Source organism: Nostoc sp. NMS8 (assembly GCF_017115045.1).
Taxonomy (GTDB): Bacteria; Cyanobacteriota; Cyanobacteriia; order Cyanobacteriales; family Nostocaceae; genus Nostoc.
Map to the genome: position 1 here is coordinate 1 of NZ_JABXKK010000096.1, position 57671 is coordinate 57671.

At 42.2% G+C, this 57671-nt stretch carries 48 protein-coding genes, 4 tRNA genes and 2 pseudogenes (1 of these 54 running past the window's edge); 30 read left to right on the forward strand and 24 right to left on the reverse strand.

The annotated features are described in order from the left end of the window. Positions 1–155 precede the first annotated feature (155 nt). On the forward strand, positions 156–1580 hold the full coding sequence (locus HWQ39_RS21995) for a hypothetical protein (RefSeq protein ID WP_292849571.1): 1425 nt from the start codon (positions 156–158) through the stop codon (positions 1578–1580). 20 nt (positions 1581–1600) lie between these two features. Here the strand turns inward: HWQ39_RS21995 and HWQ39_RS22000 are convergent. Beyond that, a tRNA-Ser gene (locus HWQ39_RS22000) sits at positions 1601–1685 on the reverse strand. A gap of 131 nt (positions 1686–1816) precedes the next feature. After that, positions 1817–2737 (reverse strand): TIGR04168 family protein, encoded by a 921-nt coding sequence (locus HWQ39_RS22005; RefSeq protein ID WP_292849573.1) that lies wholly within the window; start codon positions 2735–2737, stop codon positions 1817–1819. A gap of 149 nt (positions 2738–2886) precedes the next feature. On the opposite strand from HWQ39_RS22005, the gene nadA reads away from it, so the two are divergent. From nadA to HWQ39_RS22025, 4 genes are all read left to right on the forward strand, one after another. After that, complete coding sequence (gene nadA, locus HWQ39_RS22010) at positions 2887–3861, forward strand: quinolinate synthase NadA (RefSeq protein WP_292849575.1); 975 nt, start codon at positions 2887–2889, stop codon at positions 3859–3861. A 123-nt stretch (positions 3862–3984) separates the two neighbouring features. Continuing rightward, positions 3985–4070: transfer RNA gene (locus tag HWQ39_RS22015), tRNA-Tyr, on the forward strand. An 87-nt stretch (positions 4071–4157) separates the two neighbouring features. Beyond that, positions 4158–4229: transfer RNA gene (locus tag HWQ39_RS22020), tRNA-Thr, on the forward strand. Between the two features lie 191 nt (positions 4230–4420). Then, positions 4421–5587, forward strand: a complete 1167-nt coding sequence (locus tag HWQ39_RS22025; protein WP_292849577.1) for a DUF3596 domain-containing protein — start codon at positions 4421–4423, stop codon at positions 5585–5587. Positions 5588–5590: 3 nt separating this feature from the next. Here the strand turns inward: HWQ39_RS22025 and HWQ39_RS22030 are convergent, their stop codons facing one another. Together HWQ39_RS22030 and HWQ39_RS22035 are read right to left on the reverse strand one after the other, a co-directional pair. Then, the gene (locus HWQ39_RS22030; protein WP_292849579.1) at positions 5591–6310 is read right to left on the reverse strand and encodes a group I intron-associated PD-(D/E)XK endonuclease; all 720 of its coding nucleotides are present in this window, start codon (positions 6308–6310) and stop codon (positions 5591–5593) included. Positions 6311–6382: 72 nt separating this feature from the next. Next, positions 6383–6455 (reverse strand) — tRNA-Arg (locus HWQ39_RS22035). A gap of 358 nt (positions 6456–6813) precedes the next feature. Here HWQ39_RS22035 and HWQ39_RS22040 point away from each other — a divergent pair. From HWQ39_RS22040 to HWQ39_RS22050, 3 genes are all read left to right on the forward strand, one after another. After that, on the forward strand, positions 6814–7473 hold the full coding sequence (locus tag HWQ39_RS22040; RefSeq protein ID WP_292849581.1) for an Npun_F0813 family protein: 660 nt from the start codon (positions 6814–6816) through the stop codon (positions 7471–7473). Positions 7474–7614: 141 nt separating this feature from the next. Further along, positions 7615–8466 (forward strand): hypothetical protein, encoded by an 852-nt coding sequence (locus HWQ39_RS22045; RefSeq protein ID WP_292849583.1) that lies wholly within the window; start codon positions 7615–7617, stop codon positions 8464–8466. Positions 8467–8487: 21 nt separating this feature from the next. After that, on the forward strand, positions 8488–9489 hold the full coding sequence (locus tag HWQ39_RS22050; protein ID WP_292849585.1) for a transposase: 1002 nt from the start codon (positions 8488–8490) through the stop codon (positions 9487–9489). Positions 9490–9537: 48 nt separating this feature from the next. On the opposite strand, the gene HWQ39_RS22055 is transcribed toward HWQ39_RS22050, so the two are convergent. Further along, positions 9538–10479 (reverse strand): ADP-ribosylglycohydrolase family protein, encoded by a 942-nt coding sequence (locus HWQ39_RS22055; RefSeq protein ID WP_292849587.1) that lies wholly within the window; start codon positions 10477–10479, stop codon positions 9538–9540. Positions 10480–10873: 394 nt separating this feature from the next. On the opposite strand from HWQ39_RS22055, the gene HWQ39_RS22060 reads away from it, so the two are divergent. The 5 genes and pseudogenes from HWQ39_RS22060 to HWQ39_RS22080 form a co-directional block, all read left to right on the forward strand. After that, entirely contained in the window at positions 10874–11413 is a 540-nt protein-coding gene (locus HWQ39_RS22060) for a hypothetical protein (protein ID WP_292849589.1), read from the forward strand. Between the two features lie 240 nt (positions 11414–11653). Continuing rightward, positions 11654–13570 (forward strand): sulfite reductase, ferredoxin dependent, encoded by a 1917-nt coding sequence (gene sir, locus HWQ39_RS22065; RefSeq protein WP_292849591.1) that lies wholly within the window; start codon positions 11654–11656, stop codon positions 13568–13570. An 82-nt stretch (positions 13571–13652) separates the two neighbouring features. Next, positions 13653–14384 (forward strand): 16S rRNA (uracil(1498)-N(3))-methyltransferase, encoded by a 732-nt coding sequence (locus HWQ39_RS22070; protein ID WP_292849593.1) that lies wholly within the window; start codon positions 13653–13655, stop codon positions 14382–14384. A gap of 64 nt (positions 14385–14448) precedes the next feature. Beyond that, positions 14449–15513, forward strand: a complete 1065-nt coding sequence (locus tag HWQ39_RS22075; protein ID WP_292849775.1) for a tetratricopeptide repeat protein — start codon at positions 14449–14451, stop codon at positions 15511–15513. A 17-nt stretch (positions 15514–15530) separates the two neighbouring features. Next, positions 15531–16082 (forward strand): annotated as a pseudogene (locus tag HWQ39_RS22080) (hypothetical protein); the annotation flags it as partial. Between the two features lie 13 nt (positions 16083–16095). On the opposite strand, the gene HWQ39_RS22085 reads toward HWQ39_RS22080, so the two are convergent. Next, complete coding sequence (locus HWQ39_RS22085; RefSeq protein ID WP_292849595.1) at positions 16096–17217, reverse strand: IS630 family transposase; 1122 nt, start codon at positions 17215–17217, stop codon at positions 16096–16098. A gap of 143 nt (positions 17218–17360) precedes the next feature. Between HWQ39_RS22085 and HWQ39_RS22090 the strand changes: the two genes are divergently transcribed. Beyond that, a complete protein-coding gene (locus tag HWQ39_RS22090; protein WP_366932293.1) occupies positions 17361–19208 on the forward strand; it encodes an after-VIT domain-containing protein in 1848 nt (615 codons plus the stop codon). A 59-nt stretch (positions 19209–19267) separates the two neighbouring features. Here the strand turns inward: HWQ39_RS22090 and HWQ39_RS22095 are convergent, their stop codons facing one another. After that, positions 19268–19822, reverse strand: a complete 555-nt coding sequence (locus tag HWQ39_RS22095; RefSeq protein ID WP_292849597.1) for a hypothetical protein — start codon at positions 19820–19822, stop codon at positions 19268–19270. A 522-nt stretch (positions 19823–20344) separates the two neighbouring features. Here HWQ39_RS22095 and HWQ39_RS22100 point away from each other — a divergent pair. After that, on the forward strand, positions 20345–20980 hold the full coding sequence (locus HWQ39_RS22100; RefSeq protein ID WP_292849599.1) for a triacylglycerol lipase: 636 nt from the start codon (positions 20345–20347) through the stop codon (positions 20978–20980). A 49-nt stretch (positions 20981–21029) separates the two neighbouring features. On the opposite strand, the gene HWQ39_RS22105 is transcribed toward HWQ39_RS22100, so the two are convergent. Next, complete coding sequence (locus HWQ39_RS22105) at positions 21030–21461, reverse strand: VOC family protein (protein WP_292849601.1); 432 nt, start codon at positions 21459–21461, stop codon at positions 21030–21032. 223 nt (positions 21462–21684) lie between these two features. Between HWQ39_RS22105 and HWQ39_RS22110 the strand changes: the two genes are divergently transcribed. The 5 genes from HWQ39_RS22110 (at position 21685) to HWQ39_RS22130 (ending at position 28639) form a co-directional block, all read left to right on the forward strand. Continuing rightward, positions 21685–22482, forward strand: a complete 798-nt coding sequence (locus tag HWQ39_RS22110) for a TIGR00297 family protein (RefSeq protein ID WP_292849603.1) — start codon at positions 21685–21687, stop codon at positions 22480–22482. A 335-nt stretch (positions 22483–22817) separates the two neighbouring features. Beyond that, positions 22818–23600, forward strand: coding sequence for a peptidylprolyl isomerase (locus HWQ39_RS22115; RefSeq protein ID WP_292849605.1), 783 nt, complete (start codon positions 22818–22820; stop codon positions 23598–23600). Further along, positions 23549–26251, forward strand: coding sequence for a type I secretion system permease/ATPase (locus HWQ39_RS22120; protein ID WP_292849607.1), 2703 nt, complete (start codon positions 23549–23551; stop codon positions 26249–26251). Before HWQ39_RS22115 ends, HWQ39_RS22120 begins: the two co-directional genes overlap by 52 nt. A 394-nt stretch (positions 26252–26645) precedes the next feature. After that, positions 26646–27773 carry a 30S ribosomal protein S1 gene (locus tag HWQ39_RS22125; protein ID WP_292849609.1) on the forward strand — a complete coding sequence of 376 codons (1128 nt, stop codon included), beginning with the start codon at positions 26646–26648 and terminating at the stop codon, positions 27771–27773. Between the two features lie 131 nt (positions 27774–27904). Next, positions 27905–28639: an HAD family hydrolase gene (locus HWQ39_RS22130; protein ID WP_292849611.1), complete on the forward strand. Its 735-nt coding sequence runs from the start codon at positions 27905–27907 to the stop codon at positions 28637–28639. A 455-nt stretch (positions 28640–29094) separates the two neighbouring features. Here HWQ39_RS22130 and HWQ39_RS22135 read toward each other — a convergent pair whose 3' ends face one another. From HWQ39_RS22135 to HWQ39_RS22145, 3 genes are all read right to left on the reverse strand, one after another. Continuing rightward, a complete protein-coding gene (locus HWQ39_RS22135) occupies positions 29095–30198 on the reverse strand; it encodes an AI-2E family transporter (protein WP_292849613.1) in 1104 nt (367 codons plus the stop codon). Between the two features lie 237 nt (positions 30199–30435). Beyond that, positions 30436–30870, reverse strand: a complete 435-nt coding sequence (locus HWQ39_RS22140; protein ID WP_292849615.1) for an NUDIX hydrolase — start codon at positions 30868–30870, stop codon at positions 30436–30438. Positions 30871–30891: 21 nt separating this feature from the next. Then, complete coding sequence (locus HWQ39_RS22145) at positions 30892–31308, reverse strand: hypothetical protein (RefSeq protein WP_292849617.1); 417 nt, start codon at positions 31306–31308, stop codon at positions 30892–30894. Positions 31309–31602: 294 nt separating this feature from the next. On the opposite strand from HWQ39_RS22145, the gene folD reads away from it, so the two are divergent. From folD to HWQ39_RS22160, 3 genes are all read left to right on the forward strand, one after another. Then, positions 31603–32490, forward strand: coding sequence for a bifunctional methylenetetrahydrofolate dehydrogenase/methenyltetrahydrofolate cyclohydrolase FolD (gene folD / locus HWQ39_RS22150; protein WP_292849619.1), 888 nt, complete (start codon positions 31603–31605; stop codon positions 32488–32490). A 133-nt stretch (positions 32491–32623) separates the two neighbouring features. Then, positions 32624–33556, forward strand: a complete 933-nt coding sequence (gene crtE, locus HWQ39_RS22155; RefSeq protein ID WP_292849621.1) for a geranylgeranyl diphosphate synthase CrtE — start codon at positions 32624–32626, stop codon at positions 33554–33556. A gap of 277 nt (positions 33557–33833) precedes the next feature. Then, positions 33834–34289, forward strand: coding sequence for a divergent PAP2 family protein (locus HWQ39_RS22160; protein ID WP_292849622.1), 456 nt, complete (start codon positions 33834–33836; stop codon positions 34287–34289). A 50-nt stretch (positions 34290–34339) separates the two neighbouring features. Here HWQ39_RS22160 and HWQ39_RS22165 read toward each other — a convergent pair whose 3' ends face one another. After that, positions 34340–35005, reverse strand: a complete 666-nt coding sequence (locus HWQ39_RS22165) for a hypothetical protein (protein WP_292849624.1) — start codon at positions 35003–35005, stop codon at positions 34340–34342. 499 nt (positions 35006–35504) lie between these two features. Here HWQ39_RS22165 and HWQ39_RS22170 point away from each other — a divergent pair, with 499 nt between their 5' ends. Beyond that, positions 35505–36602 carry an LLM class flavin-dependent oxidoreductase gene (locus HWQ39_RS22170; RefSeq protein WP_292849626.1) on the forward strand — a complete coding sequence of 366 codons (1098 nt, stop codon included), beginning with the start codon at positions 35505–35507 and terminating at the stop codon, positions 36600–36602. Between the two features lie 18 nt (positions 36603–36620). Here HWQ39_RS22170 and HWQ39_RS22175 read toward each other — a convergent pair whose 3' ends face one another. Then, positions 36621–37499 (reverse strand): LysR family transcriptional regulator, encoded by an 879-nt coding sequence (locus tag HWQ39_RS22175; protein WP_292849628.1) that lies wholly within the window; start codon positions 37497–37499, stop codon positions 36621–36623. A 429-nt stretch (positions 37500–37928) separates the two neighbouring features. On the opposite strand from HWQ39_RS22175, the gene HWQ39_RS22180 reads away from it, so the two are divergent. Continuing rightward, on the forward strand, positions 37929–38882 hold the full coding sequence (locus tag HWQ39_RS22180) for an aliphatic sulfonate ABC transporter substrate-binding protein (protein ID WP_292849630.1): 954 nt from the start codon (positions 37929–37931) through the stop codon (positions 38880–38882). A gap of 138 nt (positions 38883–39020) precedes the next feature. Here HWQ39_RS22180 and HWQ39_RS22185 read toward each other — a convergent pair whose 3' ends face one another. From HWQ39_RS22185 to HWQ39_RS22195, 3 genes are all read right to left on the reverse strand, one after another. Next, complete coding sequence (locus HWQ39_RS22185; protein ID WP_292849632.1) at positions 39021–39350, reverse strand: MgPME-cyclase complex family protein; 330 nt, start codon at positions 39348–39350, stop codon at positions 39021–39023. Between the two features lie 65 nt (positions 39351–39415). After that, positions 39416–40132, reverse strand: coding sequence for a SnoaL-like polyketide cyclase (locus tag HWQ39_RS22190; RefSeq protein ID WP_292849634.1), 717 nt, complete (start codon positions 40130–40132; stop codon positions 39416–39418). A 206-nt stretch (positions 40133–40338) separates the two neighbouring features. Beyond that, positions 40339–41055, reverse strand: a complete 717-nt coding sequence (locus HWQ39_RS22195; protein ID WP_292849636.1) for a pyridoxine 5'-phosphate synthase — start codon at positions 41053–41055, stop codon at positions 40339–40341. Between the two features lie 330 nt (positions 41056–41385). Here HWQ39_RS22195 and HWQ39_RS22200 point away from each other — a divergent pair. The 3 genes and pseudogenes from HWQ39_RS22200 to HWQ39_RS22210 all read left to right on the forward strand — a co-directional run bounded on the left by HWQ39_RS22200 (position 41386) and on the right by HWQ39_RS22210 (position 43149). Continuing rightward, positions 41386–41745 (forward strand): annotated as a pseudogene (locus HWQ39_RS22200) (ATP-binding protein). Positions 41746–41889: 144 nt separating this feature from the next. Further along, entirely contained in the window at positions 41890–42528 is a 639-nt protein-coding gene (locus HWQ39_RS22205; RefSeq protein ID WP_292849640.1) for a Uma2 family endonuclease, read from the forward strand. 12 nt (positions 42529–42540) lie between these two features. Next, a complete protein-coding gene (locus HWQ39_RS22210) occupies positions 42541–43149 on the forward strand; it encodes a Uma2 family endonuclease (RefSeq protein ID WP_292849777.1) in 609 nt (202 codons plus the stop codon). 280 nt (positions 43150–43429) lie between these two features. Here HWQ39_RS22210 and HWQ39_RS22215 read toward each other — a convergent pair whose 3' ends face one another. Then, a complete protein-coding gene (locus HWQ39_RS22215; RefSeq protein WP_292849642.1) occupies positions 43430–44461 on the reverse strand; it encodes a hypothetical protein in 1032 nt (343 codons plus the stop codon). A 162-nt stretch (positions 44462–44623) separates the two neighbouring features. On the opposite strand from HWQ39_RS22215, the gene moaA reads away from it, so the two are divergent. Then, positions 44624–45610 carry a GTP 3',8-cyclase MoaA gene (moaA, locus tag HWQ39_RS22220; protein WP_292849644.1) on the forward strand — a complete coding sequence of 329 codons (987 nt, stop codon included), beginning with the start codon at positions 44624–44626 and terminating at the stop codon, positions 45608–45610. 178 nt (positions 45611–45788) lie between these two features. On the opposite strand, the gene rpsD is transcribed toward moaA, so the two are convergent. Next, positions 45789–46397, reverse strand: coding sequence for a 30S ribosomal protein S4 (gene rpsD / locus HWQ39_RS22225; protein WP_012408407.1), 609 nt, complete (start codon positions 46395–46397; stop codon positions 45789–45791). A 461-nt stretch (positions 46398–46858) separates the two neighbouring features. Here rpsD and HWQ39_RS22230 point away from each other — a divergent pair, with 461 nt between their 5' ends. After that, positions 46859–47515, forward strand: a complete 657-nt coding sequence (locus HWQ39_RS22230; RefSeq protein WP_292849646.1) for a hypothetical protein — start codon at positions 46859–46861, stop codon at positions 47513–47515. A 277-nt stretch (positions 47516–47792) separates the two neighbouring features. On the opposite strand, the gene hetR is transcribed toward HWQ39_RS22230, so the two are convergent. The 6 genes from hetR to HWQ39_RS22260 all read right to left on the reverse strand — a co-directional run. Then, a complete protein-coding gene (gene hetR / locus HWQ39_RS22235; RefSeq protein WP_179065514.1) occupies positions 47793–48692 on the reverse strand; it encodes a heterocyst differentiation master regulator HetR in 900 nt (299 codons plus the stop codon). Between the two features lie 2120 nt (positions 48693–50812). After that, positions 50813–53068, reverse strand: coding sequence for an EamA family transporter (locus HWQ39_RS22240; RefSeq protein ID WP_292849649.1), 2256 nt, complete (start codon positions 53066–53068; stop codon positions 50813–50815). Between the two features lie 661 nt (positions 53069–53729). Continuing rightward, a complete protein-coding gene (locus HWQ39_RS22245; protein ID WP_292849651.1) occupies positions 53730–55046 on the reverse strand; it encodes an inorganic phosphate transporter in 1317 nt (438 codons plus the stop codon). 100 nt (positions 55047–55146) lie between these two features. After that, positions 55147–55464 carry a hypothetical protein gene (locus HWQ39_RS22250; RefSeq protein ID WP_292849653.1) on the reverse strand — a complete coding sequence of 106 codons (318 nt, stop codon included), beginning with the start codon at positions 55462–55464 and terminating at the stop codon, positions 55147–55149. Positions 55465–55572: 108 nt separating this feature from the next. After that, entirely contained in the window at positions 55573–56619 is a 1047-nt protein-coding gene (locus HWQ39_RS22255; protein WP_292849779.1) for a zinc-dependent dehydrogenase, read from the reverse strand. Between the two features lie 244 nt (positions 56620–56863). Then, a protein-coding gene (locus HWQ39_RS22260; RefSeq protein WP_292849655.1) for an efflux RND transporter periplasmic adaptor subunit crosses the window boundary here: on the reverse strand, positions 56864–57671 show its 3' portion. The gene runs 617 nt beyond the window's last position; the window shows 808 of its 1425 coding nt (coding positions 618–1425); the start codon falls outside the window, past its right edge; it ends in the stop codon at positions 56864–56866.

Genomic DNA, 57671 nt, shown 5'->3' on the forward strand with positions numbered 1-57671 from the left:
ACGACCCTTATTTATGAATTCACTATTTTGTTATTCTGTCAATGCGTAAGTCCTAGTGTCTATTACTCCTAACTTACCTAAAGCTTTCTAGTTGGGAGTTTTCTTTTTTCGGCCTAGCGTTTTTTAGTAAAAACTGGAATTTATGGATGTCAAAAATGAATAAAAAAGTCCAACGTCAAGAAGTAGTTTATTCTGCAACATCTTTTGCATCTGGTGTTCACGGTGCTGTAGAAGCTCAACAAAACGCAGCAGCAACCGATGCCATACAGCAGGGGATGGATTTGTTCAGAATTGCTGCTGAAAAACTGGGAGCAGTTGATCCTAAGATTTCACAAGGTAATCTATTTGAATATATAGAAGCTGCTAAATTTAATGCAGATGCTGCTTTAAACAATTCTCCACTCAAGGCAGTTGTAACAGCGGCTGAGGGTAAACCTCACGCTGTTGCTGATATTTTGATTAAGAAGGGTGATCTCGTTATTGAGGAAGTTCAAGCTAAGTCTATGGACAAAGCTAGTCACCTAACTCATGCTGTCAGCAATCAAAAGTATCAGGGAATGCAGAAACTAGTGCCTGATGGTAATGCTGAAAAAGTAAAGCAACTAGCTGAAAAACGTTCGCAATCAGGAACTCTCAAAGCAGAGGAATATGCAGATACAGCTAAAAATACTACGGATAGACTCAAAGCAGGGAAAATCCAATCTGATGGGACATCTTATAAGGAAAATCTTTGGGCTGCTGAAAATCCTGATATCTACGCAGCTATCACCGAAGCAAAGTATGTTGCTAAGGAAGCAGCCGTTACAGGAGCTAATGCAGCAGTTGCAGGATTCATAGTTGGTGGAGTAATTTCAGTAGTTAAAAACAGCATAACTGTTTTTAAAGGCGAAAATACTGTCGAAGACGCAATTGTTTCCACTGTTAAAGATGCAGGTAAATCTGGCGTGCGTAGTGCTACTACAGGTATAGGAGGTACGCTAATCAGGTATGGAGCTACTAAGCTAGGTGTTAAAGCATTAGCCAAATCTAATGTTGCAGTTACGGTCGCTGCTGGTGTTATTGATGTTGGTGCTTCAGTCTACAGCTTTGCAAAAGGAGAAATTACAACTGAGGAGTTAATAGAAAGAGTTGGTCAGACTGGAACCTGCACTACATATAGTCTGTATGCAGGCACAGCAGCAGGAGCTATTTTTGGCCCTGTTGGTGCAATAGTTGGAAGTATAGCAGGGTATCTTATTGCTGCGAGTATCTATCAATCTGCTGCCACTATTTTCAAACAGGCTCGTTTGGCAGAGGAAGAAGCTGAACAAGTAGAGGCTATCTGCGAAGCAGCTTGTAAAGTTATGGCAGAACAACAGGCAGAGTTTGAGCATCTTTTTGAAGCAAACTTTCAGGCTCGTTGTGTAGAATTTGATGCTTGCTTTACTGCAATAGATGCAGGATTAACCTCTAATAAGCCAGAGTTAACAACTCTAGCTCTTGCAAACTTTGCCGAACTTTTTGGCAAAAAACTACAATTTGAAAACTTTCAAGAGTTTGATGACTTTATGATTAATTCAGATGAACCTCTAATTCTTTAAATTTTTACTTTATCTAAAAACGGAGAGGGGGAGATTCGAACTCCCGGAGGTTTTAGCCTCATCCGATTTCAAGTCGGACGCAATCGACCACTCTGCCACCTCTCCAGTAAATCTGTCAAACTTGTGCTTATCCTAGTTTCAGACGCTATTCAGGCGGTTTTGTTGATTAGCACTAAACTTGACAGATAATACTATACCCTATTATCCACGCAGATTGCACTACTGGATGCGAATGTCTACGACACAATACGCGATCGCTCGTACAAAATTTCCCCCTTAGCCACCTGAAAGTCATTCCCCACCCAAACTAGGGAAACTTGCGAAACCACACCCGCCTCTAGGGTGACAATGGAAAAATTACGCAACTTCTCGCCGTCATTTTCCACAATCCTGGGGACACTAGCCGCATTTAAGTAAATTGTCCCCTCTGGACTTCTAAAGATGGGTTTGCGCTGCACCTTCTTGGTATGGCGTAAATCTCGGTGCATGTGACCAAATGTCACCAGAGGAATGGTTTTACCAGCAGTCAAGGCATGAGAAATCGCCTCGCCAAAATCTGGATCGCCAAAATCGCCGCCAATTGGATGCCAATCTTTCCCGCAGGGGTCTTCGGGGCGATCGCCTAACCCACTAGGCCCATTGTGACCCAAAAATATAATTGTCTCGTAAGCGGCGCTTTTAACTGCTTTCCCGATGCGATCGGCGGATTCTTCCAAACTCGTCACACCGTAACGTTCTTTACAGATTTCCGCGAATTTCCACTCTGGGCCACCCCAGGTAAAGGGACGACCCCCCACTACAGTTAAATTCCAAGCGGGAAAATCCAACTTACCGTAACCGACATGGGACGAACCTAATAAATCGAGTTGTTCCTGTACCCAGTCTTCCTTAGAGCGGTCATAAGGAGCCTTTTTGCGTCCCCATTCTGTGGCCGTGTACCAGGCATCGTGGTTGCCCATCACGGCTGCTTTGGGAATATCGAGAGATGCGATCGCTCTGACCACTTCCACCGATTCATTGCCAAAATCCCCGACGAACAGCACTAAGTCAACACCCAAATGCTTGAGTGCAACGCCATCTTCCACTTCCCATTGGTCGTGAATATCTCCAACTACAGCAATTTTGAGGTTTATCGATTGAGTTTCTTGACTGGTCATGCCACTTTCCTTGCCGTCTATCTCCAGGATATGAAACTCAGCCCGATTTGGACACAACCCCAAAATATCAACCGTCCACTATTTTTGGTAAAAACTACTATAATTGAATCCACAGGACATACATTTGCAACATAAAGCACCCCTAAACTGTGTTTACTACTGCACTAGCTCAACGAGAAAAAACCCAACTGGGTGAACTACCACTAGATTTGTTTGCCGCGATTCAGAGTCTCAAAAAAGAACTCAACGCCGTTATCCTGGCACATTATTATCAAGAGCCAGATATTCAGGATATTGCAGACTTTATTGGGGATTCATTACAACTAGCAAGAGCCGCCGAAAAAACCAATGCGGATGTGATTGTCTTTGCTGGGGTTCACTTCATGGCAGAAACAGCAAAGATCCTTAATCCCGATAAATTAGTACTTTTACCAGATTTGGATGCTGGTTGTTCTTTAGCAGACAGTTGTCCACCAGATGAGTTTGCAGCTTTTAAAGCAGCGCATCCAGATCATCTGGTGGTATCTTACATCAACTGTTCTGCTGATATCAAGGCGATGAGTGATATTATTTGCACCAGTTCCAACGCTGTGAAAATTGTCCAGCAGATACCGAAGGAACAGCCGATTATTTTTGCCCCAGATCGGAATTTAGGGCGGTATGTCATGGAACAGACTGGACGAGATTTGGTGCTATGGCAAGGTAGCTGTGTTGTCCATGAAACCTTTTCAGAAAAGAAAATTGTCCAGTTAAAAATTGCCCATCCTGAAGCAGAGGCGATCGCACATCCAGAATGTGAAAGTAGTGTATTGCGCCACGCCAGTTTTATTGGCTCCACAGCCGCTTTACTCAAGTATTGCCAAAACAGCCCCAGCAAAGAATTTATCGTTGCGACAGAGCCTGGAATCATTCACCAAATGCAAAAACTAGCTCCTGACAAGCACTTCATCCCCGCACCGCCGATGAATAACTGCGCTTGTAACGAATGTCCCTTTATGCGGTTAAATACCCTAGAAAAGCTTTACTGGGCAATGAAAAATCGTACTCCCGAAATTACCATGTCAGAGGATATTCGGCTGGCTGCACTGCGACCAATGCAACGAATGCTGGAGATGAGCGTGTAACCAGTATTTTTTCTCAGATGGTAGAGACGCAGTTTTGTTGCGATCTCTACCCCGAAGTTATTTTTTCTAATTACTTGCTATTTCTAAAAGGTGGTGCTAAGATTTTAAATCGTGAGACAAATCGGGTCGGTGTCCGAGTGGTTAATGGAGACGGACTGTAAATCCGTTGGCTTGCGCCTACGCTGGTTCAAATCCAGCCCGGCCCACCACTTACGAAGTTATAAGTTATAATGACTGGGTTAAGAGCAAAGCTCCCAGCATTGTAGCTTACAACTAAAAAACCCAAATCATATTTTGCCCGTGTGGCTCAGTGGTAGAGCACACCCTTGGTAAGGGTGAGGTCACGAGTTCAATCCTCGTCACGGGCTTTTTAAATTTATAAAACAATCAACCCAAATTCAAAGGTTTCAGCCTTATTAAGAGATATTAGATGTTCAAAAGCTAAGTCTCTTACTTGCATTCGTGGTTATTCTGACTATGATTTTGACTATGAGCTTGTTTTTTGACTATGATTTGACTATGATTTTTATAGAGCAAATTATTTTAATAGTCAAAATTAATGGGCAGAACACAAAAAGCGTCTAAAGGAACAGTAAGTGTTGAATCATTTCAAAGTCGATTACGTCTAAGACTGCCAAGACAACTTTACGAAGGTACACAAAAATATTTGACTCTGAATTTAGCTGATACGCTAGAAAATCGTCAGCTAGCAGAACAGAAAGCACATCAGATAGAGTTAGACATTACATCTGGTAGCTTCGATGAAACACTGGCTAAGTACAAGCCACAGAGACATTTATCTATAGTTACTCCTGGCGAACAGCAGAAGATATTAACAATTTCAGACCTGTGGGATAGGTACATTGATTACAAGCGCCCATCTCTAAAACCTAGAACACTGGATAAACTAGCTGTACTAGAAAAACATATTAAACGCTGTCCATATCAAGATTTGGATGAGGGTATAAAAATCAGACTCGCATTGTTGCAACAAACAACTACCTCACAAGCCAAAGATGTACTTATGTATCTTTCCGCAGCTTGTAAATGGGGAATTAAACAAGGTTTACTAACTTTTAATCCTTTTGAAGGGATGTACAATGAACTTCCCAAACATAAGTGGCAGAATAATTCACAACCTAACGCTTTTAGTGAAGAAGAGAAAGAAAAAATAATTCAGGCTTTTAAAAATCACAAACCATCTAAAGGTATAGGTTACAGCTATTACTCACCATTTGTAGAGTTTTTGTTTTTAACAGGATGCCGACCATCAGAAGCTATCGGTTTGCAATGGAAGCATATTACACCTGATTGTTCTCAAATTACCTTTGAAGGCGCATTAGTTCAGGTGGGAAATGGTGAAAGGGTAAGGGTTAATGGCTCCAAGAACAATAAAAAGCGCGTTTTTAACTGTAACCAACGACTACAAGAATTAATTTTAAAAATAAAACCAGAACATATTGAGCCGGAATCTTTAATATTTCCATCACCAGAAGGATTATCAATACATTACAGAAACTTCTCACGTCGAGCTTGGGATAAAATTGTAGACCCATTAGTAGAACGTCAAACCACACCATATTCGTGTCGTGATACTTTCATATCTGAGCAAATTGCTAAAGGTGTTCCTACTGCTATAGTTGCAAAATGGTATGATAATTCAGTGGATGTTATAGAACAAAAATATCTTGATGCTAAACTTTTAGACCAACTTAAACCGCTTTAGTATTCAGAAATTCACCTCCTTACTCAAGCTAAGGTCACGACTTGTTTCCTCATTATGGTGGGTTATTAACTGTCCTTCTACTTTTCCATAAGCTTTCTTCACCCAATACCCTCTGGGTGGCTTTTCTACTCCATAAGTTTTACACCACTTTTCTACAGCCTTATCAGACACGCCAAAATCTCTACCAATTTGTGCAGTTGGCTTTTCCCAAACTAGTTTTTCTAGTTCTTCTTTTGATGGTCTTTCTACTTTTCTAGTATGAATTCTAGAATCTGGGTTAACCTTTCTGGTTGTTAAGTCAACGCCAAACTCCTTGTAGGTTCGCTTAAGTGCTACTTCAGTAAAGTCTGTAAAATCCTCCCACCAGTAAAAAGGATTGGGTGATTTAGGTGGCGTTGTCCTGATACCGCAACCGCCAAACTTGATTGATGGATACACTACTTTGTTTATATCTGGCAAATAAAGACCATAGAAATCAAAGTCATCAGATTTGTACTTTTTCTCATGACAACCATTCTTGTCTGCCCAATTGCTTTTATTTTTCAGTGTGCCATCACAACTGTATTTAGCTTGAATTCTGTAACATTTGCCATCTTTGTAGGCAATCAAATCAAAGGATGCGTGTTCAGTTACTACTGGTACAAAAACCGAATATTCTTTCTTTACTAAATCTGCTATCACTTTAGCAGCTGCTAGATCACCCTTGTCTTTTGTGTGGTGCATTTATATGAACTCTCAAGGCTTTTTGGTAAATTACCATAAAAAGGCTTTTTTAGGGTTCATATTCAGTTAAAACGGGCGCGGCAGGGCTCGAACCTGCGACCAACGGATTAGAAATCCGTGGCTCTATCCACTGAGCTACGCGCCCAAAACAAAATCATGGCTCCCGAAAGAGTCACCTACATTATTATATCGTCTTCACCTACCAAGAAGCAATCAAAAATTGCAGATTTACTACTAGCAAGGCTAAGATGCTAGTCGCTAGTTAGTGCAATCTACACCGAAAACGAAACAGATGGGGTATTGGTTTAGATATATTGTGTTGTCAAGGGGTTATTTGCCCGTTAGCGCTAACGTCCTCTGGGCGGCTACCTTCGGGAAGCATCTGGCGATCGTGAGGCTCATTTTCACAGTATGCTAGGTAATTTCAGCCTTGGCGATACTGCCAAATGCCATTATATATTCCATATTAAGAGTGCCCCTGTGAGGAGTTATTTGCTAGTGCCATGTTTATTCTCAAACGGCAGGATGTTGAAATATCAAGCATTCAGCACCCAAAAAAGGATCAGCAAGTGCCGATTCTCAGTTATCAAGGGCAAACTTTTCGCTTGATTAGTGTTTTCAAAGCTAGTCAAGAAGAAGAAGCTAGAGCCTTATGGAGAGAATTGACGGATAACCGAGGTAAAGCTTGTGTTTTGCTGGAGGAACCGGAACGCTTTAGTGTTTGGGGCAAAATCCGTTTAGAGCAGCTGGATAGTGACACAGGTGGTCATGGCAAAACGGCGATTTTAATCCAAGCCAGTATTTTGCTGTTACAAGGTGTTTCTATCGATATTGAAGAGTTTTTAGGTGCTAGACAAGTTGCATTATTTGAAAAAGATATTGCCGAAGTATTAAAGCAGAAGCAATTTCCCCAAGCGTCTTCTCTAGAAGCGGTTAAATATTTGGTGTCTACTAATCCTTTGCCGGTAGCCAAAATACCTGATTGGCAAGAAAATCATGTAGTTATTCTGTTACAAGAACTGCATCGATTAGGAAAAGCCTATTTTGGCAATGGTAATTTTACCAAACAAGTAATTTATAAGCTAGAAGATATGCCAGAAGCCGAGCGAGCGCTGTTTATCAATTGGCTAAATCAATCGCCACTGGGTAAACTATGGCAGTAGCATGGAAATTTTTTCAGAAATTCCGGCCACTGGCAAATTGCTTTTGGTGTCCGATTGTGTATTGCCTAGCAGACACACTGCTATATATACAGTCCTTTAACTCAAAATACTGCCAGAGTGCATCTACATAAGTCTTGTCCTATGAATAACTCTTACGAGAATTCGTTCCTTTCTAAATCTATTTTCAATACTCAGAACATTGTCTTAGCTAATATTGGCTGGGCTGTACTGGCACTGCTATACTTTTTGTTGTTTAGTGCCAAAGTTCCCGGAGCCGATGGCATAGAAATCCGGGCTGAGTGGTATGTGATTGGCACAAATATTTTTGAAGCTTTAGCTTATTTGGCTGCCAGTATCTTATGCTTGAGGAACTGGCTGAGTCCACAAATCGTCAGTGGCCGGAATGTTTGGCTCTTAATTGGGTTAGGTATGCTTTCCTATTTCGTTGGGGGGATAATTTTCGGCTATACCGAGATAGTTTTAAAAGATGAACCGGATGTGTCTGTAGGCGATATATTTTTTGTACTGACTTATCTATTACTTGGCGCAGGCATGATTTTAGCTGTGGCTTCCAGGCGAATCAATCTGGAAAAATGGCAGTGGCTAATTGTGTTAGCAATTGCAGTATTTGGTAGTTTGTTGGCATGGTGGATTTCTATACAACAGGAAACATCCACGGAACTGCTAGTCGCTATTTTGAACTGGTTTTACGTAGTTAGCGATGTGGTTCTGTTAATTATTGCTACCACTCTGCTGCTAGCCTTTTGGGGAGGAAGAGTTTCCCAGTCTTGGCGAATGATTGCAGCCGCGGCCTTTTCGCTTTACATTGCAGATATGTGGTTTAAATACGCCCAAGGCCCCAATTATCAAAGTGGAGAGATATTAGAAGTATTTTGGGTGTTTAGTGGAGTGTTATTTGGTATGGGCGCTGCCTTAGAATATGACGCATCACTAAGACGAACGCGGCGTACCAGCACAAGAAAACGAGCTTAGTAAGGATTTTTGGTATCTACCGTGAGAAAATTAACAGACTCTGACAAGCAAGAAATTCTGAAGTTATATCGAGAGACTGCCGAAACAACCTCAACTTTGGCAGACCGCTACGGTGTGAGTAACTCGACAATTAGTCGCCTGCTCAAAAGTACTTTGCCAGAGGATGAGTATGAATACTTAGTCTCTTTAAAGCGGGCTGCGAGAACTCCTGAGGGAAGGGCACAGGTTAGCTACGAGCAGTTACCACTGCTGACTGAACCTGAGCCGGAAATAGAAGTTCCACCCATTGAAAGCCCACCTTTGGAAGTGCCAAAGGTTGAGCCACTACCACGTAAGATAATTCGTGTAGAGCAGGAACTTTACTCAGAGGAAACGGCGGAGTCAATTGCCGCTAGTAGACGGGTGCGGCGACGCCCCTCGGCGGCGGAAAAACCGAAACTCCGAGTCACATCTGAGAAATTAGAAACTCCTGAGCCAAAGCCGCCGGAAATAGTCAGCATCTCCATCCCACCTCTAAAGGTTGAACATCCAGGAGCAGCCGTCATCGCGCACATGCTGGGTGAAGATTTGCTAGACGAATCAGAGGATTTGGATGATTTAGATGATGATGATTTAGAGGATGACGACTTTGAGGAAGAAGACTTTGATGATGATGACCTGGATGAAGAAAGACCTTTAGTCACAAAACGCAGACCAGGTGAAGCATCAGTTCAAGTTTTGCCTCTGTCAGTAGCAAATTTGCCGAAAACTTGCTATTTGGTAATTGACCGTTCCTCAGAATTAATTACCCGCCCTCTGAAAGACTTTGGTGATTTGGGGCAAATTCCCAGCCTGGAAACTCAGCAAAGAACTCTGCCGGTGTTTGATAACCATCGTGTCGCCAAGCGTTTTTCTACAAAGCGCGATCGCGTAATTAAAGTTCCAGATAGTAAAATGCTCCATAAGGCTCGTACTCATCTGCAAGCTAAGGGCATCACACGACTGTTAATTGATGGTCAAGTCTATTCTTTGTCTACGGTTTAGGAGTTAGGAGTTAGGAGTTTCATAATTCTTAACTTTTAACTCCTAACTCTAAGTGTAAACAGCCCTTGCAAAACGCTCTGCTAAGTAAATAATGTCTTGTCTACGAGCAATTTGGTTCATCCATTGTTTGGGAATATTTTCTACCCCGTAGTAAATTCCCGCTAATCCACCAGTAACAGCAGCAGTAGTATCGCTATCTCCGCCTAAGTTGACAGCTTTCAGTACCGCTTCAGAATAAGACGAGCTATTTAATAAACACCATAAAGATGACTCCAAGGTGTCAATCACATAGCCACCAGAATTAATCTCTTCTACTGGTACTTTGGCAATCTCACCACTGAAAATTCTGCCAAAATGCGGCTTCTCTAATAAAAACTCCCGCACAGAATAAATTGTTTGGATGTCTTGTAATCCTTGTAAATAAGCTGTTTGCGGGTCAGCCCCTTCTAAGAGCGCCACTGCAATACTAATATAAATGCCGCAGGCCATTTGCGATCGCGCATGAGCATGGGTAATTGCCGAAACATCATGCACCCGCGCCAGCAATTCGCCTAAAGTTAAGTTTCTGTGACAATAAGCCATTGGCAAGATTCTCATTAAAGAACCATTGCCATTACTATTTTCAACCTTACCGCCTGCCTGATGGGGAACAACTCCCTGTTTCAGGCGCATAATTGCTGTGTGGGTAGTTTGACCAATATCAAAGACATCGCCACGGGGAGTCCAGTAAGCCTCCTTGTACCAGCGCCAAAAGGAATTGGCTATGGCATCCAAGGAATACCCCCTACAAAGGCATTCTGCCAAGCAAAAGCTTAAGGAACTATCATCTGACCAAGTTCCTGGTGGTTGATTCCATGTGCCATAACCCAACATCGTTGTCACTGGAGATTTTACTCGTTCAGCACGGCTAGTAAACTCTACTGGCACACCCAACGCATCACCGACACATAAACCCATCAAACCAGACAATGTTTTTGCAGCGGTTAGCATTATTCAATCTCCACAAAAATTGCTCAAAATTAACTTTATAGATTCCCTCTATAACTTGTTGCAACAGATGTTACAGCCTACTTTTTCATCCTCTGTGAAAAGCTCGGCACAAATTTTTTATTAGGGTATTTTGTTTACCAGATACTTACTAAGTTTTAGTTCCAAATATTGTGCCAGTTTTCAAAGCGTCTATTTTGGGAACAAAGAACTCGGACTAAAAGACATTGAATGTAATTATAACAGCTAGTTTATTATTTTCAGAGATAGTTAGCTTGTAAATTATAGGCATCAATAGAAACATTCATTTAACAAAACTTAGAAAAAATTCGGAACATTTTCACACGATTTTCGACTTGAAATGTACAAGTAAAAAATACAAAATTTGGACAAAATTATGAAACGCTTACTCAAGTCTTTCGTGACAATTTCTGCATTGTCTTCCTTAATAGTTGCTCCTTTTGTTCTATCATCTGGTCAAGCTTCTGCTGAAACCAAAAAGGGTACTGATGCTAGTTATGTTGGCGCTGGTGTTGCAGCTGGCGTTACTAGTGGCGGACAAGGTATCAACGACGATGCCACATTTGGCGGTAATGTCACAGGCCGCGCAAAATTAGGAAATACGCCGTTTTCTGCACGCGGTAATGTCCTCTGGAGCGATAAGACAAGTGCTATCATCCCAGAACTTTCTGTGGATGTGCCTATTGCTAATAAAACTAATGCCTATTTAACTGGTGGTTATTCTTTTGTAGAGAAAGATGGCTCACCAACTCCCATAGGTAATAGAGATTCAGTAGTGCTTGGTGCTGGCGTTGAATCGGAAGTTGCTAACAATTTCCTCGTCTACACTAATGCCAAAGTCGGACTTGGTGCTTACCAAAATAGCGATGCTTCTGCTGTTAGCATCAATGGTGGTATTGGCTATCGCTTCAAATAAAAGATTATTGAGTCCTTATTGGCTCTATACTTTACTTAAGTACTCAGGACTCAGCACACAAAACTCATTACTCCTAAAAGCTGGTTTTGTTAAGTGTTAAATCACTGATAAAGCCGGCTTTTGCCGTGGTAAAATTAAAATATTCCTCATTATTCCGGCCGGATTACCGGGGATCAAGTAGCCGAAGGGTGCTGATTCGGCGTCTACGTAATGCTTTATTGAGAATACTATACAAGTCTAATGGTTAAATCTGCTCCTTCCCCCATCGCTAGCCGTAAGCCTTCCAAAGTCGAAGGAATCAAGGAAAATAGTAATTTTTTGCGTGAACCTGTAGCAACTGAGATCCTTCAAGACACTACCCATTTTACTGAAAATGCGGTACAGCTTTTGAAGTATCACGGTTCTTACCAGCAGGATAACCGCGACAACCGCACCAAGGGACAGGAAAAAGATTACCAGTTTATGCTGCGGACAAAAAATCCGGGTGGTTTAGTACCGCCGCAGCTATATCTAGCTTTAGATAAAATTGCTGATGAGTATGGCAACCACACATTACGAGCAACTACCCGTCAAGGTTTCCAACTGCACGGAATTTTAAAGAAGAATCTTAAATCAGCAATTGCTACCATTGTCAAAAACCTGGGTTCGACTTTGGGAGCTTGCGGCGACATTAACCGCAACGTGATGGCACCACCAGCCCCCTTTAAGAATCGTCCAGAGTATCAGTATGCTTGGGAGTATGCCCAGAATATTGCTGACTTGCTGACAGCGCAGACAGGCGCTTATTACGAAATTTGGTTAGATGGGGAAAAGGCAATTAGTGCTGAAGAAGCCCCAGAGGTGAAGGCAGCGCGACAACGCAATGGAAATGGCACAATTATCCATGACAACGAAGAACCGATTTATGGCACGTACTATATGCCCCGCAAGTTTAAAATTTGCGTGACGGTGCCAGGGGATAATTCCGTTGATTTGTATTCCCAAGACCTGACATTGGTAGTAATTACCAATAAGAAGAAGCAATTAGAAGGATTTAATATTTTTGCTGGTGGTGGCTTAGGCAGAACCCACGGTAAAGAAGAAACTTTTGCTAGGTTAGCAGATCCCATTGGTTATGTGGCGAAGGATGACGTTTACGACATAGTAAAAGCGATTGTTGCTACCCAGAGAGATTATGGCGATCGCACCGATCGTCGTCATGCCAGATTAAAATATCTAATCAATGAATGGGGTGTAGATAAATTCCGCGCCCAAGTTGAAGAATATTTTGGTAAACCAGTCGAAGCCTTTAAACCACTACCAGAGTTTAAATATTACGACTTCCTCGGCTGGAATGAACAAGGTGATGGCAAGCTATTCTTAGGAATTTCCATTGAAAATGGTCGAATCAAGGATGAAGGTTCGTTTCAACTGAAAACCGCTTTACGGGAAATTGTCGAGCAATTTAACTTACACATACGTCTGACAGCCAACCACAACCTGATTTTTTACGATATCGAACCAAATAGCAAGGAAGCTATTCAAGACATTCTCAGCCGTCACGGTGTCGTAGACGACCCCAGTAAAATCGAACCTCTAGTGCGCTATGCAATGGCTTGTCCGGCTTTGCCCACTTGCGGCTTGGCAATCACGGAATCAGAACGAGCAATACCAGGTATTTTGGAGCGGGTTCGCGTCCTATTGGATAAAGTTGGTTTACAAAATGAACATTTTGTGGTAAGGATGACAGGATGTCCTAACGGCTGCGCTCGTCCTTACTTGGCAGAATTGGCCTTTGTTGGTAGCGCTCCAGAATCTTACCAGCTATGGTTAGGGGGTTCGCCAAATCAGACTCGACTGGCACAACCTTACACAGAAAAGCTGCACCATAATGACTTGGAAAGCTTCTTAGAGCCTATTTTTGTTTACTTTAAGAAATCTCGGAAATCGAAGGAAAAATTCGGTGATTTTTGCGATCGCGTTGGTTTTGATGCCATCCGCGAATTTGCTAGCACCTACGAACCCCAAACACCCAATGGTGCAAGCAAATCACGCCATCGGGTCAACTTGAAAGAAGAGGTTTATAGCAAGTTGAAGGAAGTTGCAGAAAGCCAAGGTAAGCCGATGACTCAGTTAGTGACTGAAGCGTTAGAGGTTTACTTCCAGAATCTTTCCTAAGCCGAATCAATAATTCAACCATGATGGACACAGATGGACTTATCTGTGTCCATCTTTGATATTCTTGAAATTCCAAAATCCCATGTCTCAACTGCAAAGAATTGCGATCGCACCCTCCCAACTCCAACAAGGGCAAATTTTGCTCACTAAAGAACAACAGCATTATTTAGGGCGTGTGTTGCGCTTGCGTGAAGGCGATCGCTTTATTGCAATGGATGGCGTGGGGAAATGGTGGTTAGCGCAGCTTGCAGGGGAACAAGCAGAGGTTTTAGAACCGCTTTTGGTAGAAACTGAATTACCTGTAGCAATTACGCTGATGGTGGCGTTGCCCAAAGGCAATGGATTTGATGAAGTGGTGCGGTGTTGTACAGAGTTGGGAGTAACTTGTATTGCACCAGTATTGAGCGATCGCACTTTGCTTGATCCTAGTCCTCAAAAGCTCGAACGTTGGCGGCGCATCGCTGCGGAAGCGGCTGAACAATCAGAACGCTCATTCGTGCCGACAATTTTAGAGCCTGTTGCTTTTAATACTGCTATCACTGGCAATCAGACAAGTCACCGTTACATTTGTGAGGCTCGTGGTGATTATCCTCATTTAAAACATTGCTTACAGCACAAAGGACAAATGACCAATGACAAAGGACAAGAAACAATTGTTATTGCTACTGGCCCAGAAGGGGGATGGACAATACAAGAAATTGAGAATGCGGAGTCAGCTGGATTTAAACCTGTTTCTCTTGGTCGTCGCATCCTGAGAGCAGTTACAGCCCCAGTAGTAGCATTATCCTTGATTTCCGCAGCTTGTGAAGTATAAATGATTTATAGCTCACGCAAAAGTGATTTTGGGTGAGACATCACTCCAGCGTGTATTTAAAGTGATGATTGAGCAAGTTGCGATCGCCTTTGAGCATAAAGACTATCAAACAGCGGCTAAATTACTCAAACAGCTGCAAAAAGAATCACCAGACAATCCTTGGGTACAATTTTATCTTGGTCGGCTGCATGAAGTATCTGGAAAGCGTCAGAATGCGGAAAAAATTTATCGGCAACTGCTGCGAGATACGACAAATACCAAAATAGTGGTGCTAGCACGTCAAGGTTTGCAACGACTACAAGAAATGGAACTAGAAGAAAGACAAAGAGCCATTTCTCAAGCAAAATCTGAACCGAATAACACCGAACTTGGCGTACTAGTTTTAGAACCACTTAGTAACGATCTGAAAACAGAAGCGTCTCGGAAATTTGCCCAGATTATGCAGCTAGACCCCTACACTGCAAGGCTATTACTACCAAGTCGTGGCTGGAGGTTGTACCGCACTGGTCAAATTGGAGAACTAAAATTTTATGGAAAACAGTTACAACAGGCTGGAATTCCTTGCTTTTGGGCAACAATAGCTCAAATTCAGCAAATTCAAGTTTATCAAGTCAAACATTTCCAAGAATCTAGCCCACAAGCTACTATTGTTTGCCGTAATGACACAAATCAACTCGGTTCTCTCACCTTTGACTGGTCAGAAGTCACAGCCAGAGTAGTAGGACTATTACCTATTTTTGAACAAGTTGTAGATGTTGATCCCTACCGTAAACTCGAATGGAAAACTCAAACACAAGATTATGCTCAGTTTTGTGATTTACACATACCTGGTAGACGTTGCATTCTCCGATTTTATGATAACGGTTATGAATTCCAGGAAGGTTTAGAAATCATTCCTCAAGCTAGCCAAAATACAATCAGAATTAATTGGAATAATTTATCTAGTTGGATTAACCAGCAACTACCTCAAGTCAAAATCTGGTCAGATTTCACATCTTTTGCAGATACAACATTAGATCAGACAGAAATGCTGAGTCATATCAAGTCTCACATTAATCTGTTTCGCCGGGAGCAGAGTAATTGGGATTCAGCTTTTCATTTATATAGTGGGCTGGTGTTTATTAAATAATTTGTAGTTCAATAGAAATGACGCGCTTTATACATGACAAATTTGCCAAAGACTATCTGGAAGAATTACTAAAAGATTACGGAGAAGTTAAGCCATCAGAAAAAGTTTCAGGGGAGATTAAAGAAATAGATGTTTTATTCACTCCTGATAAGCAGCAAAGCTCTAATTTACAAGTGCTAGGTTTACTAGGAAGATTTGCTGAACATCCTGCGATAATTGAACCCTTCCGCAATCCAGCTTCTACTGATGAAATATGCGACTGTATTCTCAAATTATTAGAAGTAAAGGCTTTATTGCGACGAGAAGCTAAAGCAAATAAAACCAAACTTCAGGACTTAGAAATTCCCAAATTATGGGTTCTTACACCTACCATATCTGAAACTAGATTGTCTAGCTTTGGAACTATTGAAAAAGAAAGTTGGTTATCAGGAGTACATTTTTTGCCGGAGGCTTTGCGGACAGCAATTGTGGCGATACATCAACTACCGAAAACACCACAGACGTTATGGTTGAGGCTTTTGGGAAGAGGAAGTGTGCAGTCACAGGCAATTATCGAGTTGCAAGCGTTAAGCTAATCGGCATTCAAGCTGCAATATAGCTGAGATTGCCTTTGTTTTTGATTTGGCGATGCCACTTAATCACTAACTCGCCTTGATTCAAAAGCTTATCTAGCAGTGATTTTAATTCATCTACTGATTTAAATAAGCGATGAGCAATATATTCTTTACATGAGTGCCAGACTAACTCAATAATATTGTAATCAGGGCTGTAAGCGGGTAAAAACTCTAAAACAAAATTTGGGAACTCTTCAGATATTTTAGCTAGAATGTCTTTGCGTTTATGAAAACTAGCATTATCTAAAATTAAAATAATCTTCGGCCCAGATTTCGCAAAATCTTCGCCCAGGTTTCCTTTACTTATCCACTCCTGTTTAATTAATTCAAATAATAGTTGTAATTGCTCGTAAAAAATATCTGCATTACCTTTTTTCACGAAAAAGCATACCCGCTTTCGGTCTAATTCTCGGATTGCTCCCATCACATTAACTCGACCACAACGCCGTTGCCCTGGAACATTTTTACGTTTTCCTTTTTTACCGCAATTCTTGCGTCTAATTACACGTAAACTAAACCCGCTCTCGTCCCAAAACCATACCTGTAGACGCTCTGGCTGTTCTCGTGCAATCAATAAATATTGGGTAAGTTTTTCTTTAAATTTTGCTCTATCTACTGGATTTTGTTTATCCTCTAGATCATATTTAGCCCAAATATAACTATACTTTTTTCGCTTTAATATCCTCCTCACTTGAGAGCTACTTAAATCAATACCTGTTTTCTCGGTTAAATATGTAGCTAATCTTTCTGCTGTCCATTTCCCAAATTCGTAACCTAATGATGAGGGTTCTTGATCAACAGTTTTTAATAAAAGTTCAATATATTCAGGAGTGGCTTTTCGGCAATGTTCGTACTCTCTTTTATTATGTAAGGTTTCTAAATTATCTGGATCTCCATGCATACACCAATATGCCACTGTTCTATGCGAACAGCCTAAAAATTTTGCAATTTCGTGTTGCGGCTTCCCATCATTTTGCAGAAGAATAATTAGAATTCTTTCCCTGATATGCGGTAGGTTGCTCTCTTTTAGAGCTTCCTGTAGCTTGCTGACTTGCTCCTGTGTTAAAAAGTTCTTGGCTGGTGGCGGCATAGGTGCTTTGAAACGGCTTCATCTTCTTATTATGCAACTTAAGTGCCGATTAGCTTATCAAACCTGGCGAACAAATTGATGTCACAATCCGTTACACCGAAAGCTTAAAATTTGAGGCGGGAAATTACGAATTTGTTTTCCCGATGGTGGTGGGGCCAAGATATATTCCGGGAAGGCCGATAGATGGTAGCGGTGACACAGACCAAGTTTCCGATGCTTCGCGCATTACACCGCCTGTAGTCTCTGAAGGAACGCGAACCCGTCACAATATTAATGTCACAGTCGAAATTGATGCAGGTTTACCAATTTCTCAAGTGCGTTCTCCTTCGCATCAATTAAAAATTGAATACTCACGTCAAATTGTGCGAATTCAATTAGCTGGAGAAGATACAATTCCTAACAAAGATTTAATTCTCCGCTATCAAGTTTCTGGCAAAGAAACTCAATCTACAGCCTTAACCCAAGCCGACGATCGCGGCGGACATTTTGCGATATATCTAATTCCAGCTTTGGAATATTCCACCGATGAGATTGTCGCCAAAGATGTCGTATTTTTGGTGGATACTTCTGGTTCTCAATCTGGCGATCCGTTGCAAAAGTGTCAAGAATTGATGCGGCGATTTATCAATGGGTTGAATCCCAACGATACTTTTACAATTATCGATTTTTCCGATAGAGTCAGACAGTTATCGCCAAAACCTCTGCCGAATACAGCAGAAAATCGTGCTAAGGCGATCGCTTATATTAACAATTTACAAGCTGATAGCAGCACAGAAATGCTCAGTGGCATTCGTACAGCCATCAATTTTCCCACACCAGTCGGAAGATTACGCAGCGTTGTACTCTTAACCGATGGCTATATCGGCAACGAAAATGAGATTTTAGCAGAGGTACAACAGCACCTACAACCAGGAAATCGCCTTTACAGTTTCGGTGTTGGTAGTTCAGTTAACCGTTTTTTACTAAATCGCATCGCCGAAATTGGCCGGGGAATATCCCGAATTATTCGTCATGATGAACCCACAGAAGAGGTTGCCGAAAAGTTTTATAGGCAAATCAACAATCCTGTACTTACGAATATTCAAATTTCTTGGCAAGGTGACACAGAATCACCTGTGATTTACCCAAAGGTAGCCCCTGATTTATTCAGCGAACAACCATTAGTTTTATTTGGTCGCAAACAAGGTAGAGCTAGCGGTAATGTGCAAATTTCCGGCATTTCTGCGGGCGGTAAGCACTATGAAAAAAAATTCCACCTCATATTTGAAGAAACAGGAAATCTTGCTGTAGCGCAGTTGTGGGGACGCGCTAGCATCAAATACTTGATGAATCAAATGGTAAGTTTTGAAACCAAAGCTGGTGTAGAAGCAGTTACAGAAACAGCCTTAACTTATCAACTGCTTTCTCAATACACTGCTTTTGTAGCTGTCAGCGATGACGTGCGGGTTGAACCAGGAAGCGAATACTTATCTATGCAAGTGCCAGTGGAAATGCCTGAAGCAGTTAGTTACCAAGGAGTGTTTGGCAATGCTCCGGCTGGTGGTTTTGCGCCTCAAATGAAATTGCCAGCACCAGCTTCAGCAAAAGCTCCCGATTTTCTCCGGCAAAAGCGATCGCCACAATCCCCAGTAGCTAAAGAAGCTAAGATATCTTTGAGCTTTGATTTAGAAGAGATAGAACAAGATGAAATATCAGATGCAGCTATCAATCATCAGTTAGAGGTTATCAGTGTTACTGGCTTGGATGAAACAGAAATTGCTAACCTAACCCAATACCTTCAACAACTAAACTTTCCTTCTGGCTTCGATGGTGAAATCGTTTTTGAGTTCACCGTCAATAAAGGTCGGGTAGAACGGGTAGTTTTGGATGAGGAAACCTCTACCCTAAAAGATGCAGTTGTAGTGGAGAAAATTAAGCGATCGCTCCTACTTTGGAGAGTTTCCCCATCCACAACTGGCAAAGTTATCTTAACCTTAAATCTTCATGTTTAATTTGTAGAGACGCTTTAGTATTGCAGCACAAAATGCAATTTCGCGTCTCTACAAATTAATTAATTCTTAGGGGTTTTAACCTGACGTGCCAATTCTAGATAAGCACTCATATTCGCCCCTGGACGACGACGACCATTAGAGCTTGTAGTCGAAGGAGCAAGATATTTTGGTGCAAAGGTGGTTTCAGTTGGTTGCTCTTTGAGTACTTTGGCTGCTGCGGCTTTTGCATTTTTGCCCGGTTCAACTCTAAGACCCTCAGCAGTCTGGACTAGCTGAACATCGGCTGGTTTAGGATTTTTAGCTGATTTTTCCTTACCCTTAGTCTTAGCCGCGGCAGTTTTTGTTCCGTTTAATGAATCTGGCTTAGATAGAGTTGGTGCTTCTGATGTAATTGTCTCTGCTACTTTCTTAGCATTCGATGCAACTGTCGATGTAACTGTCTCTGCTACTTTCTTAGCATTCGATGCTACCTCTTTAGCAGCATCTTTGGCTTCGTCCAATTCTAAGAAGTAGCCGTTGCTTTTTTTCTTACCTGGTAACAGTCCGGTAATGAAACCCAAAATACCGCCAAGAAAACCCTGAATACCCGAAATTAACTTTTTGATAAAATCCATTACAATTACTCCTGCCTTTTACCTTTTATATTGGGAACTCTACCGTAATTGTTAAAAATCACGACAAAATATTACATTTTCTACTTTGCGTCACCTCGTTCTGGTGACAACCCTTATAGGCTTGTACTTAATTAACATTGTAGTAAAATCACAGGGCAAATGTTCTATTGCAAGCATTTGCAACCTACATACACTAAGAACTAATTATTAAATTTTACTGTAACTAAGAGCAAGATTCTGAAAGCAAGCTTTACAAGAATTAACATTTCTTTGTTTGGTAAATATCCAATTGAAGTTAAACAAGCAGTTTACTCTCAACCAGTGGCAAGAGTGTCATAGCCAAATAGCAAATAGCAAGATTAATTCGTTAAATTTTATACAAGCTATTTTTGAAAGCATTTCAGTTTTGTTTGCAACAATATCTTTATAAAGAAAGAATCCGAAAAGCAATAGCTTCAGTTTGTAGAGCAGTGTGTACCTACACAAGTGAAATACACCTCTTAATTCAGCCAGATTTTGTAAATGAATATTGAAAATCAACAACGCAATCCCGTTTTGCTAATACACGGTATTGACGACACAGAGGCAGTTTTCCATAGAATGGCGGCTCAATTAAGACTACAGGGTTGGTCTGTACATTCTCTGAATCTGGTTCCTAATAATGGTGATGTGGGTCTTGATGAATTAGCAAAGCAAGTAGCCGATTATGTTACAGCTACCTTTGCACCAGAACAACGCCTAGATTTAGTAGGCTTCAGCATGGGAGGAATTGTTAGTCGTTACTATGTCCAGCGACTAGGAGGACTTAACCGCGTGCAGAGATTTATTACCATCTCTTCACCCCATCATGGAACTGTGGTTGCTTATGGTTCCTGGCGTCCTGGTTGCATACAAATGCGCCCCGACAGCATTTTTCTCAAGGATTTAAATTCTGATGCTGTAATATTGGGGCAGATAAATTTTACGTCTATCTGGACACCTTATGATTTGATGATTGTCCCAGCAAACAGTTCACAAATGCCAGTAGGACAGGAAGTAATAATACCAGTTGCTCTACATCCTTGGATGCTGACAGACTCCAGAAGTTTAACAGTAATCACAGCAACCTTAGCAGAGCCTATCAAGTTATCCTTGCTGAATAAAAAATCTAGTCAGTAGGAAGGATAATTGTTGTACTTGCATCTCTTTGATTTTTAATTTTTAATTCTTAAGTCTTATCTCCAATTTGCGTATATTCGTAACTTCCAAAAATCGCCTCTGGGTGACTGTAGTACTTAAACTCCATGATGTTATAAAAAGGATCTTCTAAAAAGAAAGTGTGATGCTCAAGAGGAGAACCAACAAAGCGATTTTTGGTTTCTTCGCGAAAAAATAGCTGTTGTTGTTGTGCCCTTTCTAGTAAGTCTTGCCAGTCACGTTCTTGGGTAAAAATTAGCCCAAAGTGTTTGGGATAGATAGTGGGTTGCGGTATCAAGGGTTCTTTGGTGGCGTGAGCCACTAATTGATGTCCGTAGAGATTGAGAATTAGAGCATGGCGGTTTTCACGGCCAGGAATGCAGCCCAAGCCATCTACGTAATATGCTTTTGTTTGGGCAATATCAGTCACAGGGAAAGCTAGATGGAATAAAGTTTGACTCATAACTTGTGTGGAAAAGACTAGTGGTTGATGCTATCTACAATTTATGCTGTTAAGTCTTGATTGTGGTCAATTTAAAAATCAGCTTTCGGGGCAATGCCTACACTATTCAGTTAATAATACAAACATATTACTTTAGCTGGAAAGGTTTCAGAAATTAAGCACTAAGTATCATAAATTCGCTATTCTGTTGATATTCCGAAAAATTACTCATAATTCATTGCTGATGTCACCCTCAATTGATCCTGTAAATCCCTGGTTGGTAGCAGTAGTATTAAACACACTTTTATTGGGTTTAGCTTGGATTTCTCCGAAAAAACTACTTACCCCTGCTGGATTATTTCATGCCTGGTTCCTGGCTATCTTAATTTGGGTAACTCTAGGCTGGCAAGGATATGCAGTAGTAATGTTCTATTTTCTGGTTGGTTCTGGCGTTACCCGCATCGGTATGGCGCAGAAGGAGGCAGAAGGAATTGCCGAAAAGCGCTCTGGAGCAAGAGGCCCAGAAAATGTTTGGGGTTCGGCTTTAATTGGGGCGCTGTGTGCTTTGGGAGTAGGGATAATAAATTCGGGATTCTTTGTAGCTAGTCTCCAATCCCTAGTACCCAATCCCCAATCCCTATTATTGTTAGCCTATGTAGCAAGTTTCAGTACCAAGCTGGCTGATACCACTGCTAGTGAAGTTGGTAAAGCTTATGGGAAAAGTACCTTTCTCATTACCACACTCCAACCAGTGCCACGGGGTACAGAAGGAGCGGTAAGCTTGGAAGGGACTTTAGCTGGGATTGTGGCTTCTGTTGCGATCGCATTTATTGGTTGGGGAGTTGGTTTAATTGATCTATTAGGAGTCGCTTGGTGTGTGCTGGCAGCATTCATTGCCACTAACTTAGAAAGTGTAATTGGTGCAACATTGCAATCTAAGTATACCTGGCTGACCAATGAAGTGGTAAATATTTTTAATACATTAATCGGTGCGATCGCATCTGTGCTACTTGCCTGGACATGGATAAGTTTCATTAAGTAAATCAGTGAAAATAATTAGTTAGGGCATTGGGCATTGAAAAGATGCAGAGGGGCAGGGTGCGGAGGGGAAAATTCTTCTCCCTGCTCCCTGCTCCATGCTCCCTTACTTGTTTCCCCAATCCCCAGTCCCCAGTTCAATCCTGTTTTGTCCGCACCAGACTGTAAAAGAGATCAAGGGAAATTATATTATTCACTAGTTATATAATTTTTTGACCATTTAGATGTAATTAGTTCATGGAATCTTTATCATATTTATCCATCAACAACCAGATGATTTCTATATGATTTAAATTAAAAGTTCTATAAGTAGTTTAACCATTTTCACATAATTAGTTCATGGAATCTTCATCATTTTTGACAATTAATGACCAAATAATTTCTGTTGAGGAAGCAGTCAAATACCTGCAAGCCTCTGGAAAGTTGGGACAGTTCATTGGAGATATTCTCCGCCAGTACGTAATTGAGGAAGAAATCAGAACACGTAACGATATTGAAATTGGCACAGCAATAACTGAACAGTCAATTATTGACTTTAGGCTGAAAAACCAACTGACTGATCCCGAAAGTTTTCAAGAATGGTTAAAGAGCAACAACACAGATTACGCTACATTTCACACATCGGTTGCTTTTGGTTACAAATTAGAAAAGCTGAAAGCTGTAGTAACCCAAACAAAAATCCAAGAATATTTCATTGAGCGCAAAATTTTTTTGGATCGGGTAGTACTTTCTCGGATTGTTGTCAATAATCGAGAATTGGCAGACGAACTCCATACCCAAATTGAAGAAGGAGGTAGTTTTGAGCAACTAGCCAAAGAGTATTCACTTTCAGATGACCGAATTGTAAACGGCATGATGGGAATCGTCAGCCGAGGCAGTATGCCGGATATATTACGCGCAGCTATTGATGTCGCTAGTCCAGGACAATTGGTAGGCCCAATAGAAATCGTTGGCAAAGACTCTCCCCAAGGAGAAGGACCTTATGGTTTGTTTCGAGTAGAACAATTTCTGCCAGCGTCTTTAGAAGATACTCAACTACAGCAAGTACTACAAAATGAGTTATTTGAAAAATGGCTAGCAGAGAAAATTCAAAAACTGACAGTCAAGTTACAAGTGAGTTAAAAATTCTGGATAATGAATCTTTACGATTAAAAGTTCTAGCTTCTTTGCCTTGGAATCAGCCACCACTATGCTGGCTCACTGCCGAACAAAAATCCCAATTAGAAAATGAATCTCAAACCCGCCAGTATCGTCTTGGAGAAAAAATCTGGTCAAATGATGTCGGTGGTTATCAATTCTTAGTTGTGGCTGGGAAAGTCCGCTTGCGAGAAGAGGGCATTGGGAAACCTTTAGCTGCCCTAGATGCAGGGGATTGGTTTGGCGATTTACAAAAGCTGTCTGCGGATTTTAAAGCTGTAGCTGCTAGTAAAGAAGTGATAGTAATTTGTTGGGATACTGCACTTTGGGCAGAATTTTCTCACCCACAAATTCAAGAGTTTTGGCAAGCATTACCAGTACAGACAGAAGGAGAAAGGGAGACATTTTCCTTCTCTTCCACCCCTTCAGTAATATCAACCTCAGACGGAACTTCCAGCCCCCACAGCCTCCAACCCCAAAAAGGACTCCCAGCCGCCAATCAGATCGTTGCAAATTATCCCTTTGTTGCTAGTTGGAATACTGCTGCTGCCTGTTTAACAATGGTGGCGCAACAGTTAGAAAATTCTGTGCAACTCGAATGGGTACAGCGCCAACTCAGAGGACAACGCCCAAAACAGGTTGTGGAAGCAGCAGAAAAGTTAGGGTTAGTGTTGCGGCGGTTACAAGTGAGTTGGGGTGAGTTGCGACAGTTGTCATTTCCAGCTTTACTGCTGTGGAATTCTGACTCACCCCAGAGTCCATCCTGGGTGGTGGCTTATGGAGTTAAAGGCGATCGCTTAATTATCGCTAATCCTCTCAATCCCGAAAGAACTTGTGAAAGCTTGCCACAGTCTATAGTTGAAGCCTCTTGGGATGGACAATTATGGCAAGTAGAACTCGTATCTCGGCAAGAAAAATTTAACCTTAATTGGTTCACTCCAGCAGTTTGGAAGTATAAGGGCTTACTTGTAGAAGTATTGTTGGCATCTTTTACCTTACAGCTTTTGGGGTTAACAACACCCCTAATTACGCAAGTCGTCATTGATAAAGTGATGGTGCAGGGGAGTTTGCCGACTCTTGATGTCATGGCGATCGCACTTTTATGCGTAGCCGTATTTGAGTCCATACTGGGTATTCTGCGCCTATTCATCTTTACCCATACAGCTCGGCGGCTGGATTTGAGTTTATCAGCACAGCTATTTCGCCATCTGATGCGTCTGCCATTAGCTTATTTTGAGTCGCGGCGCGTCGGAGACACAGTAGCACGAGTCCAGGAACTCGAACAAATTCGTCAGTTTCTCACAGGTACAGCATTAACAGTAATTCTAGATAGCATCTTCACTGTGGTGTATCTGGTATTGATGTTTTACTATAACGTCCCACTGACCTTTGTCGCCTTAGCAGTACTGCCGCTATTTGCCACATTAACTATCGTTTCAACCCCCATTCTGCGTAACTGGCTCAACGAAACTTTTAACCGGAGTGCCGATAGTCAATCCTTTCTAGTAGAGACAATCACTGGAATTCACTCTGTTAAAGCTCATGCAGCCGAACCAGTAGCCCGCGATCGCTGGGAAGGCTTATTTGCTCGCTTCATTCGCACAGGTTTTAAAGCTTCTACTACCTCCAATATCAGCAGCAACATTGGTGACTTTCTCACCAATTTGTCTACCATGCTGATTCTCTGGTTTGGCGCAAAGTTAGTAATTGAACAAAAGCTCACAATCGGACAGTTAGTTGCCTTTCAAATGCTGTCTGGGAGAGTCACAGGCCCACTTTTGCGTTTAGTACAATTGTGGCAAAACCTCCAACAAGTGCTACTTTCTGTAGATCGGATTGGTGATATTCTCAACGTTTCCCCAGAAGCAGAACTGGGAACTGGTCTAGTTTTACCACCTCTGAAAGGACAAATCACCTTCGAGCAAGTATTTTTTCGCTACCGGCCAAACTTTGAAGCAATTCTGCGGGGAATATCTTTCAATGCTGAACCAGGGCAATTTGTCGGCATTGTCGGACGCAGTGGTTCTGGTAAAAGTACCCTATCTAAACTATTGCAACGCCTCTATCAAATTGAATCAGGACGTATCCTCATTGATGGTTTTGATATAAAAAGTGCCGACTTAGCCTCACTGCGGCAACAAGTTAGTGTAGTTCTTCAAGAAGACTTTTTGTTTAACGGTTCCATTTTGGAAAATATTACTCTCGGTAGTCCCGACATTACCGCAGAGCAAGTAGTAGAGGCGGCAAGACTAGCAGTAGCACATGATTTCATCAGTCAATTACCCTACGGTTACGAAACCAATGTTGGTGAACGCGGTACTGCTTTATCTGGTGGACAGAGACAACGTATTGCCTTAGCAAGACTATTTCTTTCCCAAGCGCCGATTTTAGTTTTGGATGAAGCTACCAGCGCTTTGGATAGTGAAACTGAACAACAAGTACTGCAAAACCTACAAAAAATTTCCGCTAATCGTACCGTGTTCCTAATTGCTCACCGCTTTGCTCCCCTCAAACGTGCTGATTTGATTTTGGTATTAGAGCAAGGTGTAATTGCCGAACGTGGTACTCACTCACAATTATTGCAACAAAAGGGTTTGTATTGGTCATTATATCAACGTCAGCAAGCAAACATTTAATAGATTTAACTAGCTTTTAGTTTAATGTCTACTTGATATCTAAAAAATGGCTGAATAATAGACCACACGGTAGGGGCACAGCATAGCTGTGCCCTTACGACAAATGTGGTTTAAATACATGAAAACTGCTGTAATTTAGTTACAAACTCGCCCATTGTTCCATTAATTTAACGTGAGTCTCCAAGGAAGGCGCACGTTAACTACTAAGTAAATAACTAATCATTTTCATATTGTGATATAATTTCCAATCTTGGGAGTAGATATGTGTTAATACTAGCGTTTCTGCGCTAGGATGAAAATGGATGTTTTGTGTAGGCTGCCATAGAACTGCTTACATAGCACGTCGCGCTTGTCGCACAACCTTTACGGAGACTAGAACCAGGAACAAATCAGCATGGTCAATCAGAATTTAACCGCTACAGAAATTGGATTCACTCACGAAGATTTCGCTGCTCTACTTGACAAATACGATTATCATTTTAGCCCTGGCGATGTTGTCCCAGGAACAGTTTTCAGTATAGAGCCGCGCGGCGCTCTGATTGACATTGGTGCTAAAACCGCAGCATATATACCTATACAAGAAATGTCTATTAACCGGGTGGATAGCCCGGAAGAAGTATTACAGTCAAACGAAACGCGGGAATTTTTCATTCTTACTGATGAAAACGAAGATGGACAATTAACCCTTTCCATTCGCCGTATTGAGTATATGCGGGCTTGGGAGCGTGTGCGACAGTTGCAAGCAGAAGATGCTACTGTACGTTCTGGCGTATTTGCAACCAATCGCGGCGGAGCATTGGTACGGATTGAGGGATTACGTGGCTTTATCCCAGGTTCCCACATTAGTACCCGCAAACCTAAAGAAGAATTGGTCGGCGAGGATCTGCCGTTGAAATTCCTAGAGGTGGATGAAGAACGTAATCGCCTTGTTCTATCTCACCGTCGAGCGCTGGTTGAGCGTAAGATGAACCGCCTAGAAGTCGGCGAAGTAGTAATTGGTACTGTTCGTGGTATTAAGCCATACGGTGCTTTTATCGACATTGGCGGCGTCAGTGGTCTACTACATATTTCAGAGATTTCTCACGAACATATTGATACACCTCATAGCGTGTTCAATGTCAATGATGAAGTGAAAGTTATGATCATTGACTTGGATGCAGAAAGGGGCCGGATTTCCCTATCTACCAAGCAACTAGAACCCGAACCCGGCGACATGATTAAGAACCGGGATTTGGTCTACGATAAGGCAGAAGAAATGGCTGCTAAGTATCGCGAACAGCTATTAGCCAAGCAGCAAGGTGCTACTGCTGCACCGGCTGCACCTGCGGAAGTTGTAGCAGACGAAGAGATTCCACCAGCAGCAGAAATTGAACAAGAGATTCCACCAGCAGCAGAAATTGAACAAGAAAATTCAGTAGTTGCGGAAATTGAACAAGAAAATTCAGTAGTTGCGGAAATTGAAAAGGAAATTCCAGCAGCGACGGAAACTGAAGAGCAAATTCCAGCAGCTATTGAAGAGTAATAGATTTTTTATAGTTTTACTTATTTTTAAGTAAGAGTATCAAATCATTTTATAAAGAGGGTTTTCCCCTCTTTTTTTATGTGGAAAATCGGTAAAAATAAAGAATTAGCAGTAGTTAGAAGTTAAATATTATGGCAACCATTAAATGTAGAAATATCACTTTTGATAATATCCAGGCAATTTTGTTTGATAAAAACGGTACTCTAGAAGATTCAGAAACGTATTTGCGATCGCTCGCACAAAAGGCAGCAAGGTTAATAGATGCTCAAATCCCTGGAACTGGGGAACCCCTGTTAATGGCATTTGGCATCAATGGCAATCTTCTAGATCCCGCAGGTTTAGTATCAGTAGCAAGCCGTCGTGAAACAGAAGTTGCGGCTGCGGCATATATTGCCGAAACTGGTAGAGGATGGTTTGAGTGCTTAAAAATAGCCCGTCAAGCTTTGGATGAAGCGGAAAAATACATTGGACAAACTCCTTCACCACTGTTTGTAGGTAGCTTAGACTTGTTGAAATATCTACAAGAAGGGGGTTTGAAACTTGGCATCCTCTCAGCTGCGACAACTGAAGAAGTACGTAATTTTGTAGCCAATCACCAGTTAAGCGATTATATCCAGTTAGAAATGGGCGTAGATGAAGGGCCGAGTAAACCAGATCCAGTGCTATTTTTGCAAGCTTGTCAAGGCTTGGGAGTCGAACCAGGCGCTACATTGATGGTGGGTGATTCAGTTGGTGATATGCAAATGGCGCGTAATGCTAAAGCCGCAGGTTGTATTGGTATCACTTGGGTAGGTAAGTCAGATAATGTCCGAGGTGCAGATGTAGTGATTAATCAACTTGATGAAATCCAGATTTTAGAAGATTAATTTAACGTGAGTTCGACAAGTCTTATTTGACCTCTCCTCCAGCCCCTCTCCGATGCCCAGAGGGGAGCAAAAAGCTGAATTTTTCGTTACTCATACTTATATCATTGCGTACTCCTTTCCTACGGAACGCTACGCGAACGGAGAACCCGTAGGGTACGAAGTGTTCGCAGAGCGTCTCCAAGAGTGCAATCGCAAGTGTTTGGGATTGCTACGTTTCGCTACGCTACACTCGCAATGACAATGTATTTTTAATTTTGTATGACTACTTATTGTCCATCACGATGCTTGCGACGAGCTGCGCCTACGCTCCAGTTTTTTACCCTTATCTTAATTTTATGGAAAATTTCTGATGCACAAAGTAATAGCTTCTTGTTTGTTGGCATCATAAATCAGGGTTTTATGGTTGATCTCTGGACAAAATTACCAGTTTTTTAGTTAATTTGGATGATTCAAATTTAGCTGTAAGTTCCTGCTCTCTCAGTTGTTATCGCAATAGGTTCTGACTCGATATCCTCTATTTTATTAAATTCTCCAGCCCGCCAGCTATCTGTTATATCCTTGATAAAACTGGCAATGGGAATCGCAACTAACAAGCCCAAAACTCCTCCCAACTTTGCTCCTAGTAATAAAGAAATTACCACCCATACAGGATTTAAACCGGTCAAATTGCTGAGAATTCGAGGTGCAATAATATTAGAGTTAACTTGGTCGATCGCAACAGCGACACCTAAGACTTCCACCCCTAACCAAAAGTTTTGCAGCGCTACTAACAGACTTACTATGGTAATACCAACTCCCGTACCAAAGGGAAAAAGTGAAAACAAGCCAATACCGATGCCAAAAAGTAGAGCCAAGGGGACTTGCAGCGCTAAAAACGCCAGCGTAATTGTCACCCCTAACACAGCTCCTAATGTTGCTTGACCGATGAAGTAATTGTGGAAATCTTCTCGCAGTAATTCCCGCACTTTGAACCCAATGTTAGGGGGAAACCACTGAAAAATTCCGTCCCAAAGACGTTCACCGTTCAATATTAGGTAGATAGTCAGCACTACCGCCAACAGTACATTGAGGACAATACCAATGGTATCGACGGCAAAACCCAGAATTCTACCAGTGAAGGACTGAAGTTGGTTAGATAATCGTTCCAGAACTTGGGTAAATAAACCACTTAAATTAATCGGAAGTTGCTGTTGACTTAACGCCCAATCTTGGAAAGCTTGTAGCTGCTGAGTACCAGAATCAATCCAACTGGGTAAAATATTAGCCAGTTCAACGAGCTGTTGAATAATCAGGGGAACCAAGGTGATGCCTAAAGCTACTAAAATCACCAGAGTCAAAAGCAACACTCCCCCGATCGCTAAGTTGCGTTTTACCCCTTGTTCCTGAAGAAACTGGATTGGATAATTCAAGACAAAAGCCAGTAGGATGGCGGCGGCAATAATGCTAACTAAGGGTTGAAAATACTGTATAACCTGGATCAATAGCCAGCCGTTGAGAATGGCAATAGGAAATGCCAATCCGATAGTTAACCATCGCGGCAGTTTGTTTGCTGATTGCATTAGTGATGACCCTATAAGAGTTCTAACTTTATTGTGGCTTGGGAGTTTGGGGAGTGGGGAGCAGGGGGCAAGGGAGAAGAATTTTCCCCTCTGCCTCTTTTCAATCCCCAATGCCCCTCAAGAGTGCTGAATAATGAGTCCTGAGTGGGGAAGAAGCAAGGAAGCAGGGAGAAGAATTTTCCCCTCCGCTCCCCGCACCCTACCCCTCTGCATCTTTACCAATGCCCCATGCTCAAATTATGTTGGATTTTTCTCAATAAAATCCAACATAATTTTCTGATGCATTGCCCCTAAAGGTCGGATTTCGCCAGCATTTTGTGAATAACAGTTACCTTGACGGATATCTTCTGGGGTAAACAACGCCATATCCCAACCCTCGTTAAGAACCAGTTGATTTAATTCCACCAAGAGCGGTGCATGAAAGACATGACGGACAACTCTTTCGTTGGGATAACAGCCAAATTCAACAAAGGGTGGTAAATCATAGCCTATTTCTTCTAATATTTCTCGTTTTACTGCTACATCCGGCGTTTCACCAGGTTCAATGTGTCCGCCAAACAGCGCCCAGTAACCAGGATAGAGAATACCGGGGATATTATCGCGTAGCTGCATAAGAAACTTGTTTTTTTGATAGAGAATTGCGATCGCTACGTGTACCTGTTGATTGTTCATATATTTATTTTTAATTGTTGATTATTCTTCTTCTAAGTAAACTTCCCCCAATTCTTTGCCAGCTAAGGGAATACTTCGGTAGCGAACTTTACCCTTAATTACCACTTGTGAACCCTCACCCAGATTCTTTTGATTGGTGACAACCCAAATTTTGCCGGTTGAGTCATTAATTTTATAAGCCCACTGTTTGATCAGAGGAGCTTGCTTTTCTACCTGACCTTGGATGTAAACTATAGCCTGATTGTCTTGTTTCAGTTTAATTTCTCCAATTGGAGTGACATTTGTCCCAAATTTTAAGCCAGTCTTACTTAAGCTAGGTGATGTCAAGTTACCACAACTACAAAGACCCGCTACGAGGAAAAAAGTCAATCCCAGGCGGTAAGGAAAAATACTGTGCCCGCACAAGAACGAAAGGGGAAAATTTCTCGTTTTTTGCATGAAAGCCACCGATTTATTTATTTTGGGCATTGTGAAAAGGCAAAGGGGCAGGGAGCAGAGGCAATGTAATTTTCTTCTTATTCTCCCCCTTGCCCCCTGCCTCTTCACCCCACTCCCTAATTCTTTATTCTTCAGATGATGCCGTTAATCTGAGAAAATAAATATTATGAATTTACTGTGAGAGAAACGCTACGACATTAAACAGCAACACAATAATAGTCAAAAGTTAAGATGCAATAATCAATATTTTTACTTTGGACTTTGGACAACAAGCGAATATAGCTGGGAATTTTTATGGAAACAAAAACTGCCAAACTCCTTGATGGTAAAACAATAGCTGCAAAAATTCAGCAAGAACTTTCTGTCGCCATTACAGAATTACAACCAAAAATTGGACGACCTCCTGGTTTAGCAGTGTTGATGGTTGGTGACAACCCAGCGTCAGCCGCTTATGTACGCAATAAAGAAAAAGCCTGCGCTAAAGTTGGGATCGCTTCTTTTGGTAAGCATTTTCCTGCCCAAACTACCCTTGGGGAGTTAGAAGAGGTCATTGCTACACTCAACCACGATGAACGGGTGGATGGCATTCTTGTACAGTTGCCCTTACCTAATCACTTGGATGCTGTGACTCTGCTGCATCAAATTGATCCCGATAAAGATGCTGATGGACTGCACCCAGTTAATTTGGGGCGATTAGTACGGGGAGAAACGGGTTTACGTAGCTGTACTCCGGCTGGTGTAATGCGGCTTTTAGAAGCTTATGAGATTCCTTTGCAGGGAAAACAGGCAGTAGTGGTGGGACGGAGTATTTTGGTGGGTAAACCTATGGCGCTGATGTTATTAGAAGCTGATGCCACAGTTACGATCGCTCACTCGCGATCGCACGATCTCAAAACCATCACCCAAAATGCTGATATTCTAATTGCAGCAGTAGGTCGTCCCGGACTAATCTCTGCTGACATGGTGAAACCGGGCGCAGTTGTGGTAGATGTGGGGATGAATCGCGTCACCGACGCTAATGGCAAAAGTCGCCTCATTGGCGATGTTGATTTTGAATCAACCGCTGATGTAGCAGGATTTATCACTCCTGTTCCTGGCGGTGTTGGTCCAATGACTGTTGCCATATTGTTGGAAAATACATTTGCTAGCTATGTCAGAACGGCAAAAGAAGAAAGAAAGTGAAGAGTTAAAAGTGATGAATTAAAAGTTAAGAGTTATTAACTCCTAACTCCTAACTCTTCATTTTTTTCAGCCCCACAGCACCTTAAAATTGTGACGTATAAGACAAAAATCCCAAAATGTCAGGAATTAAAGCATGGTAGCAACTGATAACGTTCAAAAAACACCACCAGAGGAAACCACATTTAACTTAACAGCCTATCTCAAAGAGCGGCAAAAGCTTTGTGATAATGCTTTGGATCGGTCTATCCCAGTCATTTATCCAGAAAAGATTTATGAGGCGATGCGCTACTCGTTATTAGCTGGAGGTAAGCGTGTACGTCCCATTCTTTGTCTTGCTACCTGTGAAATGATGGGTGGAACCATAGAGATGGCTATGCCGACGGCCTGTGCTGTGGAGATGATCCATACAATGTCGTTGATTCATGATGACCTCCCAGCGATGGATAATGACGATTACCGTCGTGGGAAGCTGACGAATCATAAAGTCTATGGCGAAGATGTCGCAATTTTGGCTGGGGATGGCTTGTTGGCTCTCGCTTTTGAATTTGTTGCCCTTCAAACCCCCCAAAGTGTTCCCAGAGAGCTAGTCTTACAAGTAGTTGTCCGTCTTGGTCGGGCGCTGGGGGCAGCTGGTTTGGTCGGCGGTCAAGTTGTCGATTTAGAGTCGGAAGGGAAATCTGACATTTCTCTAGAAACACTAAATTTTATTCATAAACACAAAACAGCAGCGCTTTTAGAAGCTTCTGTAGTTTGTGGTGGGATTATAACTGAGGCATCACCCGAAGATGTGCAACGACTGACCCGTTATGCTCAAAATATTGGGCTAGCATTCCAAATCATCGATGATATTCTGGATATCACTTCTACCCAAGAGCAATTAGGTAAAACAGCTGGTAAAGACCAAAAAGCTAAGAAAGTGACCTATCCCAGCCTTTGGGGGCTTGAGGAATCGCGCTTAAAAGCCCAAGAGCTAGTTAAAGCAGCTTGTGTGGAATTGGAACCGTTTGGAGACAGAGCCAAACCACTCCAAGCGATCGCTCATTTTATTACCAGCCGTAATAACTAGTGACGTTTTGGGTAATTCGTAATTCCTATACCACAAGCGTTTCATTGATTGAAAATGGGTGGTTTATTGACGCTATGCTGTACGACACCGCCCAACGGAATTTAAAATTTACTCATTCAAAATTCAAAAAGCACATCCGAGTAAGCTTTTAGGTGATTTTGAAGAGTTAGTCTGTTTCCACCGCTATCTACTAGGTTAATTTGGGATTTTGGGTTGAATCTAAATGTTTCCTCAACCAACAACTGCTGCTAATATTTACTAACCTAACCAAAATACCATGCAGGACATAGGCAACATTTTAGACAACCGCGTGCTGCTGGTTGCTCTGGTAGCTTGTTTAATTGCTCAAGCATTAAAGCTCGTAATCGAAATAATCAAAAATCGCAAACTGAATATACGTGTTTTGGTAACAACCGGAGGTATGCCTAGTGCCCATTCGGCTCTAGTTACGGCTCTAGCTGCTGGTGTCGGGCAAACGCTGGGTTGGGCATCTCCTGATTTTGCCGTTGCCATGATTTTTGCCATTATTGTCATGTATGATGCAGCCGGAGTTCGCCAAGCGGCTGGCAAACAAGCTCGTATTCTCAATCAAATGATTGATGAATTATTTCATGAAAAACCAGACTTTAGCCAAGACCGTCTCAAAGAATTGCTCGGACATACACCAGTTCAGGTAATCGCTGGAGCGGCTTTGGGTATAACGATATATTGGTTAGCGAGGTCTGCTTATTAGTCAATAGTCTACAGTTTATTAGCCAATGACCAATGACTAATGACCAATGACTACAACCGCACAGTTGAGCGCAGCAGAATCACCTTACGACTATCTACGATGCTGGCAACAAAACCGCCATTGTTAAGCTTCTGCAATGTGTTGTAAGCTTCACTTTGGTTAGTAGTGTAAACTGCCAACAAGTAAGGGCGTTGTCCATAAGAAACAAAGCCGACGTTACCTCCAACTGCTTGCTGCACACTATTTACGAGTTCTGGGCGGTTGTAATAATCTACCAACACTGCATAACCCTCTCCTAAAGCTTGAGGATTATAGCCAACTGTCTGCTGAGGTGGCTGTAGCTGTCGCTGTGCCTGTGGTTGTACCGCCTGCACATCTGGTGTTGTTGGTCGAGTGGTAATTATGGCAGACAAGCCAACAATATTACTGACATATCTTGCCCAACGATTAGCATCATCGATTTTGTTAAAGCCACCTACTCGCGTCACAGTTTCGTTGAGATATTTGCAGGTAATAGTTTTAAGTTCAGGTGGTAAGGCACTACGTAACTGCTTTTGATTATTCGCTGTGGGACTGACTACTAATAAAAGATACTCACCTGCATTTGGTGGTTGACAAAGGGGAATGGTTTGTTGGGCAAAGACAGAACTCGTGCCACCAATCAACCCTGCAATTGCTAATCCTAAAACACTTGGTAAAGTCTGAAATCTATGCACAAAAGTTAGATTATGTAAATTAAGGTGTCTTAGAAGATTTTATAAAAATATATTTTGTTCCCCCAAAATAATATAGCACTTGTCTCTACATAGTGATTGATTGGCGATCGCCTTTAGAAAAACTTTTGCTGCTGGGGAATTGGTGCGGTTGTTGGTATTTTTGGTGAGGGCATCGCGTTGCCACTATGATGAGGAGTTTGCTTCTTGAAACGATCTGCGATCGCTTCGTTGGAAAAACTACTGTTTTCAGATAGAATTACCGTAGTTTAATTTTACTACCCTAGCGAAAAAAGTTTTTATAGCTAGGTAGTCTCGATATTTTCCATAGGTTAGCAATAACCCATTGTCCAGAGACAGCGATCGCGAGCTTTTAGCAGCCCTGTTCGTCAGAGATGCTTAAGCAATGCAAATTTGTAGCATTTAAATGGGTATTGCAGATTGGTATTGGAAAAATTTTTACCAGTCCCCAGTCCCCAGCCCCTTTTCAGGAGAATTAATCATGCCTATCGAGTTCATTGGAGCAATCCGCACAACACCAGTTTCGGAGTTAAATAGTATTCCTGGAACCCTAAACGAAGACATCATCGACAAAGATTACCTTCGTGAATTTGCTCAAGCTCATGAGAAAAGTGATTTTGACCGAGTACTAGTTGCCTACCGTTCTAGTAGCCCTGATAGTTTTCTCGTGACTAGTTATGCAGCTTCCGTAACCGAGCGATTGGGTTTTATGATTGCCCACCGACCGGGTTTTGTTGCTCCGACTTTAGCAGCCCGCACAGCAGCTACCCTCGACCACTTCACCAACGGCCGCATAGCAGTACATATTATCACTGGTGGTAATGATGCTGACCAACAACGGGATGGTGACTGGCTAGATCATGACAATCGGTATCGTCGCACCGATGAGTACTTAGAAATTGTTCGCCGCATTTGGACAAGTGATACTCCTTTCGATTACGAAGGCGAATTTTACCACGTTAAAGATGCTTTCGCGGCAATCAAGCCACTGCAAAAGCCCCATATCCCGCTTTACTTTGGCGGCGCATCTGGCCCTGCTATCAACGTGGGAGCTAAACACAGTAATGTCTACGCCTTATGGGGTGAGCCAATTGCCGGAGTCAAAGAGCGCATAGCTGAAGTAAATGCAGCCTTACCTCCTGGTCGTTCTATCCGCTTTAGTGTATCCCTACGACCGATTCTTGGTGTCACCGAAAAACAGGCCTGGGAGAAAGCACACAATATTTTGGCGCGGATTCAAGAACTGCGGCAAGAGGTGAAAGTCGCTCCCTTAACTAGACCACAAGCCGTAGGGTCACAGCGTTTAGTAGACTTTGCGGCAAAAGGAGAAATTTATGATAAGCGTCTGTGGACACCAATAGCCGCAGCGACCGGTGCAGCAGGTAATACGACGGCTCTTGTGGGTACACCTGAGCAAGTTGCAGAAGCCTTACTCGATTACTACGATGCTGGTGTTACCACTCTATTAATCCGAGGCTTCGAGCCGCTACAAGATGCGATTGATTATGGAGAGGTGATTTCTTTGGTGCGTGCAGAAGTGGCACGGCGCGATCGCCAAGCGGTTTCTGTTGCGAACTAGTTATCATCTTACAAACATCTACACCTCAGTCGTGCTGATGAAGCTGAGAAAAAGCTTCAGTTGTGGAGACTCAAACCCATCTAGCCAGACAGATGAAATTTCCAGCTGCGGACGAGGAGGTAGCAGAGGGATAAATCGTAAGTCTTTGGTTGCAAATTTACTTAAAGTTCGTGTAGTTAAAAGTATTCCTGCACCAGAAGAGACTAATAACGGGCACTGCTGGTTAGGTTTCTTGTGAAATAGTTTAGGCTCAATTCCTCCGTCTCTTAACAGGGCAAGAAAACTGTCGTAGAACTGCGGATTATCCCTCCTGGGTTGAAAGATAAATGTCTCATCGTGGAGATCGGCAAAACGAATGAGTTTTTTCTTTCCCAACCGATGAGTCTTGGACATCAAAATTCCAAAATCCTCTCGGTGAATCAATTGTGTCTGAACGCCATCGAGGTTGATCCTACCTTCAACAAAGGCAACCTCCAGTTTTCCCATAAGCAATCGCTTTAGTTGCTCTTGTGCGGATGCATCTTCAGCAATAATACGCATCTCTGGATAATGGAACCGAAATGCCGATAACATCGGCCCAAGAATACTGTGAAAAACTGGGGCAGAAAACCCTACGCGAAGTATACCTTCACTATTCTTGGCGGATTGACTAACCTGCTGTTTAAGTCGTTCAGCTTGATTGATTAAGTCTTTTGCTCCCTGGTAAAGGATTATTCCACTTCGAGTCAATTCAACTTTTGTTGTCGAGCGCTCAAACAACTGGACTCCTAACTGCGCCTCAAGTCGATGCACGAGTCTCGTCAAAGGTGGTTGTGTGAGATGCAATTTAGCCGCTGCTTTTCTAAAGTTTAGTTCTTCTGCAAGGACGAGGAAAGCGTTTAAGTCTCTCAATTCCATAGAAATCGACAGAAATTGACTGATACCAAAATAGTATCAATTGCGATACTTTTTTTGAAATTCCCCTGTACTTTCTTTTGCCGTAGAATCTCTTTGAGAACAAAAAAGGTATTACCAATTCAACTCAATAAATGAATTTGTGAGTAGCTAGTACCGCAAGGCGGAATTAAAAATTAAAAATTAAAAATGAATACAGCGTAAGCGTTTCATTGATTTGAAATGGGTGGTTTACTTCCGCCGTAGCGTACTAGGGCAGTTTTGATATTGTCTTAGCAATCTCTTGGATATGTATAGAAAGTTAATTTTACTCAACCAAAATCACGGAAGCAGGGAATTGTAAGTAATATGTCTAATCAATATTTTCACAACCCAGTCACAAAGCACTCAATAATATCCAGACGCAATTTTTTCCATGCCTGTTATGGATTCATGGCTATATCTACAGCTTTAGCCAGCTGCAATACAAAAAATAGTAGTACCAAGTTAGTTAGACTTGGCTATCAAAATTCTGGAGACCTCATCGCACACGAAAAGAAAGTGATGGAAAAGCGCTTGACTTCTCAGGGAGTTGGCGTGCAGTGGTCTTTATTTGTCTCCGGCCCTCCCTTACTAGAAGCCTTAGATGTAGGGAGCATAGACTTGGGGCCGACGGGAGAAACACCGCCAATTTTTGCCCAAGCATCTGGTAGCAACTTAGTGTATCTGGCTAATATACCAGGGTTAACCGCAGAAGCCAAAGCGATCGTCGTCCCAAATGACTCTCCAATTCGCACGTTAGCGGATCTTAAAGACAAGAAAGTTGCTTATGCTAGGGGTACGGCTCTAACGTATTTCTTGGTAAAAGCACTTGAGGAAGTAGGGCTGAAATTAAGTGACATCAAATCTGTTAACTTAACAACTCCCGATGGACGTTCAGCATTTCTAAACAAGACTGTAGATGCTTTTGTAGCTTCAGATCCCGCTCTACTACAACTACAAAAGGAAAGTAATATTCGCACCCTACGAGATGGTAAAGGCATTGATACGCCAGGGGGCTATTACTTGGCTTCTCGGGAGTTCGCTAAGAATAATCTCGATCTGCTCAAAGCGATTTTAGAAGAGTACTACAACGTTGGACAATGGACAAATAACAACAGGCGTGAAGCAGCACAAATTCTTGCACCGAAACTCAAGATAGATGTCCCAACAATGGAACTATTGCTAACAAGGCGCAACTTCGACATGAAACCGATTACTGAGGAAGTGATTAACGCTCAACAACAGGTTGCAGATTTGCTGTATCAGTTAAAGATTATTCCCAAACAAGTGAATGTCAGGTTGGGCATCCTCACCCCCGAACAGTATGCAGCAATTACTCCCGATGCTGTCAGGAATAAAGTATAAAGTACATTGATCGATCGAATGGGGAATGGAGAGCCGCGAAGAAGCAAGGGAGCAGGGAGCAAGGGAAAAGAGTTTGAGTTTTCCCCTCCGCCCCCCGCACCCCGCCTCTCTGCCTCTTTTGAATGCCCAATGCCCAAATTAGGAAACAGTCACAAGCGATGCCAATGCATCGGGTATTGCCTCAGAAGGAGCCTGGAATTCTCCAGTGATGACGTACTCTAAACGCAGTTTTAACCAAGTAATAAATTGGGGATTTGTAGAAATAATTGCTACGGCTGGTTGGGGACACTTCGCTTTTAGCTCCGTAAACTGCGGTGCTTCCAAGAAAGCTGGTTGCTCAACCAACCAAAAATCTATTTGTTTTTCTTGTTCGTGATAGTGACGGGTGCGTTCTTTGAGAACTTCGTGTATCGGTTCTTCTTGGAGAAGAAAGCGTTGACTAGCTAAAACGTAATAGTATGTTTGCATTTTCATCCTTTAGTTGCTATGTGAATAATTTCAGGGTACAGAGTGTAATACTGTACCCTTATAAACTAACTTTTCTGGGATTTCTTGAACCAAGAACTGAACGGACAAGCGCTTTTCTGGTTTTCAGCATGTGTCTTGCCACCAGATGTTAGCTTTTCCAAGAACAGATTATTGTCAAAGTAGTGTTCTAAGGAAATAACCTTCAAGTCATCGGTAACTTTTGCAATGCTCATGCCGATAATTTCTACTGTCTCTCCAGTAGGTGCATGACCTTTGTATTCTCCGTTAAAATGTCCCCAATGCCGCCATTTGAATGTGACATTTGGTGGCCCTGAGAAAACTTCCAGCACTTCCCAAGGAAATCCTTGGGGAAATGTTGTGTGGAAGACTTTTGCCGATGATTCAAAGGTTTCTTCTGAAGCCTTGTAATGCTCTGAATCAGGCATAAATAAATTGTAAGTACCTTGGGCTGATAAATCTGCTGCGGTGTACTCTACTCCGCCATTGGTACTGACGCGAAACTGTTCGTTAACAATAGATAACCACTGTTGCGGGTTAGCTTTGAAGGATACCTCCATCTCGAAGGTTCGCACCAAGTTTTGCACGATCGCTTCTAGTGTACCTTCAAGGTGATTGTAGATACTTTCTTTCGCGAGATTCTCTTTGGAACGGGAATAATCAGGCGGTGTCTGATAGCGCCACTCGACATCAGTGCTTTCTGCTATCACCCGATCTCGATCCTGTACCCAAAGCGGCAGGTTGTTAGATTGTGTTGCGCTCATAGAAGTTTTTGCTGAAGATTTGATCCCAATTTCTAGATTTCGCAGTGACAACCCTCTTTGGGAGATTGGGGATTGGGGACTGGGGACTGGGGACTGGGAGCAGAGGAGAATATTTAATAATCAATGCCTATTCCCCCTTATAGCTTCTTTCATCTCGCGGACTGCTGGTTCTATACCTTTACCCTTTCCCCTTTCCCCTTTCCCCTTTACCCTTTTATAGCTTCTTTCATCTCGCGGACTGCCCTTTCTATACCTACTAATGCTGCCCGACTGATGATGGTATGACCAATATTCAGTTCTTCCATGCCTAGAAGCGCAGCCACGGGATAGACGTTCCAATAGGTGAGTCCGTGTCCAGCGTTGACTCGCAATCCAGCTTGAATGGCTTGTTCACAACCTTTAGCTAATATGGCTAATTCTCGCTGGCGATTTGTTTCATTTTTAGCCTCAGCATATTGTCCGGTGTGCAATTCTATAAACTGCGCCTGTACCTTGACAGATGCTTCAATTTGTGCAGGCTCGGCGTCGATAAATAAACTAACTGGAATGCTAGCGCTTTGCAATTTATCGACTATCTCACCTATTCTAGCAATTTGCCCGAAAATATCGAGTCCGCCTTCTGTTGTGACTTCTTCGCGCTTTTCGGGCACTAAAGTTACATAATCTGGTTTGATATCGAGAGCGATCGCTAGCATTTCTTCTGTAGCGGCCATTTCTAAATTAAGATGCGATCGCACTGTTTGCCGCAATATCCGCACATCCCTGTCTTGGATATGCCGCCGATCTTCGCGCAGATGTACCGTAATCCCATCTGCACCGCCTAGTTCTGCCAGCACAGCCGCCGCCACGGGATCTGGTTCTACCGTCCGCCGTGCTTGCCGGATGGTGGCAATGTGGTCAATGTTAACGCCAAGTGTAGGCACCCCAAGTTTCTCCCAAATCCACAGTCCTCAGAACTTGATTTTACCGGAAATAGTGGGAGTTTTGCTTGAGAAATTCAAGACACATCACGCAGGTTAAGTGCAACGCCTAAAAGAAAACTGAGTTAGAAAAAGATGTCTTAGAAGGTACTCTCGCTTACCTTTCCCCGGAACAAACTGGGCGGATGAATCGCGGAATTAATTATCGCAGTGATTACTATTCCCTTTCTGAACCGTCGTCTCACAGCCACACTCAATCTACCAGAAATTGAGATCGTGAAGAAATACGGTGATTTATCCCTAGTAGAATGTTACGCAGGGAGCCTGAATCAGGTGTTTATGAATGTTCTGGTAAATGCAATCGATGCATTGCAAGAAGCTAGCCAAAAACGGAGTATTGAAGAACTTAAAACCAACCCTAATCAAATTAAGATCCAAACTCAAATTGATAAATCAAGTAATTACGTGATGGTTCAAATTTACGATAATGGTATTGGGATGTGTGAGGATGTGAAGCATCGGGTATTTGACCACATATTTACTACAAAACCAGTGGGCAAAGGAACCGGATGAGGAATGGCGATCGCCTATCAAATTGTTGTAAACAAACACGCAGGAACTATTGAAGTTGACTCTACCCCAGGATATGGCACAGAGTTTACCATCTGTATTCCTTTAACAAGGAAAAATTAAAAATTACTGATAAAAATATTTTTCCAAGCATTGATTTTGGCTAATTGCTAAACTCATGCTCAGAGGCGATATACTTTAAGAAAGTTGATTTGGAAATTCCATCTCCTGTATATAATCATTGCTACATCAACTCTTTGAGGTGATATGCTTTTAAAACTGCAACAAATTATTGTAAAACCTGGTCAACAAATGTTGCTCCAAGATATTAGTTGGCAGCAGTTAGAAAATATTTTAACAGAAATGGGAGAAAGGCGTGCAGCACGCATTTCTTATAGTAATGGTTGGTTAGAAATTATGGTTCCCCTACCAGAACACGAAAAAGATAAAGAATATATTGGTGATTTAGTCAAAATCTTGTTAGAAATACTCCAAATTGATTTTGAGCCTTTTGGTTCCACAACACTTAAAAATGAGCGATCGCAGCAAGCAGTAGAACCAGATACCAGTTTTTATATTCAAAATCAAGCTGCTATAATTGGAAAAAATCGCATTGATTTAAATATAGATCCACCACCAGATTTAGCAATCGAAATTGATATTACTTCTCGCACTAGATTTGAAAATTATGAAATTTTAGGAGTTCCTGAACTTTGGCGACATACACAACAAGGTTTAGAAATTTTCTTACTACAACAGAGAAAGTATATTAAATCTCAATCTAGTCCTAATTTTCCTAATATTCCCATTGTTGAATTAGTCAATGAGTATGTTCAGCAATGTTTAACAATTGGTAGAAGTCAAGCTATGCGTAATTTTCGAGATTGGGTCAAGAATAATTTATAAGAAGAATTCAGAATTCAGAACTCAGGAGTCAGAATAGGCACCCAAGTTCGTAACCGTGATTTCCGAGGCCCAGATTTCTTTGCAGTGCTAAATGTTGACGGCAATAACTCAAGACAAGGCTGGGTAGTCTGGGAAGAAAATGGTCGTTATCCTGATGTAATCGTGGAATTAATGTCACCATCTACAGCAGCAATAGACAAAGGTATTAAGAAAAATCTTTACGAACAAACTTTCCGTACCTCAGATTATTTTGTTTACGATCCCTTTGATCCTAATTCTTTGCAAGGGTGGCATTTAGATGATAATCAGCAGTATCAGCCTTTAACCCCAAATGATCGCGGATGGCTATGGTCTAAGCGTTTAGGTTTATGGTTGGGGACGATTGAGGGAACAATAGATAGAGAAACGGCAATATGGTTGCGGTTTTACGATGTGGCTGGCAATTTGGTTTTGTTACCAGAGGAAGCTGCAATTGCACAAGCAAAAGCCGCAGTTGCACAGGTTGAAGTAGTAGTTGCACAGACAGAAGCAGCTGTTGCACAAGCAGAAGCCGCAGCTGCACAGGCGGCTCGTTTAGCGGCTAGATTAAGAAAATTAGGGGAAAATCCAGATATCTTGTGATATATTTGGGCTTTTTTGATGAAAATTATAGATTGCAAAGTTCCGATAAGTCATCACAAAGACGCGATAAATCGCCGTCAAGACGAAAGGCTGATTATTGTAAAGACGGCGATTCATCGTGTCTCTTGCCTTAACCGAACGTGAATTTAATATCTACACTAATTTGCTCAATCAAAAAACCTCTCCCTGGTTTTACTACGCAAAACCGTCCCTCTCCGACTCGGAGAGGGACAGAGTTGAACTAAAGTTCAAGGCAGGGAGAGGTTCTGTTGAACTCACGTTAACTCGTCTCCTGAATTTGCAAACGAATAGTGTGCTCAGTCGCACCACTAAGTTGCAATTCCATGATTTCACCACCCAGAGGTTCCAAGCAAGTGAGGAGTGATCGCAAGTTAGGTGTACTTGCGCCAGTATCTACATATAATCGATCTGCTAAATTCCCGATGCGTTTCCAAGTCATGTACAATTTCGCGATCGTTTGTTCAATTTGCGATGCTTGATTGACCAAATCAGCAGCAATGCTCAAACAGCCGACTCTTTGGGCTTCTTCTAAGGCTGTTTCAATATCAACATCTTCCTTTGTCAGCGCTTGAACTTGAGCCGCCCCTCTGAGATATTTCGCCAAGTTACGCGCTTCGGTAGTTACCTGTTTTAAGGTATCTACATCGGGATTGGCAGCTATTTCCTTTTGGATAAATTTTTGGTGTGATTCTGGCAGTTTTTCCATTTCCTTCACCAGAGGGGCGATGTAGCGCGGGGGAAGGGTGTTATCTGCGGCTTTTTCTTTAACTGCTTCCGGTAATAAATCTGAGGACATGGCTGTCCATTCATCGCTGAGTTGACGCACTTCGCGCCTAGTGATGCGATCGCCTTTTTGGGCGGCTTCACTCACCATCTGTTGCACTTCTGGGGATGCTTTGGAGGTTTCAACAAACGCCCGTTTGCTGAAATTGTTCACAGAACCGGGGTCAAGTTTACCGTCTTCAATCAGAGTATCGGCACTATTCGCTAATTGAATCCAGGCATAAGCTTGACTTTTGCTGATTTCCCGCTCTTTTAGCCATCGCAGAAAGCCAGTACCGCGTCCGTCACCACCTACTTTTTCTCTGTCGCGGATCGCCCGTAAAATTCGCCCCCGCCAGATTTCAGTTTGCAAATCAAAGCGATCGCATACCTGCCAAGCTATTTCTAGCTGCTGTTGAAAATCTGACTCTAGAATCTGTTCATCTTCTGGATCGGGCAGTTCAAAGCTGATATCGGCTGGCTGTAGTAGAGCAGCAGCAAGGTCGTTAATGGAGTCGGTATCTTGCACGATTGATGACTAACTAGTGGATGCGATCGGCTTATTATGCCACAATCTGTGGACTCCCACTTAAGGGGGAGTACGGTATTTTGAGTTACAACAAATATAGTAGGAAGGGGTAAACCACCTTTGTAAAGTCTTTAATTAATCAGAGACAATAAAAATAAAACGATGAACCAGGTAGATTACCTCCGCATTAGCTTAATCGATCGCTGCAATTTTCGTTGTCAGTACTGTATGCCAGAGGGAGTAGAACTGGACTATATTCTCAAGCAACAGCTTTTAACTGATGAGGAACTACTCACCTTAATTCAAGAAGTATTTATTCCAGTCGGCTTTAATCGGTTTCGTTTGACTGGGGGTGAACCCTTATTACGTCCGCGTGTGGTGGATTTAGTCGGCGCGATCGCAACTCTTCCCCAAACTCAAGATATCTCAATGACCACCAACGGTTTCTTGCTGGCTCCGATGGCACAAAACCTTTACAATGCTGGTTTGCGACGAATTAATATTAGTCTGGACTCTCTTGATCCCGACATTTTTGATCAAATTATTGGTAATCAGGGGCGTTCTCGTTGGCAACAAGTTTGGCATGGCATTCAAGCTGCCTATCAGGTCGGATTTGACCCCCTGAAGCTGAATGTAGTAGTGATTCCTGGCGTTAATGACCACGAAGTTCTAGATTTAGCCGCCCTGACAATTGATAAACAGTGGCACGTTCGATTTATTGAATTTATGCCCATTGGTAATGTGGATTTGTTTGGCGATCGCGGTTGGGTATCTTCAGCCGATTTACGAGAACGCATTCGCGATCGCTGGGGCTTGACAGAATCTCAAGTTCGTGGTGCTGGCCCTGCTGATGTCTTTCAAATTCCCGGTGCGAAGGGGACACTAGGATTTATTAGTCAGATGTCAGAATGTTTTTGCGATCGTTGTAACCGGATGCGCCTGAGTGCAGATGGCTGGCTGCGTCCCTGTTTATTAAATGAAACTGGTCAAATAGATTTAAAAACTGCCCTACGTTCTGGTGTCAGCACCGCTCAATTACAAGAACAGGTCAGACATTTACTCGGAATCAAGTCAGAAATTAACTTTAAAGTGCGCGATTCTGGCGTTACAGGTACATATACTCGCACCATGTCACAAATCGGTGGTTAGTCATTGGTCATTTGTCATTTGTCCCTTGCAAATAACTAAGGACAAATGACCCTTCGGGTGACGCTCCTGCGTCGCTAACGCTGCGCTAACGCTAGTTGCTCATGGGGGAAACCCCCATCGCCCTTGGCGTCTCCCCCTTGGGAGAAGACCGCACCAGCTCACTAAGGACAAATGACTATTACGCTTGCCGTGAGTAGTATTCCACCACAAGTAGTTCATTAACTTGTAATGCCACCCATTCGCGCTCAATAACGCTGTTGACTTTACCAACCAACTTATTTTTGTCAAACTCCAAATGACTGGGGAGGTTTGCCAAACCGGGATATTGCAAATTAGCTTCCACCAACTTCCGGGATTGTGCCCGATCCCTAACCGCAATTACTTCACCAGGACGGCATTGGTAGCTGGCAATATTCACTACACGACCGTTAACAGTTACGTGACCATGATTTACCAATTGACGAGCTGCGGGGATAGTCGGGGCTATACCCAAGCGGAAAACGGTATTATCCAAGCGCATTTCTAGCAATTGCAGTAGCACTTGTCCGGTAGAACCAGTAACCCGTCTGGCTTTCCGTACATAGCGGAGCAATTGCTTTTCAGTCAAACCGTAGTTGAAGCGGAGCTTTTGCTTTTCTTCTAGACGGATGGCATACTCAGAGCGCTTTTTGCGGTTCTGACCATGCTGACCAGGTGGGTAAGCGCGTCTGGCGCTTTTACGAGTTAATCCTGGTAAGTCGCCCAAGCGACGGACAATTCTGAGGCGTGGCCCTCTATATCGGGACATGAGTTTCCTTAATCTAATCCTGTTTAAACTTTACTCAGACATTCCATTTTGACATTCCACCGATTAAAAATCAGGGGATTCTTGGTTTTTTGAGACTGCTTGCCTTGGTATGACGTATCCTACCAATGTAGAGGCATCTTTTTTGCGCCAGTTGTTTAATTCGGCAAAGCCGACGTACTAGCATCCAAGCTTGAATTCCGACGTGCCCCGCCGTACTCCTGCCAATAAGTTTTTTGTGTTTATTTAGTTTCGTAGGCTACTCAATCATCAGATTGGTTTACGCAGTATTCTTACTCTGAAATACTTTTTACGTTGCCTACTTATCTTTCAAACAGTTATATTAACACAACTTTCGACATAATTAATTATGTCTATACTTTACTACCGCCGAAATTCTTGGATTACAGAGGATTTTTAAGAGATTTGAGTTAGCATAACTTTGGGTGTTTGGAGAATTGGCAATGTCAATGAGCAAAAAAGTGGTTAATAAAGCTAAGAACAAACAAAGCAATTCCACCTCTAGGATTCTAATAGTACCAGTTTTGGCTGTAGCTGGATGGTTGACAACAATCTTGCCTAATGTGGCTGTTGCTGCCTCTTACACTAATGATTATAGTGTCTGTGCCGCTGGACTTTTAAGCGTGGGTGTCACGGGAGAAGCGGCATCCCCAGCTTGTGCAAAGGCACTGCGCCCCAGGGATTTGGCTGCTTGCGTGGTTAAAATTGAGAAACAGACCCAAATTGCCGCGATAGATGCGCTTTCTTCTTGTGGAAGGGCCCGCCGTCCTGAAGAGTTAGCTACTTGTGTAGTCGGTGTTAGCTCAATTACTAAAGAAGCAGTTAATCCAGAAGCTTTAAATTACTGTGGTCGTAGTTTGTTGCCTGTGCGTTTTGGTCAGTGCGTAGTTGGATTACGTAGCAAAATTGACCTTCTGCCTACTCAAGTGTTAGATACTTGTATCGATGCTAGTGACAGCGTTCTTGGCGCTTCATCTTCATCTACACCTGCGACTCTAAGTCCTGCAGGGTCAAGTCCGAGTATTGAGACTACGCCATTTCCAACGCAACCAGTTGTGCCAACACAACCGATTCTGCCAACGCAGCCGCGCACTAATTAAATTACAGTCCTTTGTAATTGATTGAGGCGATACTAAACAAGGGGCTTAAGCCCCTTGTTAAAGACAGACAAACTTTTGCTACATTACATTAGTACAACACGGCGTAAATAAACCAGCAATTCAAAATTAATGAAACGCTTACGCTGTATTCATTTTTAATTTTTAATTTTGTTAGCGCAACGCAAAGGCTTCTCTACGAGAGTCTGCGTAATTTTATAGAGAAGCAAGCTACGCGCAGCGTCTCGTAGAGAGCGTCATTTTGAATTGCCTTGCAGTACTAGTCTTCTCTTTCGCCAAAAACTGTTTGTAAAATGACTGCAATCCCGCCATCTTGGTGATATTTATCTGCCCAGGCACGGATAACTTCATCTAATTCTTCCATAGCCTGCTCCATTTTTTCTGGGAGTATATCAAGTTCTTCCAGTAAGCGCATGGCGTTTCGTTGCCGTTCTGCCCAATTTTTCATCATGCGAAAATACCGAGCGGTATCTTCTACCAGGATGTTAGTGCGTTCTTGATCGTCTGCTGGGGTGTAAGAAAGACGGGTAAGTGCGTAGAAGGGCATTCCCCAAGGAGAATCAATGCGCGTTACTGTTCCTGAGTAAAGCAGACGGCGCTTAATATGCTCACCCAAAGCTTCACTTAAGGGCATTTGGTGTTCGAGTGGTAAGTCTTCTTGCGATCGCTTGTGCAAAAACTCGATTAAATCTAGAAACTCAAAGGAGCTAACTAACTGAGCATCAGGTAGATTACTTGGTAGTTTCTGCTCTATCTGTCTTTTTTCTTCGCTTGTCAGACTGCTACCAGGAACGCGCGATCGGCCCGGTTGCCAAGGATATTTTTCTAGCCAGACGTAAGGCAATTGAATTAGATAGCGGGGTTCATCAGAACCCAGCATTTTTAACAGCTTGCCTTCTGTTAATGCCTGTCTGACTTCTTCTACAATAATTTTTACTCGTTTCGGCTCTAAGTGATGCAGATGCCCTGTCATTCGCAGGTTTTGTCCCTGCTCTAGATAGGTCATGTAAATTGCACACTTTGCTGCTGTTGCGGCTGCGTCTAAGAATGCCCCATGCCTGTGCCCACTCGTCCGCATGGCACTAAAAGCCAGATAAAGCATGATCTGATCCATCGCACTGGGGCCAAGACGTTTGATCAGATCTATGTCGTTACTCATATTACAGACAATTGAATAGCACGTTTACAAATTTTTAATCGAGTGAAAATAGGTAGTATACACCTGGCTGAAGGCTGTCTTTACTTCAGATTATATTAGTATGCGATAACGATGATATTAGTGGTAGCACAAACTACAATTCTCGCATATTTTCTGGTACAAAAGCAGATTCGGTAATTGTGACTATAACTGTCTCTGCATCTGACCGGAAAATTACAGACACCACCAAATCAAGATTAACGGCGGTTTATCTCCCAAAAGTCAACTATGCTGCAATTAATCTACAAAGCTTTTCAGTTTTCTGGATTTTTTTCATCTTTTAAGAGCAACAATCTCAAGCGGCTTACACCTAATTATGGCACTATGCCGACTCGGAGTAAAAACTAGTTTATACAGTTTATCTGGGATATCTGTTACTAGCAAAAGATGGATTTTTCAGCTTTGGCGAATTATTTGTAGTACATAGGTTACTAGAAATAATTGGGAGTGGTCTAAAAATAAATCGCTTACCAGGTGTAGCCATATTTAGAGGTTGAGCCACATAGCTCTTTGTGAACTATCATACCGTTCACAACCTCCAGTGATGTCTCGGCATTATCAGCCGTTGGTTTGAAGGAAAATAATAGACATCAAGTAGAGTAAATAATTCCAATTTCAAAATACCTGTTGCTTTTCAAATATTGTTCCTCATCATATCACTATTTTTTGTTTTCGGGATGAAATCATGTGTTCTGGATTTCATAAATCACGCTATTTAAATACTTTCTAGTCTGACTAAATCAAGGTTTGATGATATTTTCATATTTTCTCCTAAATTTAAGTCCGATCTATCTTTTCATACGGATAATCTGACACAAAAAGCTGCGATTATTTTCGACTGAATCGCGTAGCTACAAGGCTTTATTGCTCGTGCTAGGAACCGAAAGATTAGTTACTAGTCATACATATAATAAAACATCTTGGATTCCATAAGATGATTATTTAGAAAGTTTTTCTCAATGAATTTATATTTTTTTCATGAAAGAATTTTAAATTTTCATGATTTAACTAATTCATTGTCTACTTCTAAGTATGTTTTTACCTCGCTATTTTATATATTTGAGAGACTTGAATTACGTAGATAGTTTGTTGCTAGAAAAGCAGGATAAGTTTTTTCTTTGGTATTTGGGCGATATTTACGGTGGGCTACGCCTACGCAGACCGCATTAACTAGTAAGGAACGACAGAAATAAAGATACCATTTCACTAAACACAAGAGCAGAGAAATGAGAAACTTTGAATTTCGCATTACTTGCAGGGGTTTTAGTAGTATAGAAATATCGGTTATTTCAATCGCATCTCTAGGTTGAAAAAACAGTTCATTCTAAACATTTCTGCTACTTCTGGAGCTACTAGTTCCAAAATGCGATCAATGGTGTTGACTCCTTGCAAATCTCCTCTCTGAGCAAGTACTCGTACTCAATAGTTGGAGTCAGTACTACTCATACTGCTTACATATACGTGTTTTCCCTACCTGTATCAGGCTAAATTCCTAAAAATTTATTACAAGTCAAGTTATTCTGATTACTGCTCACTTATCTATAGGAGTTACGCAAACAATAGCCGAAAAGAGTGATTTTATGGTAGGGAGAATATCCTGTGGGAAGCTACTTTGCGTCTACATGAATTGTTCCTACGTATGTAATTTTATGTAGTACAATCCCAATTTCAGGTTAATATCAATAGGAAAAAGGGAGCAGAGGGGAAAGAATTAGAGAGCAATTATTTGGATCGCGCATTTCGTGAAATGTTATAAGTCATAATCTATTAAGGGAACTCCAAGAAATAAATTATCCAAATATTGTGGGGTGGATCTTGCCCACCTTATGGACTGGGCGCTCATGTTGCCCACCTCACAAGAGTTAATTGGATATTTTGATTTAGTCAGTCCCTAAGTTTTATCTGCACCTATCAGGATTCAGAATAATCATTGGTGAAAACTTAAATCCCCGACTTCTCGAAGAAGTCGGGGATATTTGATTTATAAAGGTTACAAGTGAGTGCATTAGTTTCAAAACCGATCCTGAGTGAATGGGAGGTGAAGTAGCTCCCATCACACTTAAGCTGATTAAACTCGCCATTTAATTCGTGGGATTAGAGGGTTTAACCTGATTTCGCATTGTTTCAAAGCTGAAAGCCGCTGCGCCAAAGGTTACAAATAACACTCCCAGAATTTGCACAATATCCAAATTTTCTTGAATGATTAACCCAGCTAAAATCACGGTTAAAACTGGGATGCTACCACCGATGAGCGCCGATCGCGAGGCTCCTAGTTTACCAATACCAATATTGTTGAGCAAATAGCCGGCAAGAGTTAACACACCCAAAATAAACGCGCTTAAAACCAGTTCCAGCATTTTAGAGGGGTCAACTACTACCAAGTTCCAATTGCTTGGCAAGGGTAGCATCAAGCAGATAAAGCTCAATAACAACATGGTAGTGAAGTTAATTAAAGTAAAAGTCACGGGATGGAGTTTGCTGGCACAGACTCGCGTCAAAATTATGTAGGCAGCAAAAGCCACACCCGAAATAATGGCGGTGCTGCTTCCCATTGAAATATTACCGGTACCAATGCTGGGAGAACTCGCTAAAACCAACAATTCGCCGCAGCAAATTGCAGCGATCGCCGCGATGCGGAATAGAGTGGGGCGATCGCGAAACAGAAACCATGACAATAGACCGCTAACCATCGGATAGATAAAGAACAGTGCGATCGCCATTCCGGTGGGTACTTGAGCGATCGCAATGTAGATTAGCACCTGAGACAAAAACAAAAAGCATCCACTCACAATGGACAATATCAAAATCTGCTTGGTAGCTGCATTGGCAGGTGTGGGATTTCCTCGGACTGAAGCGGCCAAGTTTTCCAAATCTTGCCACAATCTTGGGTGCAATATCGGAGATAAAAGTACCATCAGTGGTACGACTACCATAAACCGGAGCGTCAAAATTAACAGAGTATTGCCCAAAGTCGGCGGTAGCAACTGTTCTACCTCTAATACCCCAAAAATCTGGGAACCTTCGTGGAAAATTACCTTGATGGCTACGTTGTAGAGCGACGATACCACTACCGATGAGACAATTAACAAGAAACCAATTTGGAGTGCCGATAAGCCAGAGGAATTAGGCGATCGCGATTGTGGGGGTTTTGCTTCTGGTGGTGGTTCTAGCGCAGTAGTTGATGAGGATTTAGCTTTGCTCTGCGATTCGTTCTTGCGAAGGACAGAAATTGGTTCAGTAATATTTAGCTTTTGCGAAGGTCGAATTATTCTCGGCTGTAGCACAGCTGCGAGCGGAGGCACTGGTGGCGTTTCGTTTTCTGGCAATTCCTGATTGAGGACAGAAATTGGTTCGGTAGCATTATCTTGTGATGGCGGAACTACAGCAGCAGTAGATTCTGATGTCGTTTCCCTTTCTGACAAATCCTTGCTGGGTACAGAAATTGGATTTGCAACCTTTTCTGTAATAGATAGTGGCTCTGATGTCGTTTCCCTTTCTGACAAATCCTTGCTAGGTACAGAAATTGGATTTGCAACCTTTTCTGTAATAGACGGCGGCTCTGATGTCGTTTCCCTTGGTGAAAATTGATTGGGAATCGGGGAAATTGGCTCAAGAGAATTTCTTACTACTTCCTCAAACTCTGGCAGTGATGTTTCAACAGAACTGTTTTTTTCTGGCTCAGTAAACTGCAAAACAGTAGGTATACCTCCTGTTGCTGGTTTACGTGAAGTTTCTTCTATAGTTTTTTCTAGTTCTCCATGCAGGCGATTCACAAATTCCGTTAAAATCGTTTCCCCTTGCTGCTGCTGGCTATACATCCGTGACAACTGCTGGGAAAGATTACTTTGATAGTTCTTCAACTCCTGTTGTAGCGAATTAAAGGTAACAGTAACGGTGTCATCCAAACTATCAAACATGTGTTCGACTTTTGCATTGATTTCACCTACTACATTGTTGCTCACTTCAGCAGACTTCAGCGCAGCTTGTTCGTAAGATTTGCCCTCTATGTTTTGGCTAGCTAAAGTTGTCAGAGAGGATTGCAGTTGTGAAGATATATGCTTTGCCAGAACTTCTGCCAGTTGCCGAATTAATACTTGCTGCTCAGTGATTTGGCGCACTTGTTGTAAATGCTCTTTTTCCTCTACCAAGCTTTGAATTTCATCAGATAACCGATTTTTTTCTGACTGAAGCCGCTTTACGTCTTCCTGCAAGCCTCTGAGGACATTCTGCTGAAGATTTTCTAAGTCTTCAACTACAGCCCAAAGCGCATTTTCTGCTGCTCTGGATAGCTCACCTCTGACTCTTGGGTTTTCTGGTTGCTTCTCGAATCGCCCCATTAGCTTCTAACCTCTAACACCTTGACGATAAAGCTGCTTTCGGTACACTTTATTGGCGGTCATCCTAATTTCCTGTATTTTTTCAGATAAATTAAAAATTTTAACAGCACTTCCGCATTTCAACGTAATTCTGTCATACTAGACACAAGTTAGCAAAGCATCAAGTTTGCCTCACAGCTTACTACAGCGTGTTCTCTTCACCATTAACAAGTATTTAACCATTCGATTTGGGATTGAGCGCTAGGGCTGGGAGTCGCTTGAACAGAGACTTTGTTTGTTTTTGGTCAGTTTTATTGTCATCAATTATTTACCAATGAGATTTTTACTTTTAAAGAAATCTCACTCCAAATAAATATTTATTATTTTGCTGCCAATAATACTCGTCAAAGATTTCCAGATGCCTGTGCGATAGCTACAAAATTGTCTGACTTGCGAAACTAGCTGTAAATTTGTCTGGAATGTAACTTGTGTGACAGTTTATATCTCTATATGGAGATTAAAGTATCTTTCTGTGGAAATTCAAAGTTACGCTATCCCCTGCACAACATTCTAATGAATGAGCAGCAATTCTGCAAAAACGGTTTTTTGGCGTTTTTGTAGTCTAGGTTTTGCTTTGAGTAAATTCCAGTAAAGAAAAAAGTTAGGAAAATATTAATAATTCTTAGAAAAATAAAATTCGGGCAATGCTAAAGATGGCAGCGCTCAATGCAGCACTTACGGGGATTGTAATTAGCCAAGCGGCGGCAATACCTTTTAGAGTTTGAAACTTAATCGAGTTGAGATTTTGTACTAATCCAATACCAACTACACCACCGACAAGAGCGTGGGAGGTGGAGACTGGTAAACCTAGCCGGGAAGCGATGAGGATGGTAATAGCAGTTGCCAGTTCGGCACAAAATCCACTACTAGGTTGCAAGGCAATAATATTTTCGCCAATAGTGGCGATGACTTTTTTACCCCAAACAGCTAAACCACCAACAATACCAGCGCCACCAAGGATTAAAATCCAAAGCGGGATAGTTATACCATCGGTAGGTACGCTACCAGTGCGATTGATGTAAACGATCGCAGCTAAAGGAGCGATCGCATTTCCCACATCATTAGAACCGTGAGCAAAGGCTACAAAGCAAGCACTTAGTAGTTGGAATCGGGCGAATATGCCCTCAACGGTATTTTGGATTTTAGATTTTGGATTTTGGATTGATGGTAATTCCTGAGTCGGGGGTAAAAATTTTTCTTCCAATCCGCCTCCCCCCGTCTCCCCTAACTGTCGAAAACTAATGATTGTGAGTCCAACTACTGCTACTGCACCGATTAACAAGGGGATGTCGTAAGTAGGGATATTGAAACCAGTTTGCTCAATTACAAAATTGGTTAGCGGTTCAGTTAGCGATGGTAATACAATTACGCCGAATACACCTAGCAGCAGAGTACTCAGCCAGGGAATCCATTCTTGTAACTGGACTACTTGATTTGGTTGATCTAAAATCCAGTGCTTGATTTGACTGTAAAATAAAGCAGCGATCGCACCACTAATTAACGGCGTTAAAATCCAGCCAATGGTAATCAAGCCAATTGATGACCAATCAATTGCATTTACTCCCAAAGCTACCCAACTAAATCCTGCGATCGCACCAACAACCGCATGAGAAGAGGATACAGGTAAACCGCGTGATGTGGCAATTTGCAACCACACACCACACGATATTAGTACCGTTACCATTCCAACAACGAATATTTGGGGTGTAGCTGCGAATAAGGCGGGATTAGCAATTTTCGTTGCGAGAGTTTCCGTTACCTCATGTCCAAACAACACAGCACCCGTAAACTCTAATACTCCAGCAATTATTAGTGCCTGCTTGAGGGTAACAGCTTTGGAACCTACAGAGGTTCCCATCGCATTAGCAACATCGTTTGCTCCGAGATTCCAGGCGACGTAGAAAGCTAGTAGAGCGACGAAAAGTAGGGTAATAAGCATTTTGTTGGAGACAAGAGGAAAGTGAGAGAGATGAAGATGAAACTGGAGTTTTTAAGGGTGAACTTTGAACCTTTTAGCTCCATCGTTGAACCTTTGAGCTTCATCTTGAACCTTTTAGCTCCATCGTTGAACCTTTAAGCTTCATCGTTGAACCTTTTAGCTCCACCGTTGAACCTTTTAGCTCCATCGTTGAACCTTTGAGCTTCATCGTTGAACCTTTTAGCTCCACCGTTGAACCTTTTAGCTCCATCGTTGAACCTTTGAGCTTCATCGTTGAACCTTTTAGCTCCACCGTTGAACCTTTTAGCTCCATCGTTGAACCTTTGAGCTTCATCGTTGAACCTTTTAGCTCCACCGTTGAACCTTTGAGCTCCATCGTTGAACCTTTGAGCTCCAGCGTTGAACCTTTGAGCTCCATCGTTGAACCTTTTAGCTTCACCGTTGAACTTTTGAGCTTCGTAGCTGAATCTCAGACAGAACTTTAAACTTCTAGTTTTAACACTCTCTCATCCCCCTAATCTTCCTTCTACGGATAAATTAAGATTTTATAAGTATCCGGTGTGGGTGCGATCGCAACTTCCACAGCTGCTGATAAATCTTTTAATGGATAGCGATCGCTAATCAACGCTTTTACATCAATTCGCTGATTAAATACAATATCGGCTGATAGATTCTGAAGCCGATAAGAGGAACTGTAACTACCGATCAAGTCAATTTCCCGACGATAGAGGACATTCGGATTAATGGGAATTTCCACCTCATCAGGGAATTCTGCAAAAAACAAGATTTTGCCGCCTTTGCGGGTATTATCAAGTGCTTGAAAGAAAGCTTTTTCACTAGGAACAGCCAGCAAAGTTACATCAACACCTAGTCCACCAGTTAAGGCAGAGATTTTGGCGGTTAAATCAGGATCGCGCGCATCAAAAGCCGCCTCTGCACCGACACTCAAGGCTTTATCAATTCTAGAGGGTAGTAAATCGGTAGCGATCGCTTTTGCTCCAAAATACTTCACCAACATGATAAACATTAACCCAATTGGCCCAGCACCAGTAACTAATACAGTTTGTCCTGGAGCGATTTGGGCTTTTTTCACAGCTTTCAAGCAGCAGTTAGTTGGTTCTACAAAACTGGCTTCTTCAAAACTGATGTTATCCGGGATGGGAATTAAACCACCATTTTCCACAATATGTCCAGGAACTTTGACATAATCAGCAAAACCGCCACCACTGGCGTTAAAGCCTGCGGTAGTGGAGATGTTTTTGTAAACATCGCACATCGAGAAATTATCATTTAGGCAGTAGGCGCAACGCATACAAGGGATGTGGTGCATCACCGCTACCCGTTGTCCAACTTGCCAACCTTTGACATTATTGCCTAATGCTGCGATCGTGCCAGCAGTTTCATGTCCAAAAATGCGCGGCGGTTCATACAGCGGATAACGAATTTTCTTAATATCTGACTGACACAACCCCACAACCCGCACCTGTACCAGCACCTCATCTGGTTCCACGGTTGGAACTGGGATATCTTCGTAAGACAGTTGATTAACGCCTCTAAATACCTGTGCTTTCACGTTGGTTTTTCCCCGCTCAACGATACTAGATGTAACATTAGTGGTCAACGTTAAGCTATAGGACTTACGCAAAATATCTCTCAAGCTCTGATTTCTCCGTGTCCTCCCTCTGTGGTAGCCTGCGCCAAGCCGTTCGCGTAGCGTCTCGTAGAGAAGCGTCTACGTTATTCCATTAGCTCTTGCGTAGTCACCTTGCTTCCCCATTCGCGGAGCGCATCTCTACAGGACGCTCCGAGTTCAAAATTCAATTCTTAGTCTTATGCTTAGATGCAAGTACCTGAACCGATTTCCCATCTTGGAGAGCATCCGTCGGATTAGTAATTAACCTAACATTAGGGCTTAAACCAGAAACAACTTCAACTTCAGTACCATAATCTCGTCCAAGCTCTACTTTCTGGTACTTAACTTTCTTTTCCTTTGTCACAGTGGCTACTTGTATACCATCTGCATTAATCACTAAGGTATTAGCTGGTACTAATAAAGGTGGATTGGCACGTTCAGTCTTAAAAGTGACTTCAGCATACATCCCCGGACGCAAAAGATTTTCTGAATTCTGTACTTCAATTTCAGTTAAAAGGGTATTAGAAGTAGCATCCAAGACATCAGCAGTCCGAATAACTTTACCAGCAAAAGATTTTTTTGGTAGCTCACGAACACGAACAAGCGCAGTTTGTCCAGGGTGAATTGATTGCACAAAAGCCTGGGGGACATTAATTCGGATGCGTAAATTATCCGTCTGAGCAATCTTAAATAACCAGGAATTTCCACTATTACTATTGCTACCCGCAGAAATTAAAGCTCCCGTATCTATGTTACGAGCAGTAATTACACCCGCAAAAGGAGCAACAATTTGTTTGAATGTTTGTAAAGAAGTTATGCGTTGTAAATCTGATTTACTAACACTCTTGCTTGCGATAAACGCATTAATGTTAGCTTTTTGGGAATTAATAGCTGCAAGAGCTGTATTTACACTTTCTTGGTCTGAATTAACGCGAGCAATTAAAGTATCTACATTAGCTCGACTTGCATTAAAAGCACTTTCACGTTCATCG

Excerpts from the sequence above, each read along its gene's own strand:
- HWQ39_RS22100 (WP_292849599.1), top strand. The coding sequence starts at position 20,345 with ATGAATATTGAAAATCAACAACGCAATCCCGTTTTGCTAATACACGGT.
- HWQ39_RS22185 (WP_292849632.1), bottom strand. The coding sequence starts at position 39,350 with ATGCAAACATACTATTACGTTTTAGCTAGTCAACGCTTTCTTCTCCAA.
- HWQ39_RS22180 (WP_292849630.1), top strand. The coding sequence starts at position 37,929 with ATGGCTATATCTACAGCTTTAGCCAGCTGCAATACAAAAAATAGTAGT.
- HWQ39_RS22105 (WP_292849601.1), bottom strand. The coding sequence starts at position 21,461 with ATGAGTCAAACTTTATTCCATCTAGCTTTCCCTGTGACTGATATTGCC.
- moaA (WP_292849644.1), top strand. The coding sequence starts at position 44,624 with ATGAACCAGGTAGATTACCTCCGCATTAGCTTAATCGATCGCTGCAAT.
- HWQ39_RS22125 (WP_292849609.1), top strand. The coding sequence starts at position 26,646 with ATGGTCAATCAGAATTTAACCGCTACAGAAATTGGATTCACTCACGAA.
- HWQ39_RS22145 (WP_292849617.1), bottom strand. The coding sequence starts at position 31,308 with ATGCAAAAAACGAGAAATTTTCCCCTTTCGTTCTTGTGCGGGCACAGT.
- hetR (WP_179065514.1), bottom strand. The coding sequence starts at position 48,692 with ATGAGTAACGACATAGATCTGATCAAACGTCTTGGCCCCAGTGCGATG.
- HWQ39_RS22205 (WP_292849640.1), top strand. The coding sequence starts at position 41,890 with ATGCTTTTAAAACTGCAACAAATTATTGTAAAACCTGGTCAACAAATG.
- HWQ39_RS22055 (WP_292849587.1), bottom strand. The coding sequence starts at position 10,479 with ATGCTAACCGCTGCAAAAACATTGTCTGGTTTGATGGGTTTATGTGTC.
- folD (WP_292849619.1), top strand. The coding sequence starts at position 31,603 with ATGGAAACAAAAACTGCCAAACTCCTTGATGGTAAAACAATAGCTGCA.
- HWQ39_RS22030 (WP_292849579.1), bottom strand. The coding sequence starts at position 6,310 with ATGCACCACACAAAAGACAAGGGTGATCTAGCAGCTGCTAAAGTGATA.
- HWQ39_RS22190 (WP_292849634.1), bottom strand. The coding sequence starts at position 40,132 with ATGAGCGCAACACAATCTAACAACCTGCCGCTTTGGGTACAGGATCGA.
- HWQ39_RS22040 (WP_292849581.1), top strand. The coding sequence starts at position 6,814 with ATGTTTATTCTCAAACGGCAGGATGTTGAAATATCAAGCATTCAGCAC.
- HWQ39_RS22245 (WP_292849651.1), bottom strand. The coding sequence starts at position 55,046 with ATGCTTATTACCCTACTTTTCGTCGCTCTACTAGCTTTCTACGTCGCC.
- HWQ39_RS22140 (WP_292849615.1), bottom strand. The coding sequence starts at position 30,870 with ATGAACAATCAACAGGTACACGTAGCGATCGCAATTCTCTATCAAAAA.
- HWQ39_RS22070 (WP_292849593.1), top strand. The coding sequence starts at position 13,653 with ATGTCTCAACTGCAAAGAATTGCGATCGCACCCTCCCAACTCCAACAA.
- crtE (WP_292849621.1), top strand. The coding sequence starts at position 32,624 with ATGGTAGCAACTGATAACGTTCAAAAAACACCACCAGAGGAAACCACA.
- sir (WP_292849591.1), top strand. The coding sequence starts at position 11,654 with ATGGTTAAATCTGCTCCTTCCCCCATCGCTAGCCGTAAGCCTTCCAAA.
- HWQ39_RS22115 (WP_292849605.1), top strand. The coding sequence starts at position 22,818 with ATGGAATCTTCATCATTTTTGACAATTAATGACCAAATAATTTCTGTT.
- HWQ39_RS22095 (WP_292849597.1), bottom strand. The coding sequence starts at position 19,822 with ATGGATTTTATCAAAAAGTTAATTTCGGGTATTCAGGGTTTTCTTGGC.
- HWQ39_RS22135 (WP_292849613.1), bottom strand. The coding sequence starts at position 30,198 with ATGCAATCAGCAAACAAACTGCCGCGATGGTTAACTATCGGATTGGCA.
- HWQ39_RS22160 (WP_292849622.1), top strand. The coding sequence starts at position 33,834 with ATGCAGGACATAGGCAACATTTTAGACAACCGCGTGCTGCTGGTTGCT.
- HWQ39_RS22230 (WP_292849646.1), top strand. The coding sequence starts at position 46,859 with ATGTCAATGAGCAAAAAAGTGGTTAATAAAGCTAAGAACAAACAAAGC.
- HWQ39_RS22110 (WP_292849603.1), top strand. The coding sequence starts at position 21,685 with ATGTCACCCTCAATTGATCCTGTAAATCCCTGGTTGGTAGCAGTAGTA.
- HWQ39_RS22090 (WP_366932293.1), top strand. The coding sequence starts at position 17,361 with ATGGTGGTGGGGCCAAGATATATTCCGGGAAGGCCGATAGATGGTAGC.
- HWQ39_RS22240 (WP_292849649.1), bottom strand. The coding sequence starts at position 53,068 with ATGGGGCGATTCGAGAAGCAACCAGAAAACCCAAGAGTCAGAGGTGAG.
- rpsD (WP_012408407.1), bottom strand. The coding sequence starts at position 46,397 with ATGTCCCGATATAGAGGGCCACGCCTCAGAATTGTCCGTCGCTTGGGC.
- HWQ39_RS22130 (WP_292849611.1), top strand. The coding sequence starts at position 27,905 with ATGGCAACCATTAAATGTAGAAATATCACTTTTGATAATATCCAGGCA.
- HWQ39_RS22085 (WP_292849595.1), bottom strand. The coding sequence starts at position 17,217 with ATGCCGCCACCAGCCAAGAACTTTTTAACACAGGAGCAAGTCAGCAAG.
- HWQ39_RS22045 (WP_292849583.1), top strand. The coding sequence starts at position 7,615 with ATGAATAACTCTTACGAGAATTCGTTCCTTTCTAAATCTATTTTCAAT.
- HWQ39_RS21995 (WP_292849571.1), top strand. The coding sequence starts at position 156 with ATGAATAAAAAAGTCCAACGTCAAGAAGTAGTTTATTCTGCAACATCT.
- HWQ39_RS22170 (WP_292849626.1), top strand. The coding sequence starts at position 35,505 with ATGCCTATCGAGTTCATTGGAGCAATCCGCACAACACCAGTTTCGGAG.
- HWQ39_RS22075 (WP_292849775.1), top strand. The coding sequence starts at position 14,449 with ATGATTGAGCAAGTTGCGATCGCCTTTGAGCATAAAGACTATCAAACA.
- HWQ39_RS22175 (WP_292849628.1), bottom strand. The coding sequence starts at position 37,499 with ATGGAATTGAGAGACTTAAACGCTTTCCTCGTCCTTGCAGAAGAACTA.
- HWQ39_RS22025 (WP_292849577.1), top strand. The coding sequence starts at position 4,421 with ATGGGCAGAACACAAAAAGCGTCTAAAGGAACAGTAAGTGTTGAATCA.
- HWQ39_RS22060 (WP_292849589.1), top strand. The coding sequence starts at position 10,874 with ATGAAACGCTTACTCAAGTCTTTCGTGACAATTTCTGCATTGTCTTCC.
- HWQ39_RS22120 (WP_292849607.1), top strand. The coding sequence starts at position 23,549 with ATGGCTAGCAGAGAAAATTCAAAAACTGACAGTCAAGTTACAAGTGAG.
- HWQ39_RS22005 (WP_292849573.1), bottom strand. The coding sequence starts at position 2,737 with ATGACCAGTCAAGAAACTCAATCGATAAACCTCAAAATTGCTGTAGTT.
- HWQ39_RS22250 (WP_292849653.1), bottom strand. The coding sequence starts at position 55,464 with ATGGAGCTCAAAGGTTCAACGCTGGAGCTCAAAGGTTCAACGATGGAG.